Here is a 44099-nt window from a genome sequence, read left to right as displayed (position 1 = left end):
GTGAACCCCGCCCACACCTCCCGCACCTGCCCGCGCTGCGGGCATGTGGCGAAGGAGAACCGCCTCACCCAGGCCTCGTTCGTCTGTACGGCGTGCGGGCACACCGCGCACGCCGACGCCAACGCGGCGATCAACATCCTCAGGGCAGGGCTTGCCCTTCGCCGGGCTACGCAGGCGGCTTAGCGAGAAGCCGCTCCCTTCAGGGAGCGGAGGAGTCACATCGTCTGAATTATCGTCGTGACGCGCGGCTGTCCCACCGGTACCGTGAGGTGGCCGACACATCCGGGAGACGTCCATGGGCAAGTTAGACGGAATGGACCCCAAGCTGGTCCGTGATCTGCTGTCCGAGGTGCGACAGGCGGCGGAGCAGATGAGAACCGCCGAGGGCCGGGTCGCCCGGCTGATGAGCGCGGCGGGTCTGTCCTCGCAGTCCACCCACCGGCCGTCCCAGGTCGCCGACGCGTGCGAGGAGATGGTCCGCGACGTCTCCTCCCGGGTGGAGCTCCTGGAGAGGAAGGTCAGGCAGGAGGGCGCGTCCCAGCCGGGGGCCAAACTCGGGGAGCCGAAGGCCGAGACGCCCAAGGTCGCCGACGCGCGGGGCGAGGCCCCCCAGGCCGAGGAGACCAAGGACGGGGCCGCCAAGGCGGAGACGCCCAAGGTGGCGGACGCGCGGGGCGAGGCGTCGAAGACGGAGACGCCCAAAACCGAGACGTCGCACGACTCCGGGGCCAGGCCGGACACGCCGAAGGCCGAGGATCTCAAACCCGCCGTCCGGCCGGAGGCCGGCGGTCAGCACGACGGTGGTCAGCAGGGCGGGGGGCAGTCGTCGGGCAACACCCCGGAAGACGATCGGAAGCCCCACTCCCAGCCGGACGCGAAGCCCGACACCGGATCCGACCCGAAGCCCGACTCCAAGCCGGAGAACGGCTCCAAGGGGGAGGAGACGTCTCCCAGGGACGGCCACTCCGGCTCCGACGGGTCGAAGGACCGGGGCGCCGACTCCGGCGGCTCGGGGAAGGACACCGACGCCAAGGCGCACCCCTCCGCCAGGAACGACGCCGACCCCAAGGGGGACGCCGGTTCCAAGGGCGACGAGCGCTCGCCCCGGGACGGGCACTCCGGCTCCGACTCCGGGGGGCAGGGGAAGGACACCGACGCCAAGGGGCAATCCTCCGCCAAGGTCGACGCCGACCTCAAGGACGCCGACCTCAGGGGGGACACCGGCTCCAAGGGCGACGAGACGTCTCCCCGGGGCGACGGCAAGATCGAGATCCTGGACACCTTCCGGAAGGACCACCCCGACGACATCGACCAGACCGGCGGGCCGCGCCCGCAGGTCGTGGATGTGCACGGGGTGAAGATGCTGCAGATCCCGCTCGACTCGCCCAGCGCGGCCGAGGTCGGCGAGTTGCTGAAGCACGTCGAGGACCTCCCGCTGCTGGACGACCCCTCGGCCGCGACCTCGGCCGACCCCCTGACCGGCGGGGGCTCCGGCGTCGACGGCGCGGGATCCGACCGGCCGGGCCAGGTCGAACCCAACGAGGCGCTGAAGTCGGTCAAGCCCGCCTTCCCGGTGCCCGACACCGCCGAACCCGCCCTCGACCAGGGCGGCCGGCCGCCGGGCACGGGCGGCGAGACCGTATCCCCGCTCGTCGGCACCCCCTTCGACGACACCGGCACCCACTCGGGGGGGACGCATTCCACGGGGACGCACTCGGGCGGCACCCATTCGACGGGGACGCACGTCACCGGTGGCACGCACGTCACCGGCGGCACGGCCGAGGGAGTGCTCACCCAGTGGGCGGAGGACGGCGACGCCGGCTCGGCTCAGGCGGGCCCGGTGAGTCCCGACGCGTCCGGGGCGTTCGCCGACAGCGGGTACCGGGCCGGACCGCCGGATGGTCCGGACGTACCGCTCCGTGCGGGGGAGACGGGAGACGAGGGCGTGTGGTCCACCGCGGACGCCGGTTCCGGCGACGCGGCGGACGACGTGGATTCGGGAGATCCGCCGCGGTCGGCCCCGCCATCCGGTGGCGGCCGGTCCGGTGGGACGGAGTGAGGAGCCTGTGATGTTCGTGGATCCGCCTGCCCCGCAGCCGTTGCGGCCGGGGGAGACCCCTCCGGCGTCGGCGGCCCCCGGCCCGCTCTCCGCCGACGCGGTCACCTCGTGGGAGTTCAACCCCGAGTACCAGCGCCTGGTGATGATGTGGCGGCAGGTTCTTCCCGCGCTGGACACCCTGACCGCCACCCTCGACAAGGCCTACCGGCTGGCCAGGAGCAGGGACGTCTGGGACGCCCCTGTCTCGGGACGCTACGTGGAGGACATGACGGAGTGGCGTACCCGCCTCGGCCTCTACCGCCAGGCCGTCCTCACCTCGATCAGCGATCAGGCGGCCGACACCCCCCGATGGGTGCCGGTCAACGCGGGGGCTCCGCACGCGTTCTCCTGAGAAAGACCTTTTCCGGTGAGACGTTCCTCATCTGAGAAACGCCCAATTGACGTGGGAAAATGAGGCATCCGGGCATACAGTGAGGTGAGTCGTCATCCCCGGGATGTGAGTCATGGGTGCTGAGCCGTACTACGGGCCCGACTTCGGCCTCCTGCAGCAGCGGGATCCGGAGGTCGCGCAGGTCCTGGTGGACGAGCTCGACCGGCTCCGTGACGGCGTCCAGCTCATCGCGAGCGAGAACTTCGCCTCGCCCGCCGTGCTCGCCGCGCTCGGATCGACGCTCACCAACAAGTACGCCGAGGGGTATCCCGGCAGGCGCTACTACGCCGGCTGCGAGGTCGTCGACCGGGCCGAGAACCTCGCCGTCGACCGGGCCAGGCGGCTGTTCGGCGCGGAGCACGTCAACGTGCAGCCCCATTCCGGCGCCTCGGCCAACATGGCCGCCTACGCCGCGCTGCTCCAGCCGGGCGACACCGTGCTGGCCATGGCGCTCTCCCACGGTGGACACCTCACCCACGGCTCCAAGGTCAACTTCTCCGGCCGGTGGTTCGACGTCGTCGCGTACGGCGTGCGCAGGGACACCGAGCTGATCGACTACGACGAGGTCAGGGAGCTGGCGCTCCGCCACCAGCCCAAAATGATCATCTGTGGTGCCACCGCCTACCCCCGGAAGATCGACTTCCTAGCCTTCCGGGGAATCGCCGACGAGGTGGGCGCCTGGCTGCTCGCCGACATCGCGCACACCGTCGGGCTGATGGCCGGGGGCGCCCTGCCGTCCGCCGTGCCGTACGCCGACGTGGCGACCTTCACCACGCACAAGGCGCTGCGCGGTCCGAGAGGCGGCGGCATCATGTGCACGGCGGAGCTGGCGGCCAGGGTCGATCGGGCGGTCTTCCCGTTCGTCCAGGGCGGGCCGCTCATGCACGCGGTGGCGGCCAAGGCGGTGGCGTTCGGTGAGGCCCTCCGGCCGGAGTTCGCCGGGTACGCGCACCGGGTGGTGGCCAACGCTCAGGTGCTGGCCGACGCGCTGGCCGCGGAGGGCATGCGACCCGTCTCCGGGGGTACGGACAGTCATCTGGCCCTGATCGACCTGCGGGCCACCGGGGTGTCCGGCGCGGCGGCCGAGCAGCGGTGCGCCGCCGCCGGGATCACACTCAACCGCAACGCGATCCCCTACGACCCCGAGCCGCCCACGGTGACGTCGGGGATCCGGGTCGGCACCCCCTGTGTCACGACCCAGGGGATGGGGGGTGAGGAGATGAAGGAGGTGGCCTCCATGATCGCGCGAGTCATCCGCAACCCCGACACAGTGGGAGAAACCATGGAACGGGCGCGGGAGCTGGCGCGGGGTCATCAGGTATATCCCAGGGAAGTATGAGGCGTTCTGTGTTGTTTTTTGGTCACAGTTGGCCGACCTATCAGCGAAACTAGGTCCGTGCGCGAATACCTACTCATGGCACTGGTCGCGGCAGCGGTGACCTACCTTCTGGTCCCGCTGGTCCGCGTTTTCGCCATCCGCATCGGCGCGATGCCGGAGGTCCGTGACAGGGACGTGCACACGATCCCGACGCCCCGGCTCGGCGGCCTGGCCATGTACGGCGGGCTGGTGGCCGGCCTGCTGGTGGCCGGTCGCCTGCCGTACGCCGGGGGCAAGCTGGCCGAGGGCGGCTTCGCCGACGGGAACACCGCGATCGCGCTGATCGCGGCGGGGGGGCTGATCACGCTGACCGGCTTCCTGGACGACTGGCTGGGGATGAGCGCCCTGGTCAAGCTGGCCGGGCAGATCGGCGCCGCGGCCATCATGGTGGCCTACGGCGTCAGCCTGCCCTGGTTGCCCATGCCCACCGCGCTGGGCGGGCAGGTCAGTCTCGACTCCACGCTCGGCCCGCTGATAACGATCATGGTCGTGGTCGTGATGATCAACGCGGTGAACTTCGTCGACGGGCTGGACGGGCTGGCGGCCGGGATCGTCGGCATCGCCGCCATGGCCACCTGGACCTACTCCATCATCCTGTCGAAGGACTACGGCAACACCAGCATCAACATCACGGCGGTGATCACTTCGGTGCTCATCGGGGTGTGCCTCGGCTTCCTGCCGCACAACTTCCATCCGGCGAAGATCTTCATGGGCGACACCGGGGCGATGCTGATCGGCCTGGTCCTGGCCTCCACGATGATCACCATCACCCCGCTGGACTCGACCACCATCAACCGTTTCCCCGTGGTGCTCCCGCTGCTGGTGCCGGTCGCCATCCTGGTGCTGCCGCTGCTCGACCTGGTCATGGCGGTGGTCCGGCGCACCTCCAACGGACTGTCGCCGTTCGCGCCCGACCGGGGCCACCTGCACCACCGGCTGCTGGACATCGGCCACTCGCACCGGCGGAGCGTCCTGATCATGTACGCTTGGACGTTCCTGTTCGCCTTCGCCGTCGTGGCGATGTCCGTTGAGGGCGTCCCGCTCGTGCTGTTCCCGCTGACCGTGCTGCTGGCGGTCGGCGTGCTGGTGGTCATGGCGTTGCCGCACTGGCGCACCCGCCGCGGCGGTGGCGGGGGAGCGCATGCCGCGGGGCGTCACAGCCGTTCCGGGCGGGAGCCCGCCAGGCGGATCCCCCCGCTGCCGTCGCAGGCCCCCGGCCCCCGGCGCTCCGCGGCCGACGACGACACCGCGGTGCTGTCCGCGCTGCCCGATCTATCACTCACCGCTCCCGGCCAGGGGTTCTCGAAGCCTGAGACGCTCGACTGACCGCCTTCCGGAAATATCTTGATCGTTTACTTGAAACGGCAGGTAAAGGTGCTCTTCCAAGAGCTTGTGATAGCTTTCACTAGCAGCGACCCGGTCACACGGGCCCTGTAAGGTAGCAATCGCTCGCTTGATAAAAGTTACTTGGAGTGTCGATGCAGGCCGACGACGTGCGCCTCCTGAAAGGGGCCGCGATACCCACCCTCCTGGTGGGGGTGGTCGCGGTCGTTGTCGCCGCCCTCCTGGCCTCCGGCGAGGGGGCGCTGGGCGCGGCGATCGGAACGTTCGTCGTCTGCGTGTTCTTCACCGTCGGCCTCGTCGTGGTCTCCTTCGCCGGCCGCATCTCACCGGTGGTGATGATGACGGCCGCCGTGCTGTCCTACGCGGTGAAGGTCCTCGTCCTCATGGGTCTGCTCAAGGCGTTCAAGGACGTCACCGTGTTCGAGCCGAAGGCGTTCGGCGCGGCCGCCGTCGTCGCCGTCGTCGCCTGGACGGTCGGTGAGATGCGAGGTTTCATGAGGCTCAAACTCCTCTACGCCGACCCCGGCGGCGAGTCCCCCGGGCCCGGGTGAACGGCGATGGGGCGTAAGATCCTCGCGGGGCCTACCCAGCCCGATATGACTAGTCCTGATGGTGGCTGCTATCGTCATGCCCGCGATGAGCGAGAAGAAAATCCGACCCGAGGACGACGCCCGCGACTTCGCCGGCGCCGCTTGGTCGATCCCCAGCTATCTCCTCTCCGGGATGGCTCTCTACGGCGGTGCCGGGTGGTTGCTGTCAAAGTGGACCGGTGTGATCGTCTTCACGCCGATCGGGTTGATCCTCGGTGTCGCCCTGGCCGTCTATCTGGTCTACCGGAAGCACGGTCGCTAGCCTTCGGCGGCGGTCGCTTCGCCGACGACCATTTCGATTCACTACCACGCTGAAGGGAACGCCGCGTGAGCACGCTGACGCTCCTCGCTTCCGGGGAGGACAAGTTCACGCCTCCGGGACTTGAGCTTTTCGACTCCCCGCCGATCATTCCAGGCGTCGTCTGGTTCACGAAGCCGGTGCTGCTGGCGCTTTTGAGCACGCTCATCGTCGTGGCCTTCTGCTGGTCCGCCTTCGCCAAGCCCAAGCTGGTGCCCCGGGGGGCCCAGAACATCGGCGAGATGGGCTACATGTTCGTCCGCGACCAGGTCGCCCGGCCGTTCCTCGGCAAGGACGCCGACCGGTGGATGGGCCCGCTGCTCAGCATCTTCCTCCTGGTCTGGGTCTGGAACCTCATGGGGGTCCTCCCCCTTCTCCAGTTCCCCGTCGCCTCGCACATCGCCTTCCCGATCGTCCTGGCGCTCGGCGTCTACTTCCTCAAGCTCTACCTGGGCATCAAGCACCAGGGGCTGATCGGCTACTTCAAGAACATGATGTTCCCGCCGGGGCTGCCCAAGCCGATCTACCTGCTCCTGGCACCGATCGAGCTCCTCTCCACCATGATCATCGCGCCTTTCACGCACGCGGTGCGGCTGTTCGCCAACATGTTCGCCGGCCACCTCATCCTGGCGTTCTTCAGCCTGGTCGGCTTCTGGTTCCTCTTCGAGAAGCTCACGCCGCTCGGTGCCCCCATCGGCGTAATCGGTGTCGTCATGACGATCGCCATGACCGGTTTTGAGATGTTCATCCAGTTCCTGCAGGCGTTCCTCTTCGCCATGCTCGCCGCGATGTACATCGGCAACTCGCTCCACCCCAGTCACTGACCCCTCTCGAATATCCAGACCGGTGGAGAGGATTCCACCGGCCGACCAGTAAAGGAAATGACAATGAGCGTCCTCGCTGAGGTCACCGGCTCCATCGGTTCCATCGGCTACGGCATCGCCACGCTCGGCCCCGGCATCGGCGTCGGCCTCATCTTCGGTCAGGGCGTCCAAGCCATCGCCCGCCAGCCCGAGGCCTACGGCCTCATCCGCCAGAACATGCTGCTGGGCTTCGTCCTCACCGAGGCGCTGGCCCTGATCGGCCTTGTCGCACCGTTCATGTTCGGCAAGTAAGACGCAGGAAAACCACTGACGGAAGGCTGCATCAATGATTCAGGCAGCTTCACTCCTGGCGGCGGCGGAGGGGGCAAACCCTCTCCTTCCGCACCTCTACGAGCTCGTCGTCGGAGTCTTCGCGTTCCTCGTCGTCCTCGTCGTCGTCGGCAAGATCCTTACTCCGCGCCTCCAGAAGACCCTGGCCGAGCGGACCGAGGCCATCGAGGGCGGGATCCAGAAGGCGCAGGACGCCCAGGTCGAGGCTCAGGCGCTGCTCAAGCAGTACAAGGACCAGCTCGCCGAGGCTCGTCACGAGGCGTCGCGCCTGCGTGAGGAGGCGCGCGAGCAGGGTGCGCAGATCAAGGCCGAGCTCCGTGAGGCGGCCCAGGCGGACGCGAGCCGTCTCATCAAGGCGGCGCACGAGCAGATCGAGGCCGACCGCCGGCAGGCGTTCGCCCAGCTCAGCAGCGAGATCGGCCGGATCTCGGTTGAGCTCGCCGGCCGCATCGTCGGTGAGTCCCTCGAAGACGAGGTGCGCCAGCGCCGCACCGTCGACCGGTTCCTGGAGGAGCTTGAGTCCACCAACGCGGCGGTTCGCTGATGGTGGAGCGAGCCAGACTCAGCGAGCGCCGCCGTCCGCGAGAGACGGACGGGCCGCGTAGCGAGCGAGAAGTGGTGAGCGACCGATGAGAGGCCTGAGCAGGGCTTCGCTCGCCGAGGTCGAGGAGCGTTTCCACGCCGTGGCGGGAAGCGCCGACCTCGGCTCGCTGGCCGACGAGCTTTTCGCGCTCGCCGACCTGTTCGACCGCGAGCACGGGCTCCGCCGCTACCTGTCCGACCCCGCCCGCCCGGCGGCCCAGAAGGCGCAGGCCGTGCGGGTCCTCCTGGACGGCAAGGTCAGCGACGCCGCTCTGGAGACGGTCGTCCAGGCCGTCTCCGTGAAGTGGTCGCGCGCCGGTGACCTCGTCGACGCCCTTGAGCGTTTCGGCGTCACCGCCGCCTCGGCCGAGGCCGAGGCGCAGGGCAGGCTCGACGACGTCGAGGACGAGCTGTTCCGGTTCGGGCGCATCGCCGCCTCGGACCTCCCCCTGCACCGGGTCCTGTCCGATCCGGCCGTGGCCGAGCAGGCCAAGCGGGAGCTGCTCGGCTCCCTGCTCGCCGGCAAGGTCGTGCCCGCCACTCTCCGCCTGGTGACACAGGTCGTGGTGCATCCGCGAGGACGTAGCCTGGACAGAGGGCTGGACGAGTTCGGCAGCCTGGTCGCCGCCCAGAGGCAGCGCCTCGTCGCGGTGGTGCGCAGCGCCGTCGAGCTCTCCGAGGAGCAGAGGCGACGTATCGCCACATGGCTGAGCACCTCCTACGGCCGAGACGTTCATGTGAACGTCGAGGTGGATCCGCGAGTGCTCGGAGGGTTCTCGGTCCAGATCGGGGACGATCTCATCGACACCACCGTCGCGGGACGAATCGAAGAAGTCCGCCGCCGGTTGGCCGGCTAGGCGAATAGGGAGACTGAAGAGAGATGGCGGAGCTTACGATCCGGCCGGACGAGATCCGGGACGCGCTTGAGCGCTTCGTCCAGGCGTACGAGCCGGAAGGCGCCGCGCGCGAGGAGATCGGGACCGTCGTCGACTGCGGCGACGGTATCGCCCATGTCTCCGGCCTTCCCTCGGCGATGGCGAACGAGCTGCTTGAGTTCGAGGACGGCACGCGTGGCCTGGCACTGAACCTGGACGTCCGGGAGATCGGTGTCGTTGTTCTGGGCGACTTCAGCAAGATCGAGGAGGGCCAGTCGGTCCGCCGGACGGGCGAGGTCCTGTCCGTGCCGGTCGGTGACGCCTTCCTCGGCCGAGTGGTCGACCCGCTGGGTGTTCCGATGGACGGCAAGGGTGCCATCGAGTCCGAGGGGCGGCGTGCCCTGGAGCTCCAGGCCCCGTCCGTGGTCCAGCGTCAGCCGGTGAAGGAGCCGCTGCAGACCGGCCTCAAGGCGGTCGACGCCATGACGCCGATCGGCCGGGGCCAGCGCCAGCTGATCATCGGTGACCGTGGCACGGGCAAGACCGCCATCGCCGTGGACACCATCCTCAACCAGCGGGAGAACTGGCTCTCCGGCGACCCCGAGAAGCAGGTGCGCTGCGTCTACGTCGCGGTCGGGCAGAAGGGCTCCACGATCGCCCAGGTCAAGGGCCGCCTTGAGGAGGCGGGCGCGATGGAGTACACCACCATCGTCGCCGCCCCGGCCTCCGACCCGGCCGGTTACAAGTATCTGGCGCCCTACACCGGTTCGGCCATCGGCCAGCACTGGATGTACCAGGGCAAGCATGTCCTCATCGTCTTCGACGACCTGACCAAGCAGGCCGACGCCTACCGTGCGGTCTCGCTGCTGCTGCGCCGCCCGCCCGGCCGTGAGGCGTTCCCCGGCGACGTCTTCTACTTGCACTCCCGGCTGCTGGAGCGTTGCGCGAAGCTGTCGAAGGAGATGGGCTCGGGCTCGATGACCGGCCTCCCGATCATCGAGACGAAGGGCAACGACGTCTCGGCGTTCATCCCGACCAACGTCATCTCCATCACCGACGGTCAGTGCTTCCTGGAGACCGACCTGTTCAACTCGGGCGTGCGCCCGGCGATCAACGTCGGTGTCTCCGTCTCCCGAGTCGGTGGTTCGGCGCAGATCAAGGCGATGAAGAAGGTCGCGGGAACGCTCCGCCTGTCGCTGTCGCAGTTCCGTGACCTGGAGGCCTTCGCCTCCTTCGCCTCCGACCTGGACGCGGCGTCCCGCGCCCAGCTGGAGCGGGGCCAGCGCCTGGTCGAGCTGCTCAAACAGCCCCAGTACACCCCGTTCCCGGTCGAGAAGCAGGTCGTCTCGGTCTGGGCCGGCACCACCGGCGAGCTCGACGACGTCCCGGTCGAGGACATCCGCCGCTTCGAGACGGACTTCCTGGACTACCTGGCGCGTGACCGCAAGGGCGTCTTCGACAGCATCCGCGAGACCAGGGATCTGACGGACGACACGGTGACATCGCTCAAGGACGCCATCACCGAGTTCAAGAAGACCTTCGAGACCTCTTCGGGTGAGCTGCTGGTCAACGAGGAGCCGATCGCGGCGCTCGACGCGGCCGAGGTCGGCCAGGAAAAGATCACCAGGCACGTCCGTACGGCTGAGAAGAAGTAGCCGATGGGTGCCCAGCTAAGACTGCTGCGGCGGCGGATCAAGTCGGTCAGGTCCACGGCGAAGATCACGCGAGCCCAGGAGCTCATCGCCTCGTCGCGCATCGTCAAGGCGCAGCAGCGGATGCAGGCGGCTGTGCCGTACGAGCGGGAGATCACTCGTGCGGTCACGGGCGTCGTCAGCAACACCGACAGCGTCGACCACCCGCTGACCGTGGCGAAGGAGCGGCCCGCCAAGGCGGCCGTGCTCATCGTCACCAGCGACCGCGGCTTCTGCGGCGGCTTCAACGCGAACGTCCTGCGTGAGGCCGAGGCTCTCAGCACCCTGCTGAAGGGCAGGGGGGTCGCTCCGATCCCCTTCGTGGTGGGCCGCAAGGGCATCACCTGGCACACCTTCCGCGGTCGCGAGATGGGCGGGCGGTGGGACGGGTTCTCCGACAACCCCTCCTACCCCGACGCCAAGAGAATCGCGGACACGCTGATCGAGGCGTTCTCGGAGGAGAACGGGGTGGACGAGATCCACATCGTCTCGACCGGGTTCGTGTCGATGCTCACCCAGGAGGTGGCGATCAAGCGCATCCTGCCTCTGGTGGTCGAGGAGACCTCCGAGAAGCCGGACGTACCGCTGCCGTACTTCGAGTTCGAGCCCACCTCGGGTGACGTGCTCGACTCGCTGCTGCCGCGCTACGTGGAGTCGCGCATCTTCAGCGCGCTGCTCCAGTCGGCGGCCTCCGAGCACGCCTCGCGTCGCCGGGCCATGAAGTCGGCGACCGACAACGCCAACGAACTCATCCGCATGTTCACCATGCAGATGAACCAGGCTCGCCAGGCCGAGATCACCCAGGAAATCAGCGAGATTGTCGGTGGCGCGAACGCGCTGGCCGACGCCGCAGCGGGGAAAGAGTGAAATGACTGCACAGACTGTTGAGACCGGCGTGGGCCGCGTCGCGCGGGTCACCGGTCCCGTCGTCGACGTGGAGTTCCCCGTCGAGGCGATGCCCGAGATCTACAACGCGCTCAAGGTCGACGTCGCCCTCGCCGGCGAGACGAAGACCCTCACGCTGGAGGTCGCCCAGCACCTGGGCGACAACCTGGTACGTGCCATCTCCATGCAGCCCACCGACGGCCTGACCCGCGGTGCGGCGGTGGCCGACACCGGCGCCGCCATCTCCGTGCCGGTCGGCGACGTCGTCAAGGGCCACGTGTGGAGCACCCTCGGCGAGTCGCTGGACGTGCCGACCGCCTCGCTCCAGATCAACGAGCGCTGGGGCATCCACCGCCCGTCGCCCTCCTTCGACACCCTTGAGTCGCGCACCGAGATGCTGCCCACCGGCATCAAGGTCATCGACCTGCTCACCCCGTACGTGAAGGGTGGGAAGATCGGCCTGTTCGGCGGCGCCGGTGTCGGCAAGACCGTTCTGATCCAGGAGATGATCCGCCGGGTCGCGCTGAAGTTCTCGGGCACCTCGGTGTTCGCGGGTGTCGGCGAGCGTACCCGTGAGGGTAACGACCTCTGGCTGGAGATGGACGAGGCCGGCGTCCTGAAGGACACCGCGCTCGTCTTCGGCCAGATGGACGAGCCCCCGGGCACCCGTCTGCGCGTGGCGCTCTCCGCCCTCACCATGGCGGAGTACTTCCGTGACGTGCAGAAACAGGACGTTCTCCTGTTCATCGACAACATCTTCCGGTTCACCCAGGCCGGCTCCGAGGTCTCCACCCTGCTCGGCCGTATGCCTTCCGCGGTGGGTTACCAGCCGACCCTGGCCGACGAGATGGGTGTTCTCCAGGAGCGCATCACCTCCACCCGCGGTCACTCGATCACCTCGATGCAGGCGATCTACGTCCCCGCGGACGACATCACCGACCCGGCCCCGCACAACGCGTTCGCGCACCTCGACGCGCAGACCGTTCTGTCCCGGCCGATCTCGGAGAAGGGCATCTACCCCGCGGTGGACCCGCTCGACTCCACCTCGCGGATCCTCGACCCGCTCATCTTGGGCGAGGAGCACTACCGCGTGGCCCAGGAGACCAAGCGGATCCTGCAGAAGTACAAGGAACTGCAGGACATCATCGCGATCCTCGGTATCGACGAGCTCTCCGAAGAGGACAGGGTCACCGTCAACCGGGCCCGCCGTATCGAGCGCTTCCTCTCCCACCCGATGTACGCCGCCGAGGCGTTCACCGGCCAGCCGGGTGAGTTCGTGCCGCTGGACGAGACCATCGCCTCGTTCAAGGGTCTCTGCGCCGGTGACTACGACCACCTGCCCGAGCAGGCGTTCTTCATGGTCGGTGGCATCGAGCAGGCCGTCGCCAAGGCCAAGGAACTCGCCCGATAGTCGCCTTCGGCACCGGTACGGCCCGCCGTACCGGTGCCTGGTTCGAAAGGAACGTCAGAGAAAGTGGCGAAGCTGCGAGTAGGCGTCGTCTCGCCGGAGCGAGAGATCTGGTCCGGCGAGGCCGACATGGTGATTGCCAAGACCGTCGATGGCGAGATCGGTATCATGCCTAGACACGCGCCGGTGCTCGGCGTCCTCGTCGAGGGCGGTGTGCTGACGGTCAAGCGCGGTGACGGCCAGTCCGATCTCGTCGCGGCGGTCCACGGGGGGTTCCTCTCGGTAGCCGACAACGAGGTGTCGATTCTCGCCGAACTGGCCGAGCTCGGATCCGAGGTGGACGTCGCCGCGGCGAAAGACGCCCTCCAGCGCGCGCAGGCCTCGATCGAGGCCGACCAGGAGGACGCCGACGCCGCCGTCGAAGCCAAGCGCGCCAGGGCCAGGCTGCGCGCGGCCGGCGAAGAAGTGGGATAAATTCTGCTTCTGAGCGTTACGGTTGGTGAGGGCGGAGACATGGTGGTACTGGATGTGCTCATCGTGGTGACGCTGCTTGTCGCCCTCCTCGCCTCTCGTGTGCTGATTCTGACCCGCTCCCGGAGATCGGTGCTCTGTTGCCTGCGCCCGATGTCCGGGGAGCGCGGCTGGCGGGTGGGGGTGGCCCGCTACGCCGACGGCCAGCTCAACTGGATGCCGCTGATAGGTCTGCTGCCAAGGCCGCGCCACGTGATCGTGAGGCGCGGCCTTGTCGTTTCCGGGCGACGCAAGGTCGGGGCCGGTGAGCTCTACGGGTTCATCGAGGGCGTGACGGCGCTGGAGTGCCGGAACGGGGAGAGCGCCTTCGAGCTCGCCATGGGCTACCGCGCGCTGACCGGCTTCGTCTCCTGGCTGGAGTCCGCCCCGCCCAGCGCCTATCTCGACGTGGCCTGATCCTCCCTCCGTCTCCGCCGCCGGTGTCGAACGGTCTTTCCTTCCCGGCCGCCCAGGCGTGCCGTCCGGGCCACGGCCCGCTCCTCCGTTACCGTGGATCTTCCGTTGACTACTCCGGGTAGCCGTCCGCCGGTGTCCGGCGCGCTCGCGCGTCGCGTGCCGCCGTCCGGGCTGCTCGTCATGTCACGAGCGCGGACCGCGCTCAACAGGAGGAAGACCATGACTGTTACGTTGACCCGCGGCAGGCGACCGGCCCGGCTGGCGACCGCCGTCCTCGCCCTCTCCGCCTGCTCCGTCCTGACCGCCCCGGCGGCCGGGGCGGCGTCCGGGCCGATCCTGCCGATCGGCAACGGCGGGTTCGAGACACCGGTGATCACTGGGCAGGCGTACTACGACACGGGCACCGGCCTCGGGGCGTGGAACGTCACGGCGGGGTCCGTCGACCTGATCGGCCCCGGCGGCCCGTGGCCGCCTGCCAGGGGGAGACAGTCCCTCGACCTATCGGGCAACAGGCCCGGCACGATCGAGCAGACCTTCGCCACCACGGTCGGCCGCTGCTACACCGTCAGCTTCGCCCTGGCCGGAAACACCTATGGCCTCCCGGTCGTGAAGACGGGCTACGCCAAGGTGACGCAGGGGACTCTCACCACCCAGAAGGACTTCACCTTCGACACCACCGGCAAGACCCCGCAGAACATGGGCTACGTCCGGGAGAGGTTCACCTTCTGCGCCCGTGACAGCCGGGCCACCCTGAGCCTGGTCTCCACCACCGACGGGGTGTACGGCCCGGCCGTCGACGACGTGGTCGTCATCCCGAGGCCCCGCTGCATCGGGATCGGCCTGGACATCGGCGTCGGAGGCGAGACCTCCAGGGAGGACTGATCTCCGCCCCCTCGACAAGGTGATCCCCGCCCTCGGCCCCGTCTCGCCCCCGATCCCCGGGGTCCCGGTGACCCACCACCGGGACCCCGGCCCCGCCTACGGCTTTCGCGCTCGCCGGCTCAGGGTTTGACGTGTCTTCTCCAGTTTCTGGTGGAGACGTAGCCGGCTTGTCATGGACCGTGCCTCATTGCCATGGGTTGATTGTGAACTTTGTTCTGCTCTGAGCCCTTTGGGGGCTTCCGGTCTCGGTCGAGTTCGATGCGCAAACGAGATCATCATTTCCCGTTCAGGGCTTTGAGCTGGATGGATGTTGGCCGGCGGCAATCGCGTTCGTGGGCTTGGGGAGGTGTTCTTTAGAAAGCGGAGGCGTTGCCGAAGGGTTGACTTCATCGCTTTCCCGGTGTTTCGGCCTGAGCTGAATTACGCCATCCGATGGAGATAAAAGAGGTGCGTGGCCGCCGGGCCGACGGGTGCCGCCGGTTGGCGGGCGTGTGGTCGCGGTGCCGGCGGATGCCGCCGGTCGGTGGGGGCCGGGTCAGCGGGTGCCGCCGGGCTTCCAGAGGATCTCGTCGCCGTGGGCGGCGATCCGGCAGAGGATGAACATCAGGTCGCTCAGCCGGTTGAGGTACCTCGCGGTCAGCGGGTTGACGTCCTGGTGCGCCTCCAGGGCCGCCCAGACGGTCCGTTCGGCCCGCCGGACCACCGTCCTGGCCACGTGGAGCTGGGCGACGGCCGGGGGGCCGCCCGGCAGGATGAAGCTGCGGAGCGGCTTGAGCCGCTCGTTGAACTCGTCGCAGCACGCCTCCAGCCACTCGACATAGGAGGGCTCGACGCGTAGCGGCGGGAACTCGGGGTTCTCCACGACCGGGGTGCACAGGTCGGCGCCCACGTCGAACAGTTCGTTCTGGATCCGGACGAGGACCTCGGCGACGTCCTCGTCGAGGGAACCCATGGCCAGGGCCACGCCGATCGCCGCGTTGGCCTCCTCCACGTCGGCGTAGGCCGCCAGCCGGGAGTCGGTCTTGCCGGTGCGGCTCATGTCACCGAGCGCGGTCGTGCCGTCGTCGCCGGTGCGTGTGTAGATCTTGGAGAGGACCACCGGCTTGTCTCTGTCAGCTCGCGTCATAAAGCTCAGCGTATCTGTCAAGGAAATACGTCCTATTAGTCAGATAGTGGACAATATGATTTGCCGATGGTTTCTGGTTTCTACCTGCGATTCCCCCACATCTCCCGGGATACGCTGACGTTCGTCGCCGACGACGACGTCTGGGCCGCTCCTCTCGACGGAGACCGCGCCTGGCGCCTCTCCTCGGACCGGGCGCCCGCCGCACATCCCCGTCTCTCAGCCGACGCGACGAAGGTCGCCTGGACGAGTGTCCGTGACGGCCACGCCGAGGTGTACCTGGCCGACCTGGAGTCCGGATCGGCCGAGCGACTGACCTACTGGGGCGATCCGAGGACCCGTACGCGCGGCTGGACGCCGGACGGCAGGGTCCTCACGACCAGCGCGACCGGCCAGCCGTTCATCTCCCGGACCTGGGCCTACGCGGTCGCCGACGGCCAGGCCGAGCGGCTGCCCTACGGGCCGGTGGCCGACCTGTCGGTCACCGGGGACGCGGTGGCGCTGCTCACCGCCTCCCTCGCCCGCGACCCCGCGACCTGGAAGCGCTACCGAGGGGGTACGGCGGGGCGTCTCTGGATACGGCGGGCGGCCGATGATCTCCCCGACGGCTTCACCCGGCTCCTGACGGACGTGGACGGCCACTTCGCCAGCCCGATGCTCGTCGGCGGGCGCCTGGTCTTCCTCTCCGACCACGAGGGCGTCGGCAACCTCTACTCCTGCGCGCTGGACGGCACCGGGCTGCGCCGGCACACCGACCACGACGTCTTCTACGCCCGGCACGCCACCACCGACGGTGTCCGCGTCGTCTACCAGAACGCCGGTGACCTCTACCTGCTGGACGACCTGGACGCCGAGGCGCGCAAGCTCGGCGTCCGGCTCGGCTCCCCGCCGAGGGGGCGGCAGCCGTACCGGGTCAACGCGGCGTGGCGGCTGCACGACCTGGCCGTGGACGCCACCGGGCGGGCCAGCGCGGTGGAGGTCCAGGGAACGGTGCACTGGCTCACCCATCAGGACGGTCCGGCGCGGCAGCTCAGCACGGGTCTGGCGGCGGGGAGGCCGCGCCTGCTGGGGGCCGAGCAGGTGGTGTGGGTCTTCGACGACGGGGAGCGTCAGGGGCTGGAGATCGGTCCGGCCAGTGGCGGGGAGAGCCGCAGGATCGCCGTGGGAAGGCTGGGAGAGGTCGGTGACCTGGCGGTGGCGCCCGACGCCGGCACGATCGCGGTGGCGGCCAGGGACGGCCGGCTGCTCCTGGTGGACGTTGCGTCCGGCGAGGTCACCGAACTGGCCGTCGCCAACGGCGAGATCAACGGCCTGGCCTGGTCGTCCGACTCCGCCTGGCTGGCCTGGTCGCATCCGGACGCCACGCCGCTGCGCAGGATCCGGCTGGCCAGGCTGGTGGACCGGGTCGTCACCGATGTCACCGACGGCCGGTTCGTGGACGTCTCGCCCGCGTTCGCCGGGGAGTATCTGGCGTTCCTGTCGCGCCGCGGCTTCGACCCGGTCTATGACGCCCACTCCTTCGACATGTCCTTCCCGTTCGGCTACCGCCCCTACCTGGTGCCGCTGGCGGCGGCCACCCCGTCCCCGTTCGCGCCCAGCCCCGAGGGCCGGGCCGTCGCCGAGCCCGACGACGACAAGAAGAAGGGGAGGTGCGACGCGATCACCGTCGATCTGGACGGCATCGACGCCCGGGTCGTGCAGGTGCCGGTGCCCGAGGGGCGCTACTCGTCGCTCAGCGCGGTCAAGGGCGGTTTCGTCTGGCTGCGTGAGCCGCTGACCGGGGAGCTGGGCGAGGACCGGGAGCGGGTGGGGAGCGACGCCCCCAAGCCCGCCCTGGACCACTACGACCTCGTCAGGCGCAAGCACGAGGAGGTGGTCGACAAGCTCGACGGATACTGGGTGAGCGGGGACGGCGGCCAGCTCGTGGTCTCCGACAAGGGAACGCTCACGGTCCGTCCCGTCGGCGGCAAGAACGGCGACGAGGTGACCGTCGACCTCTCCAGGATCCGGGTCACCGCCGACCCCCTGGCCATCCGGAGACACGCCTACACCGAGGCGGGCCGCCGGATCCGGGCGGACTTCTGGGTGGCCGACATGGCGGACGTCGAGTGGGACGCCGTGCTGGAGGAGTACCGGCCCCTGGTGGAGCGCGTCTCCACCGCCGACGACTTCGCGGACCTGCTCTGGGAGGTCCTCGGGGAGCTGGGCAGCTCGCACGCCTACGTCTACCCCGGCCCCTGGGGGCACCCGGCCTCCGAGCCGGTCGGCCTGCTCGGGGCCGACCTGTCCCGCAACGACGACGGCCGCTGGCAGGTGGACCGGGTGCTGCCCGGTGAGACGTCGGACGTGCACGCCCGCTCGCCGCTGGCCGTACCCGGTGTGGGGATCAATCCGGGTGAGGTGCTGCTCGCCGTGGACGGCCGCCCCGTGCCGCCGGAGGGCCCCGCCGCGCTGCTGGTCGGCGCGGCGGACAAGCCGGTGGAGCTGACCCTGGGCGGTGGGCGGCGGGTCGTCGTCACGCCGCTCCGCGACGACCGGCGCCTGCGCTATCAGGACTGGGTCGCCGGGCGCCGGGCGCACGTCCGCGAGCTCGGCGGCGGCCGGGTCGGCTACCTGCACATCCCGGACATGGTCGCCGAGGGCTGGGCGCAGTTCCATCGGGACCTTCGCAGGGAGATGACCTTCGAGGCCCTGGTGGTGGACGTCAGGGGCAACCGGGGCGGGCACATCTCCGAGCTCGTCATCGAGAAGCTGATCCGCCGGGTCATCGCCTGGGACCTGCCCAGGGGCCTGAACCCGATGACCTACCCCGAAGACGCCCCGCGTGGCCCGCTGGTCGCCGTCACCGACCAGAACGCCGGATCCGACGGCGACATCGTCACCGCCGCCTTCAAGATCCACAAGCTGGGGCCGGTGGTGGGCACCCGGACCTGGGGCGGGGTCATCGGCACCGAGGACGAGCACCGCCTGGTCGACGGGACGTACATCACCGTGCCCAGATACTCATTCTGGTTCGAGGGGCTCGGCTGGGGCGTGGAGAACTACGGTGTCGAGCCCGACGTCGAGGTGGACATCACCCCCGGCGACTGGGCCGGTGGGCGGGATCCGCAGATCGAGGAGGCGGTACGGCTGGCGCTGGCCGCCCTGGAGAGGCGGCCGGCCGCGACCCCGCCCGACCCCGCGGACCGTCCCTCCCGCCGCCGTCCGGTGCTGCCGCCCCGCCGGTAGGTGACATTTGTCAGGCCCTCGACCTGAGATATCCGTATCTGTCCGGTGATATCGGCGACTACCTGCCAGAACGCAGGAAGACCACGATTATCGCCATGAGAACACGACAGCGGGCGGATGCGGCGTCCGCCGGAGCCGCCGACCTCGACAACGTCATCGAAGTCGGCGGGCTCCGGCAGAGGTACGGCGGCTTCGAGGCCGTGCGCGGCATCTCCTTCACCGTTCCCAGGGGCGAGATCTTCGCCCTGCTCGGCACGAACGGTGCGGGCAAGACGACCACCATGGAGGTGCTGGAGGGCTTCAGGGCCGCCACCGGCGGCACGGTCAGGGTGCTCGGCCTCGACCCGGTCGCGGACCACCGCGAGCTGCGGCCCCGCGTGGGGATCATGCTGCAGGAGGGCGGTTTCCCCGGCGACCTCACCGCGGCCGAGACCGTGGACCTGTGGAGGGGGCTGAGCGAGGACGCCGGGCGCCCGGTCACCCTGTCCGGCGCCGAATCGCCCGGGAGGCTCACCCTCACCGGACGGGTAAGGGGCGTGGATCACAGGACCATGGGGGCACTGGAACTGGTCGGCCTGGAGAACAAGGCCAGGACCAGGGTCCGGCAGCTCTCCGGGGGCCAGAGACGCAGGCTCGATCTCGCCCTCGCGGTGCTGTCGGCGCCCGAGATGCTCTTCCTGGACGAGCCGACCACCGGGATGGACCCCGAGGCCCGCCAGGCCACCTGGAGGGTGATCGAGGAGCTGCGGGCCGGCGGCACCACCGTGCTGCTCACCACGCACTACCTGGAGGAGGCCGAGCGCCTCGCCGGCCGGCTGGCCATCATGCACGAGGGCCGGATCCACATCTTCGGCACGGTCGAGGAGGTGGTGGCCGGCTCGGGCGACCTCGTCTCCTTCCGGCTGCCCGGCACGGCCAGGTCCTTCGGCGACCTTCCCCTCCTGGACGGTGCCGGCCCGGTGCTGACCTACGCCGACGGCGGCACCGAGGTCGCCTACACCCTGACCGGGGAACGGGCCGAGGCCCGCGCGCACGCCGCGCTCCGGCCGCTGCTGGCCTGGGCGGACGAGTACGGCGAGACCCTGGAGCGGCTGGCCGTACGCCGGGGGACTCTGGAGGACGTCTTCATGCGCGTGGTCGGGGAGGCGCGATGAGCGGGGACGGATCGAGGACGGGGCGCGGAGCGATCCGCCGGGGACGAGTGGCCGCGCGGCGGCCGGGGAGCGGTGAGTGACCATGAGGACCGATGCGCTGCACGCCGTACGGCTGGCGAGGCTCGATCTGACCCTGGTGGCGAGGAACACCACTGTGCTGTTCAACGTGCTGCTGCTGCCCCTGCTGATGGCCTGGCTGTTCACCCAGACCCAGGGGGACACGAGCGTCGAGGGCGTGCCCGCGCGGCTTTTCGCGCTGACCGGGGTGCCCGGCCTGATGCTGGCGTTCGCGGTCTTCGTCCACCTGGTCAACTCCTTCACCGCCCGGCGTGAGGAACTGGTGCTCAAGCGGCTGCGCGGGGGACAGCCGTCGGCGGCGGCGGTTCTCGGCGGCAGCGCGCTCGGCGCGCTCGCGCTCTTCCTGGGCAAGGTGGCGCTGCTGGTGGTCTGGATCCGCGGCTCCGAGGGGGTATCGCCGGCCAACGTGCCGCTGCTGATGGTCGCCGCCGTCCTGGGCGTCGCGCTGTTCGCCCTGCTCGCCGCAGCCTTCTCCGGGATCACGCCCAACGCCGAGCTGGCCCAGATCACGGTGCTCCCGGTGATCCTGATCATGATGATCGGCGCGCCGGTGGCCTTCCCCGCCGACGTGCTGCCCGGCCCGCTGGGCGTGGTCTCCGGCCTGCTCCCGGTGACCCCGGTCGTGACGATCATGCGTACCGCCTTCCTGGGCGGTGACCATTTCTCCGGCGGTGGCGGCGAGGCGCTGACCGGGGTGGGGCAGTGGACGGCGGCGCTGCCCTCGATCGGAATCCTGCTGGCCTGGATCGCGGTGGCGGCCCTACTGGCCAGATGGCTGTTCCGGTGGGAGCCCCGGCGCGGATAACGTCGATGGCGAGATGCTGACATCCATGTTTCCCCGGCGCGGAAAACGGTCGAACGTCGAGCGGCTGCGCCGCTCGACCGTCTGCTCCCTGAGCTTGGGACTGCTCCTGGCCTGGTTCGGCCCCCTGTCGGGGACCCTGGGACCAGCGGGACGGCCGTCGGCCGTCCCGCTGGTCCTCGGCGTGCTGGGCCTGGCGGTTTTCGGCGTCCTGTACCTGAGGATGGTCAGGGCGGCCGTGGCCGGGACCGGGGCGAACCGCGAGATCGTCGCCTCGGGCGCGCTCACGGTGGTCCTGCTGCTGAGCCAGGACGGCCAACTCTGGTCCTGGGGACTCCTGGCCCCGGCCTGGGCGTCGGGCGTGGTGCTGCTGGTGGGCCGCAACCCCTCGATCGCCGCCTGCGCCGGCGCCGCGGCCGCGGGCCTGCTTCTGGTGCCGGCCGGCGCCGGAGGGCCGTTCCCCGTCCACCCGGGGGAGGACCCCGGTCCCGCGATCGTCGGCTATCTGCTGACGGCCGCGTTCCTGCCGTGGGCGAACCGGTTCCAGCTCTGGTTCTGGCAGGTGGTCAGGGCCGCCGAGGACGGCAAGGAGGCCCGGGCCCAGCTGGCCGTCACCGAGGAGCGGCTGCGGTTCTCCCGCGACCTGCACGACCTGGTCGGGCACAGCCTCTCCGCGATCGCGGTCAAGAGCGAGGTGGCCGTCAAGCTGGCGGGGGTCGACGCCGGGCGGGCCGTCGCCGAGATGGACGAGGTGCGCGGGCTGGCGAGGGAGGCGCTGAAGGAGATCCGCACGGCGGTGCGCGGCTACCGCGCGGTCGACCTCGGCGCGGAGCTGCGCAGCATGGCCGCGGTGCTGGAGGCGGGGGGCGTCCACTGCGCGCTGGAGACGCCTCGGGAGCGGATCCCCGAGGAGACGGCCACCCTGTTGGCCTGGGTGGTCCGCGAGGGCGCCACCAACGTGCTCAGGCACAGCTCGGCGACCCGGTGCCGGATCGCGATCGCGATCCGGCACGGCGCGGCCGTGCTGGAGATGACCAACGACGGCGTGGCGGGCGCGGGCGGCCTCGGTGGTACCGGGCTGGCCGGGCTCTCCGAGCGGCTGTCGGCCATGGGAGGCGTCGTCACCGCCGGTGCGGGCGGCGCCGGGCGGTTCAGGTTGCGGGCGACGATCCCGCTGGAGGGAGTGCGATGATCCGGGTGCTGCTGGCCGACGACGAGCATCTGGTCCGGGGGGCGATCGCCACGCTGCTGGGCCTGGAGCCGGACATCGAGGTGGTGGCCCAGGTGGCCAGGGGGGACCTGGTGGCGGCGGCCGTATGGGACCACCGCCCCGACGTGGTCGTGCTGGACATCGAGATGCCGGGGCTGGACGGGCTGAGCGTGGCGGAGACGCTGTCCGGGGCACTGTCGGCGATGACGTCCCGGGCACCCGCCGGCACGCCCTCCGCGGCGGTCTCCGGGCCGGTCTCCGGGATGTCTCCCGCGGTGCCCTCCGGGCCGCCGCCGGATCCCGCGCTGCTGATGCTGACCAGTTTCGGGCGCCCCGGTTATCTGCGGCGCGCCCTCGCGGCGGGGGTGCGCGGCTTCATCCCGAAGGACGCGTCCTCCGACGAGCTGGCGGCGGCGGTCCGCAGGGTCCACTCCGGCGGTCGCCACCTCGATCCGGAGATGGCGGCCTCGGCGATGATGGCGGGGGAGAGCCCGCTCACCGAGCGTGAGCGCGACTCCCTCTCCCTGGCCTCGCGAGGCGCGTCGGTCGGTGAGATCGCGGCGGCGTTGCACCTCACCGAGGGAACCGTGCGCAACTACCTGTCCGGCGCCATCACCAAGCTGGGGGCGGCCAACCGGATCACCGCGATCCGGTTGGCCCAGGAAAAAGGTTGGCTGTGAACGGCATTTTTTCCTCAGGGCAGGGCAAGGGAATCCCATGGTGATCCCGCGGTGGCGGGAGGCGTGGGCCCGGGAGGCCCCTGGAGACCTCGGCTTCCCGCCCGCCGCGGCGGCCTGTGATCGTGGTCTGCGATCGGCGGCCACGGTGACGCACCGTGGCCGTCGTCCGGTCGCGTCCGTGCCGAGGTCCGATGGGAGGGGGAGGAATGCGCGTCATCGGTAGGCCCGGAGCCCAGGTGGTCGTCATCGGCAGCCGTCTCGACGTCGGCACCGTCGCCGGGGTGCGCCCGAGGCTGCACGGCGCGGTCGACTCCGGCAGGGGTGATCTGATCGTTGACCTCTCCGGCCTGGAGATGATCGACGCCACCGGCCTGGGGGTGCTGGTGGGCACGCATCGCCGAGCGCTGAACGCGGGACGCCGTCTCATCCTGCGGGCGGTGCCGCCCCGGGTTATGCGGGTGCTGGCGGTGACCCGGCTCAACAGGGTGCTCATCGTCGAGCTTCCCATGGCCGCGGTGGCCTGACCGCAGGGCCCGCCCGAGGCCGCGGCGGCCTGAGCGCGGTCGCACCCCTCCCCGCCCCGGGCCGCCACCTTTGCCCGCCGGCGGACGGCGGAGCGGCGCGGAGACGGTCACGTGGTGAACGAGCGGTAGAAGATGTGGGTGGCGGTGCTGATCAGGCTGTCGACCGGGGGCGGGTCGTCGGCCAGCACCCACTCGATGAGCAGTTCCTGGATCGCGCCGATCATGCCCAGCGCGAGCAGCCGCCGGTCGGTCTCGGCCACCCTGGGCAGATCGAAGACGTTGGTCTCGATGATCTGGGTGAACGCCTGTACCGCCTGCTGTCGTGACATGGTGAGGCAGTCGCCCGCCCGCCGTACCTCCAGGTGCATGATCCGGGCCCGGCGCCTGTCCTCGGTGACATAGGTGATGTAACCGGCTATGCCCGCCTCGGCCCTGCCCAGCGGGGTGTCGGGGGCCTGCGCTATGGACTTGGCCACCGCTGTCAGTGTCTCCTGCACGCACCTTTCGTGCAGTGCCTGCATCAGCTCGTTGCGCCCGGAGAAGCACTCGTAGAACGCGCGATTGGAGATGCGGGCCGCGGTGCAGAGCTTCTCGATCGTGGTCTCCGGGAAACCGGGATCCGAGTAGAGCATGTACGCCGCGGAGATCAGACGCTCCCTGCGTTCCGCCAACCGTTCCTCCGCTGACATTCCTCGGTATGATCGGCCATTCATGTCAAGCACCCCACTTCGGTGTGGGGTTGACAAATTCACGCTTTATCACTTCCACCTCATGATTCTGGCCCCCAGAATCCACCATTATGGGTGCAAGATCCTTTTTGTGGAAGGGTAAGTATGCTATTGCCTGCGTCATCCGTGCAAGAAGGTTGGTAGCCTGACCAGTCAGTCAAGTTCCTCGTGGGTGTGGCATGCCGGTGGAAACGACTCGCGCGGTGGATCGCCCTCTTCCGGACGGCGGATCCCGTCCGCCGGAAGAGGGCTCCGCGGCCCGGGAATGGTGGCGGGATGCGGCCGGAGGCCGTGATCCCGCCGGGGGCGCCCTGCTCGGCGCCGCTGACCTCGTGGATCCTCCGGCCCGGTGCGTCCCGGGCGGCCTCCGCCCCGCCGGGCCCGCCGACCGGCCCTCGAATGTGCGGCCGGATGTGCGGCGACTCCCTGATTCGCCGACGCGCCTTCTTGGTTAATAGAAGAACATTCTCGTGTAATAGAAGAATATTCTCGTCAGATCATCGCGTTAACGGCGCGGATCCGGTCAGGGAACTCCGCGAGCGCGTCGATCCGGATGACGGGTGTACAACGGGTATACGCGCCGTGTCCGGAGCGCCGTGCCGGACGATCCCCCGGCGGATCAACGCCGTTTGAAAATCCGCGAGGGTGGCGGCCCGAGTGTTCTCGCCGTGTGGAGCCGAACCGAGGGTGCCGCCACGGGTGGGCGGATGAATTTCTCCACCGGATTTCGAAATCGGCCTGTCCACGGAGTACTCGGTGAGCGCGATCCCCTTCCCGGCGACGGCTACCGGCAGATCCCCGTTCGGCAGAGCGGTCACCGCCGTGCCGGACAGCTCGACGAGACGCACCCGCCTCGGGCCGGTCTCCGGGCCGGTGGGAGACGGTGCTCGACCATCGATTCCGCATGTCACGGCGCGTACGGTGGTGGACCGCCCGGAGGACGTCCGGCGTTTTTCCGGCGGGGGCGCTCTCCCGGAGGGGCGACGACGCCGAAACGGCGTCAGAACGTCAGAACGTCAGAACAAGGTGTCGTTGCGCTCGATGCCGCGCAGTTCGTCGTAGTCCAGGGTCACGCAGCGGATGCCGCGATCCTCGGCCAGCGTCCTGGCCTGCGGCGCGATGGCCTGGGCGGCCAGGATGCCGCTGACCGGGGCGAGCAGTGAATCGCGGTTCATCAGCTCCAGATAGCGGGTCAGCTGCTCCACGGCGTCGATGCCCGCGCGGCGTTTGAGCTCCACGGCCACAGTCGCGCCGGTGTGGTCGCGGCAGAGGATGTCCACCGGGCCGATCGCCGTCATGTACTCGCGGCGGACCAGCGTCCAGCCCGCGCCCAGCGTGGTGATGTGCTCGGCCAGCAGCTCCTGCAGGTGGGCCTCGACGCCGTCCTTGATGAGCCCGGGATCCACGCCCAGCTCATGACTGGAGTCGTGGACGATCTCCTCCATGGTGAGGACGAGCTTCTCACCGGTCTTGCCGTGGGTGACCGTCCAGGTGCCCTCCTCCTCGCGGAGTCTGCAGGGCGGGTTCATCCAGTTCAACGGCTTGAAAGCCCGGTCGTCGGCATGTATCGAGACCGAGCTGTCCGCCTTGATGAGGATGAGCCGGGGCGCCATCGGAAGATGAGCGGTGAGCTTTCCCACGTAATCCACGCTGCATCGCGCGATGACCAGCCGCATGGCACAAGACTAGTCCCAGCTCTCCCGTCCCCGGCCCGGAATCGGGCGGGGACCGCATGGCGGGGCCGCATATCGGGCCTGGGCCGTACGCCGCCGCGCCCACCTCCTGTGACCTGCCCCGCCCGCCGGTCGCCCACCGCGGTTTTGGGGTGGGACGGGCCCCTCTGGGAGACTGGGCGGCATGACGCGCAGCTTTGAAACGGTGGGGGTTGTCGGGCTCGGCACGATGGGCGCCGGAATCGCCGAGGTGTTCGCCCGCGCGGGGCTCACGGTGATCGGCGTGGAGGCCGACGCCGCCGCGCTGGAGCGGGGCCGCGGCCACCTGGAGGGATCCACCGGCAGGGCCCTGGCGAAGGGCAGGCTGAGCGAGACCGAACGCGCGGAGACCCTGGGCAGGGTGACCCTCACCACCTCACTGGAGGACCTCGCCGACGTCGATCTGGTGATCGAGGCGATCCCCGAGGTCATGGACTTCAAGCGTGCGCTCTTCACCGATCTGGACCGGATCTGCAAGCCGTCCGCGGTGCTCGCGACCAACACCTCCTCGCTCTCGGTCACCGAGATCGCGGCCACCGTCACCCGCCCCGGCCAGGTCGTCGGCATGCACTTCTTCAACCCCGCCCCGGTCATGAGGCTGGTCGAGGTGGTTCACACGGTGATCACCGAGGACGGCCTGGCCGAGGAGGTGGCGGCACTCGCCAGGAGGCTCGGCAAGACGCCGGTGAGCGTCGGCGACCGCGCGGGGTTCGTGGTCAACCGGCTGCTGCTGACCTACCTCAACCACGCCGCGCTCCTGCTGGAGAACGGCCTGGCCACCCGGGACGGCATCGACGCCGCGATGAGACTGGGCGTCGGGCTGCCGATGGGCCCCTTCGCCCTGCTGGACCTGATCGGCCTGGACACCTCCTACGAGATCATGTGTGTGCTGTTCCGGGAGACCCGTGACCGCCGCCACGCTCCCGCGCCGATCCTGCGCGAGCTGGTCACCGCGGGGCTCCTCGGCCGCAAGGTGGGCTGCGGCTTCTACGACGGCGAGGAGCCGGGGCCCTCGCACGCGGTGGGCCAGCCGTCGGTGAGCTCGGTGGCGGTGCTGGGGGAGGGCGCCGAGGAGTTCGCCGTCAGGCTCTCCGCGGCTGGGTTCAAGGCGGAGCTCGCCGACGACGCCGACGTGGTCGTCGCGCTGTCGCACACCCCGGTGATCGAGCTGGCCGCGCAGCTTCCGCACCCCGGTCGCCTGGTCGGCCTGCACCTGGTCGGGGAGAAGGTCGCCGAGGTCGCCTCCACCGTGCTCACCTCGCCCGACGCCACCCGCGCGGCGGAAGGGCTGGTCCGGATCATCGGCCGTACCCCGGTGCTCTGCAGGGACCGGGCCGAGTTCGTGGTGGACGCGCTCCTCTACCCGTATCTGAACGACGCCGTGCGGATGTACGACTCCGGCTACGCCGGGATGGACGACATCGACGCGGCGATGAGGCTCGGCTGCGGTTATCCGGCGGGGCCGTTCGAGACGCTCGACGAGCTGGGCCTGGAGACCGTCCGCGACGGGCTGCGCGCCCTCTACGCCGAGTACCGCGACCCGTCCCTCGCCCCCGCCCCCCTGCTCGACCAGCTTGTCGCGGCCGGGGTGCGGAGCATCCGCGACCTGCCATGAGCCCCCGCAGAGCCCGCCGGATGGAGCCCTTCGACCGGGGCGGCGGCCGGGGCTCCTCCCGCCCCGTCGGCCGGTCCGTGCCCGGCGTCGACCAGGTGGAGGAGTGGCCGGACGGTGACTGGTACGTGCGCGGGGTCACCGGCGCCGCCGTGGACAGGGTCTACCGGTGCCCCGGCTGCGACCAGGAGATCAGGGGCGTGCCGCACCTGGTGAGCTGGCCGGCCTGGCCGGGCGGGGAGAACGAGCGCAGGCACTGGCACACCGCGTGCTGGCGCAACCGGGTCAGGCGAGGCCCGGGCCGGAGCAGATACTGAGCCAGGCCCCGAGGGCGCGCATGACGCGCTCCCGGGCCGTGCATATCGAGCCGTGCATATTGAGGAGACACATGGAGATCAGGGCCTCTACGGTGCTGCCCGCGCGCAGGGAGCCGATCGAGCTGCACACCGGTGACGGGCTGACGCTCGTCGGCGAGCTGGCCCTCCCGGCGGATCGGCCCCCGGTGGCCACGCTGGTCTGCCTGCACCCGCTGCCCACGCACGGCGGCATGATGGACAGCCACCTCTACCGCAAGGCCGCCAACCGGCTGCCCGCGCTGGCCGGCCTGGCCGTGCTGCGGTTCAACACGCGCGGCACCTCCTCGGCGCGGGGCACCTCCGAGGGCGACTTCGGCGGCGGTGACGACGAGCGCTTCGACGTGGCCGCCGCACTGGAGTACGCCGACTTCCACGATCTGCCCCGGGCCTGGCTGCTCGGCTGGTCCTTCGGCACCGAGCTGGTGCTCAAGTGGGGGCGCGACCCGCTCGTCACGGGCGCCGTCCTGCTCTCCCCGCCGCTGCACCGGGCGGGCGACGCCGACCTCGACGCGTGGGCGGCGTTCGGCCGGCCGCTGGTCGCGTTGGTCCCCGAGTTCGACGACTACCTTCGGCCGCAGGAGGCCCGTGCGCGTTTCGCCCGGGTGCCCCAGGCCGAGGTCATGGGGGTGGAGGGCGCCAAGCACCTGTGGGTCGGCGAGCCGTACGTGCGGATCGTCCTCAACGAGATCGTCCGGTTGGTGAACCCGGAAGCCTACCCCCTCCCCACCGGGGTCCTCGACTCCTGAGGCCCGTTTCCGCGGCGTCCAACCCGTTGCGCATCGAAGAGGGCCGGATCGCGGGGCCGGCGCTACCGTGGGCCGCGTGCACCTGTACACACGATCGGCGGGTGAAGGACTTCCGGTCGTTCTCCTTCATGCCTTCCCCCTGTCATCGGCCATGTGGCTGGCCCAGCGCGAGGGGCTGGCCGCGGTCTGCAAGGTCATCACCCCCGATCTGCGTGGTTTCGGCGGCTCGCCGCTCGGCGACGAGGAGCCCTCGCTCGACGTGATGGCCGACGACGTCGTGCGGCTCCTCGACCGTCAGGAGATCGACCGGGCCGTCGTCGGCGGTCAGTCGATGGGCGGATACGTGACGATGGCCCTCTGCCGCCGCCATCCCGACCGCCTGCTGGGGGTGATCCTCGCCGACACCAAGGCCGGCGCCGACGCCGAGCGGGCCAGGGCGGATCGCGAGCGCGTCGCCACGGCCGCGCTCGACGGCGGTCTCCCGGCCCTGGTGGGCGAGATGCTCCCGACCATGATCGGGGAGACCAGCATGCGGGACAGGGCGATGGTGGTCGGCCGGGTGCGCGGGCTGATCCAGTCGGCCCCGCCGCAGGCGGTGGCCTGGGCTCAGCGGGCCATGGCGGGCCGCCCCGACTCCTTCGCCACCCTGCGTGAGCTCACGGTGCCGGCGCTGGTGATCGTGGGGGAGGAGGACCGGATCTCCCCGCCCGGCGACGCCGAGGCGATGGCCGAGGCCGTGCCGGACGGCAGGCTGACCGTGATCGAGCAGGCGGGGCACCTGAGCGCGATCGAGCGGCCCGAGGCGTTCAACCGCGCGGTGGCCGGCTTCACAGCCGAGCTTGCCGGGGGATCACCACCTCGCGGATGAGCAGTGCGATCGCCGCGGCCACCGGGATGGCCAGCAGCGCTCCCACGATGCCCAGCAGCGCGCCGCCGAAGAGCGCGGCGATCACGGTGACCGCCGGCGCCACGTCCACCGAGCGCTTCATGACGCGAGGGTAGATCAGGTAGTTCTCGACCTGCTGGTAGATCACGAAGAAGATCGCGCAGGCGACGCCGAGCGTCCCCGACTGCAGCAGCGCCACCACGCTCACCAGCACCGCGCCGATCGTCGCCCCGACCAGCGGGATCAGGTCGGTGACCGCCACCACCAGGGCGAGGGCCAGCGCGTACTGGACGTCCAGAACGGCGAGGAACACCCAGGTGACCACACCTGCGATCACCGAGATCAGCAGGTTCCCGGCCACGTAGCCGCCGATGCCGTCGAGAATCTCGTCGCCGAGCGCCCTGGAGCGTTCCCGCCGGCTGTTCGGGACGAGCCTGAAGAGGTAGTCCTTGATCGAGGGCAGCGAGCCGAGAAAGTACAGCGTCAGCACCAGCAGCGTGACACCGGAGAAGAAGGCGTTGAACACCACGGCCCCCGCGCCGACCAGACCTCCCGCGACGGTCTGGGCCAGGCCGCCGCTGGTGATGTAGTCGCCGACCCTGGTGAGGATCTGGTAGTCGCTGTCCAGTTCCCGGAGGGTCGGATTGGTGAGCAGTTCCTGGACGTAGCCTGGGACGGCACCGACGAAGGACGCGATCTCGCGGCTCACCGGCGGGACGATCGCCAGCCCGAAGAGCACGAAGAACAGGATCACCGCGCCGAAGACGATCGAGATGGCCCCGCGGCGGGGCATCCGGCGCCGCTGCAACGCCTCGACGGCAGGGTTGAGCCCCACGGCGAGGAACATCGCCACCACGACCAGCACGATCACGCTGCGCGAGGTGACCAGGGCCTGAGCCAGCGTCCAGGCGGTCAGCAGCCCCATTCCGGCGGTCAGGCCGATCAGGAACGGGTTCCTGGCCAGGGGCTTGCCCGGCTTGCCGTACGGCGCGACGGTCTCGCCGGGGCTCTCCGGTCTGAGGTGAGGCTCCAGGGCGGGCACGCCGGTGACGACGGCTGCCTGGGGTGTTTCGGGCACGACTTGCTCCTGGCGGTGGGGGGTGCGCAGAGCCGCGTGGCACGGCGGGGAGACGGAAAGAAGAGCCCGGCGACCCCGTCAAGGTCGCCAGGCTCTCCCGTAGCCGTCGACAACGCCTCGGAAAGCCTCGGAAAAGAGGTGTTACTCCTGCCACCATTCGGCGTCGTCGTCCTTGGACGGCGCCTTGGCCGCTCCGGCCGGGACCGGCTTCTCCATGCCGTTGGAGGCGGGGATGGCCGGCTTGGGCGGAGCGGCGGTGATCGCCGGCTCGGGGTCCGGGGCCGGGAGCGGCGCACCGCCGAGCAGCTGGCGCAGCTGCGCGAGGTGGCTGGTGATGCTGTCACGCTGGCGGGTCAGCTCGTCGACCTGGCGCTGGGCGACCGAGCGACTCCGCTCGGCCTCGGACTTGGCCTCGGAGACGATCGACTCGGCGCTCGACTTCGCGTCGGCCACCAGCTGGTCGGCGTTCTTGCGCGCGTTGGCGAGCAGCTGCTTGGCGTGGGTGTCGGCCTCGCGGCGGGTCTGCTCGGCCTGCTGGGTGGCCTTGGTGGCGCGCTGTTCGGCGGTGGCCGCGCGCTGCTCGGCCTCGGAGACCAGCTTCTGGGTGTTGGCCTGCGCGGTGGCGTGGCGCTCGGCCTCCTGGCGCTCGGCCTCCTCGCGGCGAGAGGCGAGCTGGATCTCGAACTCGGCCTCGTCCTGGGCGCGCTTGGCCTCGGACTCCTCCAGAACCCGCTGTGCCTGGGCGCGCATCTCGTCGGCCTGGCGCTTGGCGGTGGTGAGGATCTCGTCGCGCTCGCGCTTGGTCGAGGCGCGCAGCTGGGCGACCTCGCGCTCGGTGGTGGTGCGCAGCTTGGCGATCTCGCGCTCGGCGTCGGCGCGCTTCTCGGCCACCTCGTGGTCGGCGGTGGCCCGCAGCTTGGCGACCTCGCGCTCGGTGGTGGCGGTCAGCTCGTCCGACTCGCGGCGGGCGGTCGAGCGGATCTCCTCGGCGTCACGCTCCGCGGTGGTGCGCATGTCGTCGGCCTCGCGGGTGGCGAGGGCGCGCTTCTCGGCCGCCTCGTTCTCGGCGGCGGCACGCAGGTCCGCCGCCTCGACCTTGGAGGCGGCCTTGATCTCGTTCGCCTCGGCCCTGGCGGCCTGGACCAGCTCGGTGGCCTGTTCCTCGGCGAGACGGAGTAGTTGCTCGATCCGGGCCCCTAGGCCGGAATAGGTCGGACGCTCCTGCTCCTGCAGCTGACGCTGGGAGTCGGACAGATCCCGCTGCAAGCTTTGGAGCTGCTCCCGGGCCTGGCGCAGTTCGTTGTCGATCTGCTTGAGATGGTCGTGGACCTGGTGCCGGTCATAGCCACGGAGCACCACGTCGAATTCCCGAGCGGGAGCGTCTTCAAAGAAATTGTTGAGCTGGGCGTCGATGTCGGACTGCATGGAGGCTCGATCCTGGGTTGTCGAGACGGCTACACGGGCCGGACGGGGGATTTCGGACATCCGAGGCGGGAGCCGTGGCGGGATCCACGTCCGGTGGTAGGCCAGCGTACTCTGGTGTTGCCGCGTTGTCGGTCCCCTCCGGCTTTCTGCGCGACTTGTTACGTATGAACGTTTCTTATGTTTGACATGGGACCTCTTTAGCGATCCGGGGCCTGTACCAACTCGGTCAGCATTCCCCCCACGTCCTTGGGGTGCAGGAACGCGATGGAGGACCCCATCGTGCCGTGCCGTGGCGCCTCGTCGAGCAACCTGACCCCCTTGCCGCCGATCTCCCGCATCGCCTCCGCGACATCCGGAACGCCGAACGCCACATGGTGCACCCCCTCCCCGCGCTTGGCCAGGAATTTGCCGACCGGCGTGTCGGGGCCGAGCGGTTCGAGGAGCTGGATGTAGGACCCGCCGCCGTTGCCGTCCGCTATGTGGAGCATGGCCTCCTTGACGCCCTGCTCCTCGTTCACCTCCCGCGCCACCACCGTGAGCTCGAAGACCTGTGCGAAGAGCGCGATCCTCTCCTCCAGGTCGTGGCATGCGATTCCCACATGATCGATGCGCATGAACATATGGCCGTCCTCCATGGCGATGCGTCGGGCACTCATGGGTATGGTGGCAAAGTCGTCCCACGCCTTGTTCAGGGAGGCCCCTGTTATGTCTGGTTCCGTCATCGTCGCAGGGGCTCGAACCCCCATAGGACGGCTGCTCGGTTCGCTGTCCGGCCTGTCGGCCACCGAGCTCGGCGGTATCGCCATCAAGGCCGCGCTGGAGCGCTCAGGCGTCGCCCCCGAGGCGGTGCAGTACGTGATCATGGGGCAGGTGCTTCAGGCCGGATCGGGTCAGATGCCCTCCCGTCAGGCGGCCGTCAGGGCCGGCATCCCGATGACCGTGCCGTCACTGACCGTCAACAAGGTCTGCCTGTCCGGGCTGGACGCCATCGCCCTGGCCGACCAGCTCATCCGGGCCGGCGAGTTCGACGTCGTGGTCGCGGGCGGCATGGAGTCCATGTCGAACGCCCCGCACCTGCTGCCCGGCCTGCGCGGGGGAGTGAAGTACGGCGACGCCGGCATCGTGGACTCGATGGCCCTGGACGGTCTCACCGACGCCTACGACCAGGTCTCCATGGGCGAGTCCACCGAGCGGCACAACGCGCGCCTCGGCCTGACCCGCGCCGAACAGGACGCCTTCTCCGCCCGCTCCCACGAGCTCGCCGCCGCCGCGACCAAGAACGGCCTGTTCGACGACGAGATCGTTCCGGTGCCGATCCCGCAGCGCAAGGGGGATCCGGTGATCTTCGCGGCCGACGAGGGAGTGCGGCCCGACACCACGGTGGAGACCCTGGCGCGGCTGCGGCCCGCGTTCAGCCAGGACGGCACGATCACCGCGGGGTCCGCCTCGCAGATCTCCGACGGCGCCTGCGCGGTGGTCGTGATGTCCAAGGCCAGGGCCGAGGAGCTGGGCGTCGAGTGGCTGGCGGAGATCGGCGCGCACGGCAACGTGGCGGGGCCGGACAACTCGCTCCAGTCCCAGCCCGCCAACGCCGTCAAGCAGGCCCTCGTCAAGCAGGGGCTCTCGGTCGGCGACCTCGACCTTCTGGAGATCAACGAGGCCTTCGCCCAGGTTGTCCTCCAGTCGGCCAAGGAACTCGGCGTCCCGCTCGACAAGGTCAACGTCAACGGCGGCGGCATCGCCGTCGGTCACCCGATCGGCGCCTCCGGCGCCCGCATCGTGCTGGCCCTCGCCCACGAGCTCAGGCGCCGGGGCGGCGGGCTCGGCGCCGCCGGCCTGTGCGGTGGCGGCGGTCAGGGCGACGCCCTGATCATCCGCGTCCCAGCGGTGTGACCGTGGACGGCGCCGGCCAGGGCACGCGGGAGGGGCGGTCCGCCGGGGGGGAGGTCTCCGGCCTGGTCGCGCGGGCGCGGGCCGGACAGCCCCGCGCGGTGGCCAGGTTGATCTCCCTGGTGGAGAACGGCTCGCCCCTGCTCAGGCAGATCATGGCCGAGCTCTGCGCCGGCCGCCCGGGGCGGGCCCGGATCATCGGGCTCACCGGTTCCCCGGGCGTGGGCAAGTCCACCTCCACCGGCATGCTGGTCCAGGCGTTCCGCAAGCGGGGGCTGAAGGTCGGTGTGCTCGCCGTGGACCCGTCCTCGCCGTTCACCGGCGGGGCGCTGCTCGGCGACCGGGTGCGGATGCAGGACCACGCCACCGATCCGGAGGTGTTCATCCGGTCGATGGCCAGCCGCGGTCACCTGGGCGGCCTGTCCTGGGCGACCCCCCAGGCGGTGCGTGTCCTGGAGGCCGCCGGGTGCGAGGTCATCCTGGTCGAGACCGTCGGGGTCGGCCAGGCCGAGGTGGACATCGCCTCGCTGGCGGACACCACCGTCGTGCTGCTCGCGCCGGGCATGGGCGACGGCGTCCAGGCGGCCAAGGCGGGCATCCTGGAGATCGCGGACGTGTTCGTGGTCAACAAGGCCGATCGCGACGGCGCCCAGGCCGCGGTCCGCGAGCTCCGCAACATGATCGCCCTGGCTCGGCGGGAGTGGAGGCCACCGATCGTGCCGACCGTCGCCTACCGGGGTGAGGGGGCCGAGGACGTGGTCGACGCCCTCGACGCCCACCTGGCCTACCTGGAGGGGTCCGGTGAGCTCGGCCGCCGCCGCCACGCCAGGGCGCGGGACGAGATCGAGGCGATCGCGCTGACCGCTCTCCGCTCCCGCTTCGCCCACCTGCACGGCGATCGGCGGCTCGACGCCCTGGCCGACCGCGTGCTGGAGGGCGGTTTCGACCCCTACCGGGCCGCCGACGAGCTGCTGGCGGCCACTCGGTGATCGTCCGGCTCAGGGCCGGTCGGCGAACGTGACGGTCACCTTGTCGAAGCCGAGGCCGCTCAACATGCCCTGGAGCATGGCCTTGGTGTTCTGGTCGGCCCGGTTGAGCAGGTCGCTCGCCTGCGCCGCTTCGGCGATCTTCTTCTCCGCCAGCACGTAGAGCTCCCGCTGGTCGCCGGGGGACGAGGAGAGGAAGTCCTCGACCCGGTCGAGGAGGCCGCGCTGCTGGGCGTAGACGTAGGAGCGCCCGTTGTCGAGGTTGGGCTTCTCCAACCGGGCGCGGGGCAGCCGCACCGTGACCTCCTCGCGGTCGGGCGAGACGGTCAGCGCACCCGCGGTGAGGCCGCCGAAGTCGACGTAGGCGTCCACCCCGCCCGCGCCGACGAAGAGGGTCCGGCTGCCCTTGACGGCGTCCGGCAGGAAGGCGGCGTCCTTCTCCAGATCCACGATGACCTGGAAGTTGCCGGTGGCCGCCTCGAAGCGGCTGAGGTTGTGGATCGACTCAAGCAGCACGGGCTGGCTGCGGTCGATCGCGGTCTCGCCGAACGGGTCCAGCCACGACCAGGCCAGGCGGGCGCCCACCGCGAGGAGGACCAGGACGACGAGGAGCCCGGCGAGCAGGCGCCGGCCTCGCCGGCGAGGCGCCGGCGCCGCCTCGGGCGGCGCTTCCAGAGGGGCTTTCACAGCGGTCTCCTTCCCTCGGGGGCCGTGTTCTCACGTCGAGAGTATGCCGATCTTGTCAGCCTCGCCGAGACGCCTTCCCGTGCTGTTCTCCGCCTCGTTCTCCGCCGGGCACCCGTTTTCTGACGGAGGGCGCGTCCGAGGCCGCGGAGGGGACGGTGCCGGGCATCGGAAGGGACGGGACCGCCTGCCACGCCTGATCCGCCGCCTCCTGACCTGTCTGCCCGGTGTGAACCGCCTGCCCGCCGAAGTAATCGCTCTGTAGCCGGCAGTCCACGAAGTCGGCGTAGTGCGCCTGGAGCCACTCGCGCCGCTGGGTCTCGGTGAGACCGGAGAACCACGCGGCGGCGTACTGGTGCTCGGGGAGCGGTCCTCCGGGCAGCGGCTTGCCGCGCAGCCACGCGGACACGATGTCGCGGTAGCCGCCGGCCGGGGTGCCGTCGCACTCCTGGGCCAGGCTCTCGACGAACTCGTCGGCCGCCTCGTCGGCGAATCCCCTGGACAGGTCGTCCACGTGGATCGGGATCGCGCCCGACGGAAGGGTGAGGTCGTCGCTGCGGGGGTGCTGTTCCAGCCGGGAGAACTCGCCGGGCGTCCCGGCCAGCCGGGATGCGATCTTGACGAACGCGGAGCCCAGCTCGGGCAGCCCGGTGCGCATCCCCGGATGTACGCAGACCGTGATCGGCCACTCCTGGCAGCTGTAGACGACCCGCTGGGCCGAGATGTTCCGCGGCTCGGTGAGCAGCCGGGCCATCCCGGTCCCGGCGGCCAGTACCGCCAGCAGCGCCCCGGCCAGCACGAGCGCCTGGCGCGTCACGAGCGCGGCCCAGCCGAGCAGCAGCGTGGCGCTGACGCCCAGCAGCCAGAGTGTCTGGTCGGTGAAGGCGGCCGAGCTCAGCCCCTGGAACACGTCGTACGGCTCCCGCGTGGCGGGGGCGAGCCGGTCGGCCCAGGTCGCCCCCTGGGCCAGCCAGGTGAACAGCCCGTAGCAGCCGAGCCCGGCCAGCACCGGGGTGATCGTCCACGGCAGCAGCCAGCCGGTCACCCAGCCGATGGTGACGTACAGCGCCAGGCCGGCCACCCCCATCACCAGGCCGCTGGGCAGCAGCCGTCCCACCTGTTCGGTGAGTATGGTCCTGATCACCAGGACCACCACCGTCGCGGTGAAGGAGCCCACGACCATCACCAGGATGGCCAGGGGCGCGCGCACCGCCTGCCACGTGGTCAGCGACCGTCCGCCGATCCCGCGCCGCCTGCGCACCGCCACCCAGGCGGCGAACGCGGCGGCCACCGGCCCGGTGAGCCGCAGCGAGCCGATCACCGCGACGATGATGTTCTCCCACGCGCTTACGCCGGGAATGAGGACGCTCCACGCCGCGACCACACCGAGCACGAGCAGGACGGCAACCGCCACCAACGCGCTCTGCTGGAGTTCCTCGCGTGAAACGCCTCTGTGCTCACGCACCGGTGCGCGTGGCACGAGTCCACGCCGCATCGGTCGAGCCCGTGTCTCCGTGGCGTCCGAACGCCGTCGAGTTGTCGTTCATCAAGCACCCCCCGTGCTGTGAATGTGCGGTAGCCGGTCCCCTCGGCAACCGGTCCGGTCCGCATCCCCCGCAGCCCGGACTGAGCGCACGCGACCACTTGGCCACGCCCTCACCATTCGATGTGGGAACCATAACCGAGCGTGACGTTTGGCGCCCGGCTTCTTGGTGAAGCCGTCAATTCGGTGACTCTAGGTATACCGGCGAACCGGGACGAGGCCGCGCTACCGTAGCCCTGTGGCTACAGGTCAGCTGAATTTGCCGTTTGACCCCATCGAGCGCGCCGCGGAGACGTGGAGCGTTCACTTCGGGCAGTCCTCGGCCATGGCCGCCGTCACGTCGATCATGAGAGCGCACCAGATCCTGCTCTCGCAACTGGACACGCTACTTAAACCGTATGACTTGACCTTCGCTCGATACGAGGCCCTGGTCCTGCTCGTCTTCAGCAAGACGGGGGCGTTGCCGCTGTCCAGGATCGGCGAGCGCCTGATGGTGCACCCCACGAGTGTGACGAACACCGTGGACCGGCTGGAGCGTGCCGGGCTGGTCCGCCGCCGGCGCAACCCCCGCGACGGCCGGGGGGTGCTGGCGGAGATCACCGACCGGGGCCGGAGGACCGTGGCCGAGGCCACCGACGATCTCATGGGTGCCGGATTCGCCATGACCATGTACGGCGAGGCGGAGCTGGAGCAGATGTTCGGCCTGCTCAGGACCCTCCGGGTGGCGGCGGGGGACTTCGAGGACTGATCACCCCACAGGGTGCGTCCCTGATTATCCTGGCCAAAAATTAGTAGGACGTCCTAGTATATTTCCAGGGCCGCGCGCTTCGCGTGCAGCCGAGCCGTACAAGGGAGATGGCTATGGACGCCGAGGAGATCGAGGCGGGGAGGGCGCGCTGGCAGGCGCGTTTCGACAGGGCCGCCAAGCGTGATTCCGAGTTCCGGACGCTCTCCGGCCTTGACGTGGCGCCGGTCTACGGGCCCGCCGGTGACGATCCGCGCTTCGAACGGATCGGCTGGCCCGGGGAGTTCCCCTTCACCCGGGGCCTGCACCCCACCGGTTACCGGGGCAAGGCGTGGACCATCCGGCAGTTCGCCGGGTTCGGCAACGCCCGGCAGACCAACGAGCGCTACAAGATGATCCTGGGCGCGGGCGGCGGCGGGCTGAGCGTGGCCTTCGACATGCCGACGCTCATGGGCCGCGACTCCGACGACCCGCGCTCGCTGGGCGAGGTCGGCCACTGCGGGGTGGCGATCGACTCCGCGCTGGACATGGACCTGCTCTTCGAGGGCATCCCGCTCGGAGACATCACCACCTCGATGACGATCAGCGGCCCGGCCGTCCCGGTCTTCTGCATGTACGTCGTCGCCGCCGAGCGTCAGGGGGTGCCGGTCGGGAAGCTCAACGGGACGTTGCAGACCGACATCTTCAAGGAGTACATCGCGCAGAAGGAGTGGCTGTTCGCCCCCGAGCCGCACCTGCGGCTGATCGGCGACCTGATGGAGTTCTGCGCCGCCGACATCCCGGCCTACAAGCCGCTCAGCGTGTCCGGCTACCACATTCGCGAGGCGGGGGCCACGGCCGCGCAGGAGCTGGCGTTCACCCTGGCCGACGGCTTCGGCTACGTGGAGCTCGGCCTCTCGCGCGGCCTGGACGTCGACGTCTTCGCCCCCGGGCTGTCCTTCTTCTTCGACGCGCACATCGACTTCTTCGAGGAGATCGCCAAGTTCCGGGCCGCCCGGCGGATCTGGGCCCGATGGCTGCGCGACGTCTACGGCGCCAGGACCGACAAGGCTCAGTGGCTGCGCTTCCACACCCAGACGGCGGGGGTGTCGCTGACCGCGCAGCAGCCGTACAACAACGTGGTGCGCACCGCGATCGAGGCGCTCGCCGCCGTGCTCGGCGGCACCAACTCGCTGCACACCAACGCGCTGGACGAGGTCTTGGCGCTGCCGTCGGAGAAGGCCGCCGAGATCGCGCTCCGCACCCAGCAGGTGATCATGGAGGAGACCGAGGTCGTCAACGTGGCCGATCCGCTCGGCGGGGCCTGGTACGTGGAGGCCCTGACCGACCGTATCGAGGCCGAGGCCGAGACGATCTTCACGAAGATCCGGGACATGGGCACGGACGGGTCGATGACCTCGGGGATCCTGCGCGGCATCGAGGACGGCTGGTTCATGTCCGAGATCGCCGAGGCCGCCTTCGACTACCAGCGCAAGCTGGAGAAGGGCGAGAAGCGGATCGTCGGGGTGAACTGCCACGTCGCCTCCATCGACGAGCCGCTGGAGATCCTCCGGGTCAGCCACGAGGTCGAGCGTGAGCAGAACCGCGTCCTCGCCGAGCGCCGCGCCGGTCGCGACGGGCGGGCCGTGGACGCCGCGCTGGCCGTCATGGTCCAGGTCGCCAGGGGAGAGGGCAACCTGATCCCGTCCATGCTCGACGCGGTCCGCGCCGAGGCCACCCTCGGCGAGATCTGCGACGCCCTGCGCGATGTGTGGGGCGTCTACACCGAGCCCGCCCGCTTCTAGGATCCGCCTCCGCCGATCTGGCACGCGGAGTCCGCGCAGCCGCCGGGATACGGCAGGATTGGAGTATGAGCCCAGCGGACTTCAATCGAGCAGGATCGCTCTACGGCGCCGTCGACCTCGGCGCGCGTAAGCAGGCGCTAGAGGCACAGGCGCGGCGAGAGGCCACCGCCCAGGAGACCGGCGGCACTCCGGTGCCGGTCATCGATGTCGACGACGCCAACTTCGCGACCGAGGTCGTCGAGCGCTCCATGAACAGCCTCGTGCTGCTGGAACTCACGGTGACCCGTGCCGAGCAGGCGAGGGAGTACAGCCTGCTGCTGGAGAAACTGGCCGCGGAGAACGCGGGCCGGTGGCTCCTGGCCCGGGTGGACGTCGAGGTCAGCCAGCAGATCGCGCAGGCGCTCCGGGTGCAGAACGTGCCCGCCCTGTACGCCATCTTCCAGGGCCAGCCGGTGGCGGTCGTCCCCGGCATCGCCACCGAGGCGCAGCTGCGCGACTGGCTGTCGCAGCTCATGGAGGCCCTGGCCCAGTATCTCCCCCCGGTGCCCGAGGCCGCCGAGGCCGAGTCCCAGCCAGAGGAGCCCCCGACCGACCCGGACGTGCTCGCAGCCGAGCAGGCCGTCGACGCGGGTGATCTCGACGGCGCCGTGGCCGCCTACGAGCGGCTGCTGGCCCGTTCCCCGAACAACGAGGACGCCAAGGTGGGCCTGGCCGGGCTCGGCCTGATCCGGCGGACGCAGGACGTCGACCCCGCCGACGTGCAGGGCCGCCTGAGCGACCCCGCCGACATCGGCGCCCAGCTCCTGGCCGCCGACTTCGAGATGCTCTCCGGTGACGTGGACACGGCCTTCGACCGGCTCATCGGGGTGGTGCGGCGGACCTCGGGAGAGGAGCGGGACCGGGCCCGGCTGCACCTGCTGAGCCTCTTCGAGACGCTTCCCGCGGACGACCCGTCCGTCGTCAAGGCCCGCAGGAACCTGGCCGGCGCGCTCTTCTGACCGTCCGGCTCCCCGGGCGCGAGTCCTGAACGTCCAGGCTCCCGAGTCCGGGCGGGACGTTCGGGCCGCCGCCGGTGTCGTCGGCTCCGCTCTCGCGCGAAGCCGTCCGCGCGGCGGCGAGCGGGGCCCTGTCCCGCGCGGCCGGCTCCGCTCTCGCGCGAAGCCGGCGGCGCGGGCACGGACCCGTCTCCGTTCCCCGTCGCCACCTGGGCCTTCACCGCCGCCTCAGCCGTCGCGCGGAGCCGATTGTGAGCGTGGCCACAGCTCCAACTCGGCCGTACTCGGTACGGGCACCCGTCAGGTGATGGCACGATGGAGAGATTCAAACCAGGTCGGTTCCAAAGGAGCGGATGACTGTGGCCACCGTGCCTAGTGTGTCCTATTCCATCACTGTGCGCCTTGAGGTGCCCGCAGGTGGCAAGGCCGTCAGCCAGCTCACCCACGCCGTGGAGTCCGCCGGGGGTGTGGTCACCGCGCTCGACGTGACCACCGCCGGGCACGAAACCCTGCGCATCGACGTCACCTGCGCCGCGCGTGACACCGACCACGCCCAGGCGATCGTCGACAAGCTGGACGCCGTAGAGGGCGTCGTCATCCACAAGGTCTCCGACCGCACCTTCCTCATGCATCTCGGCGGCAAGATCGAGATGAGGTCGAAGGTGCCGCTGCGCAACCGCGACGAGCTGTCGATGGCCTACACGCCCGGCGTCGCCAGGGTCTCGATGGCCATCGCCCGCAACCCCGAGGACGCCCGCCGTCTGACCATCAAGCGCAACAGCGTCGCCGTCGTCACCGACGGCTCGGCCGTGCTGGGCCTGGGCAACATCGGCCCGGCCGCCGCGCTGCCCGTCATGGAGGGCAAGGCCGCGCTGTTCAAACGGTTCGCCGACATCGACGCCTGGCCCATCTGCCTGGACACCCAGGACGTGGATAAGATCGTCGAGATCGTCCGCTGCATCGCCCCCGGCTTCGGCGGCATCAACCTGGAGGACATCTCGGCGCCGCGCTGTTTCGAGGTGGAGCGGCGGCTGCGCGAGCTGCTGGACATCCCGGTCTTCCACGACGACCAGCACGGCACCGCGATCTGTGTGCTCGCCGCGCTCACCAACGCGCTGCGCGTGGTCGGCAAGGAGCTGGGCGAGGTCCAGATCACCCTCGCGGGTGCCGGCGCCGCGGGCACGGCCGTGCTCCGCCTGCTCCTCGCGGCCGGCGCCGGCAAGGTCGTGGTCTGCGACTACCTGGGCGCGGTGCACAGCGGGCGTGGCGACCTGGACGACTCGCTCCGGTGGATCGCCGAGCACACCAACGCCGAGGGATACGCCGGCGACCTGCGCGGGGCCGTCAAGGGCGCCGACGTGTTCATCGGCGTCTCCGCCCCCGCCATCCTCAGCGGGGACGACATCGCCACGATGGCCGAGGACGCGGTGGTCTTCGCGCTGGCCAACCCGGAGCCCGAGGTCTCCCCGGACGACGCCCGCGAGCACGCCGCCGTGGTCGCCACCGGCCGCTCGGACTATCCCAACCAGATCAACAACGTGCTGGCCTTCCCGGGGGTCTTCCGCGGCCTGCTCGACGCCCAGGCCAGCCTGGTCACCCAGGAGATGCTGCTGGCGGCGGCCCGGGCCCTGGCCGCCGTGGTCACCGCCGAGGAGCTCGGCCCGAACTACATCATCCCCAGCGTGTTCCACGCGGACGTGGCGGGTGCCGTCGCGGCGGCCGTGCGCGAGTCCGCGGGGGGCCGGGCGCGCACCGGCATGACCGAGGCGTAGCCGCCGCCCGGAAGGTCAGAGTTTCAGGCCGGGATAGCGGCGGGGGCCGTACGGTGAGCGGTCCGGGTCGATCGGATCCTCCGGGGCCCGGCGCGGCCAGACGGTGCCGTACCACCAGAGCAGGCCACCTGCGAGCACCACGGCTCCGGCTCCCGCGATCGTGGACACCAGGCCGGGCTGCCCGGTGACGGGGAGCAGCCCGCCGCCCTTGTCCGGGGAGGGGCCGGGTGGATGGCCGGCTCCGCCTGCGGACGGCTTCAGGTGGAGCGGCTTCGGGTGGGGCGGCTTCCGGGAGGACGGGTGGGAGGGGGGCGGCCCGCCGTGAGGGGGGCGCCGGCCCGCGCCCGCGTGCGAGGAGCCCGTCCCCTCGCACCATGACCTGACGGTGTGGTCGGCGGTGTCCTGCCCTTCGACCCGCACCGCGATCCGCGCCGAGTCGCCCGGTGCGACGCGGACCGCCACGACTCGCCTGCCCTTGGGGCCGATCCGGCCCTCGTGGACGACGCGGCCGTCGCGGTGGACGGTGAACCCCGCCTCGTGACCGAGGTTCTCTCCGGCGGAGAGGGCTACCGTGGCCCGGCCCGCCGGGCAGGAGACGGGGGAGACGGCGACGTCCACCCGGGCCGGTGAGCACGTGCCCGCCACGGCCAGGAAGGCGAGGACGAAGAAGAGCGCGGGTGTCATCAGCGTCAGGTGGCCCATCTGTCGCATATATCCCCCGATTGACGATCTTTATCACTTGGAGTGGCTATTTGACCACTTTAAGTAAGATAGCGAAAGGTCCCCAAGCTCTGTAACCGGGGTAGTGCAGCGCGACACGGGCTCCACCCCTCATGATGGAGGCATGGCGGAGGCGATCTACGTCGGTGGGCTCCTGGTGGCGACGCCGCGACTCGACGACCCCAACTTCCGGCGCAGCGTGGTCCTCGTCCTGGAGCATGATCTCGACGGTGGCACGCTGGGCGTGGTGCTCAACCGGCCCAGCGACATCTCGGTGACACAGGTGCTCCCCACCTGGGACAGCATGGTCACCGGTCCGCCCGTGCTCTTCCAGGGCGGCCCGGTGCAGACCGACAGCGCACTGGCCCTGGCGGTGGTCCCGAGCGGGCAGGAGCCGCTCGGCTGGCGGCGGCTGCATCCGGGCACCTCGGCGGTGTCCAGGCTCGGCACCGTCGACCTCGACGCCCCGCCGGAGATCCTCGCCGGGGAGATCGCCCAGATGCGGATCTTCGCGGGATACGCCGGATGGTCGGCCGGGCAGCTGGAGGCCGAGATCGGCGAGGGCGCGTGGTACGTCGTGGACTCCGAGCCCGGCGACACCTTCCACAACGATCCCGGCTCGCTCTGGCGCGCGGTGCTCCGTCGCCAGCGGGGTGAGCTCGCCTACGTGGCGACCTGTCCGGACGACCCCTCGATGAACTAGAGGCGGGTCAGGGAGGGGGCGGCGCGTCCCGGAGGAGCGGGGCGGGGGCGATCCCGTCCGGGGCGCGGTGAGCGCCGGATCCGCGAGCACGGTGGCGCGGGCATAAAATCACCAGGGTGAGCACGAAGATTCTCCCTGAGAGCGATGTCCGGCCGGACCTTTCGCACGGCGACGGCGACCACGAGCGGTTCGCCCACTATGTCGAGAAGAACAAGATCATGGAGAGCGCGTTCAGTGGCACCCCGGTGCGCGCGCTCTGCGGAAAGGTCTGGGTGCCGAACCGGGATCCGCAGAAGTTCCCCGTCTGTCCCGAGTGCAAGGAGATCTACGAAGGGCTGCCCAAGGGCGACGACGGCGACAACGGAAAGCAGTGACCACCCGCGGGGACAGCCGTTGAGTGTTGTTCATGGGTGATCGCCCTCGATGAGGTTA

Annotated in this window: 44 protein-coding genes; 35 read left to right on the top strand and 9 right to left on the bottom strand. The window is 70.2% G+C overall.

Annotated elements, in window-relative coordinates; all coding sequences use genetic code 11:
- The 17 genes from ABZ194_RS13570 to ABZ194_RS13490 all read left to right on the top strand — a co-directional run.
- The coding region (locus tag ABZ194_RS13570) for a zinc ribbon domain-containing protein (RefSeq protein ID WP_355594591.1) at window positions 1-183 on the top strand (183 nt) is incomplete at its 5' end.
- Window positions 184-295: 112 nt separating this feature from the next.
- Window positions 296-2059: a hypothetical protein gene (locus ABZ194_RS13565; protein ID WP_355595743.1), complete on the top strand. Its 1764-nt coding sequence runs from the start codon at window positions 296-298 to the stop codon at window positions 2057-2059.
- A gap of 10 nt (window positions 2060-2069) precedes the next feature.
- Window positions 2070-2450, top strand: a complete 381-nt coding sequence (locus ABZ194_RS13560; RefSeq protein WP_355595741.1) for a hypothetical protein — start codon at window positions 2070-2072, stop codon at window positions 2448-2450.
- Window positions 2451-2562: 112 nt separating this feature from the next.
- Window positions 2563-3828 carry a serine hydroxymethyltransferase gene (gene glyA / locus ABZ194_RS13555; RefSeq protein WP_355595739.1) on the top strand — a complete coding sequence of 422 codons (1266 nt, stop codon included), beginning with the start codon at window positions 2563-2565 and terminating at the stop codon, window positions 3826-3828.
- A 57-nt stretch (window positions 3829-3885) separates the two neighbouring features.
- Window positions 3886-5193 carry an MraY family glycosyltransferase gene (locus tag ABZ194_RS13550; protein ID WP_355595737.1) on the top strand — a complete coding sequence of 436 codons (1308 nt, stop codon included), beginning with the start codon at window positions 3886-3888 and terminating at the stop codon, window positions 5191-5193.
- 152 nt (window positions 5194-5345) lie between these two features.
- A complete protein-coding gene (locus ABZ194_RS13545) occupies window positions 5346-5762 on the top strand; it encodes a hypothetical protein (protein WP_355595735.1) in 417 nt (138 codons plus the stop codon).
- A gap of 85 nt (window positions 5763-5847) precedes the next feature.
- Window positions 5848-6063, top strand: a complete 216-nt coding sequence (locus tag ABZ194_RS13540) for an AtpZ/AtpI family protein (protein ID WP_355595733.1) — start codon at window positions 5848-5850, stop codon at window positions 6061-6063.
- Between the two features lie 65 nt (window positions 6064-6128).
- Window positions 6129-6923, top strand: coding sequence for a F0F1 ATP synthase subunit A (gene atpB, locus ABZ194_RS13535; protein ID WP_355595731.1), 795 nt, complete (start codon window positions 6129-6131; stop codon window positions 6921-6923).
- A 63-nt stretch (window positions 6924-6986) separates the two neighbouring features.
- On the top strand, window positions 6987-7214 hold the full coding sequence (gene atpE, locus ABZ194_RS13530; RefSeq protein ID WP_355595729.1) for an ATP synthase F0 subunit C: 228 nt from the start codon (window positions 6987-6989) through the stop codon (window positions 7212-7214).
- 34 nt (window positions 7215-7248) lie between these two features.
- Window positions 7249-7797, top strand: coding sequence for a F0F1 ATP synthase subunit B (locus tag ABZ194_RS13525; RefSeq protein ID WP_355595727.1), 549 nt, complete (start codon window positions 7249-7251; stop codon window positions 7795-7797).
- An 85-nt stretch (window positions 7798-7882) separates the two neighbouring features.
- Window positions 7883-8692: a F0F1 ATP synthase subunit delta gene (locus ABZ194_RS13520; protein WP_355595725.1), complete on the top strand. Its 810-nt coding sequence runs from the start codon at window positions 7883-7885 to the stop codon at window positions 8690-8692.
- A gap of 23 nt (window positions 8693-8715) precedes the next feature.
- Window positions 8716-10365: a F0F1 ATP synthase subunit alpha gene (gene atpA, locus ABZ194_RS13515; protein ID WP_355595723.1), complete on the top strand. Its 1650-nt coding sequence runs from the start codon at window positions 8716-8718 to the stop codon at window positions 10363-10365.
- A 3-nt stretch (window positions 10366-10368) separates the two neighbouring features.
- Window positions 10369-11268, top strand: a complete 900-nt coding sequence (locus ABZ194_RS13510) for a F0F1 ATP synthase subunit gamma (RefSeq protein WP_355595721.1) — start codon at window positions 10369-10371, stop codon at window positions 11266-11268.
- Between the two features lies 1 nt (window position 11269).
- The gene (gene atpD, locus ABZ194_RS13505; RefSeq protein WP_355595719.1) at window positions 11270-12697 is read left to right on the top strand and encodes a F0F1 ATP synthase subunit beta; all 1428 of its coding nucleotides are present in this window, start codon (window positions 11270-11272) and stop codon (window positions 12695-12697) included.
- A gap of 63 nt (window positions 12698-12760) precedes the next feature.
- On the top strand, window positions 12761-13168 hold the full coding sequence (locus tag ABZ194_RS13500; RefSeq protein ID WP_355595717.1) for a F0F1 ATP synthase subunit epsilon: 408 nt from the start codon (window positions 12761-12763) through the stop codon (window positions 13166-13168).
- A gap of 39 nt (window positions 13169-13207) precedes the next feature.
- Window positions 13208-13621 (top strand): DUF2550 domain-containing protein, encoded by a 414-nt coding sequence (locus ABZ194_RS13495; protein ID WP_355595715.1) that lies wholly within the window; start codon window positions 13208-13210, stop codon window positions 13619-13621.
- 219 nt (window positions 13622-13840) lie between these two features.
- Window positions 13841-14503, top strand: a complete 663-nt coding sequence (locus tag ABZ194_RS13490; RefSeq protein ID WP_355595713.1) for a choice-of-anchor C family protein — start codon at window positions 13841-13843, stop codon at window positions 14501-14503.
- A gap of 535 nt (window positions 14504-15038) precedes the next feature.
- Here ABZ194_RS13490 and ABZ194_RS13485 read toward each other — a convergent pair.
- Window positions 15039-15629, bottom strand: a complete 591-nt coding sequence (locus tag ABZ194_RS13485) for a cob(I)yrinic acid a,c-diamide adenosyltransferase (protein ID WP_355595711.1) — start codon at window positions 15627-15629, stop codon at window positions 15039-15041.
- Between the two features lie 66 nt (window positions 15630-15695).
- Between ABZ194_RS13485 and ABZ194_RS13480 the strand changes: the two genes are divergently transcribed.
- The 6 genes from ABZ194_RS13480 (at window position 15696) to ABZ194_RS13455 (ending at window position 23302) form a co-directional block, all read left to right on the top strand.
- Entirely contained in the window at window positions 15696-18854 is a 3159-nt protein-coding gene (locus ABZ194_RS13480; protein ID WP_355595709.1) for a S41 family peptidase, read from the top strand.
- A 95-nt stretch (window positions 18855-18949) separates the two neighbouring features.
- On the top strand, window positions 18950-20008 hold the full coding sequence (locus tag ABZ194_RS13475; protein WP_355595707.1) for an ABC transporter ATP-binding protein: 1059 nt from the start codon (window positions 18950-18952) through the stop codon (window positions 20006-20008).
- Window positions 20009-20090: 82 nt separating this feature from the next.
- Window positions 20091-20891, top strand: coding sequence for an ABC transporter permease (locus ABZ194_RS13470; protein ID WP_355595762.1), 801 nt, complete (start codon window positions 20091-20093; stop codon window positions 20889-20891).
- Between the two features lie 13 nt (window positions 20892-20904).
- Window positions 20905-22080 (top strand): histidine kinase, encoded by a 1176-nt coding sequence (locus ABZ194_RS13465; RefSeq protein WP_355595705.1) that lies wholly within the window; start codon window positions 20905-20907, stop codon window positions 22078-22080.
- Window positions 22077-22778 carry a response regulator transcription factor gene (locus tag ABZ194_RS13460; RefSeq protein ID WP_355595703.1) on the top strand — a complete coding sequence of 234 codons (702 nt, stop codon included), beginning with the start codon at window positions 22077-22079 and terminating at the stop codon, window positions 22776-22778. The genes ABZ194_RS13465 and ABZ194_RS13460 overlap by 4 nt, the downstream gene beginning before the upstream one ends.
- A 206-nt stretch (window positions 22779-22984) precedes the next feature.
- Window positions 22985-23302, top strand: a complete 318-nt coding sequence (locus tag ABZ194_RS13455; protein ID WP_355595701.1) for an STAS domain-containing protein — start codon at window positions 22985-22987, stop codon at window positions 23300-23302.
- 107 nt (window positions 23303-23409) lie between these two features.
- Here the strand turns inward: ABZ194_RS13455 and ABZ194_RS13450 are convergent, their stop codons facing one another.
- Window positions 23410-23973, bottom strand: coding sequence for a TetR/AcrR family transcriptional regulator (locus ABZ194_RS13450; protein ID WP_355595699.1), 564 nt, complete (start codon window positions 23971-23973; stop codon window positions 23410-23412).
- Window positions 23974-25046: 1073 nt separating this feature from the next.
- Window positions 25047-25706, bottom strand: a complete 660-nt coding sequence (nucS, locus tag ABZ194_RS13445; RefSeq protein WP_355595697.1) for an endonuclease NucS — start codon at window positions 25704-25706, stop codon at window positions 25047-25049.
- Window positions 25707-25887: 181 nt separating this feature from the next.
- Between nucS and ABZ194_RS13440 the strand changes: the two genes are divergently transcribed.
- The 4 genes from ABZ194_RS13440 (at window position 25888) to ABZ194_RS13425 (ending at window position 29324) form a co-directional block, all read left to right on the top strand.
- Window positions 25888-27357 (top strand): 3-hydroxyacyl-CoA dehydrogenase NAD-binding domain-containing protein, encoded by a 1470-nt coding sequence (locus ABZ194_RS13440; RefSeq protein WP_355595695.1) that lies wholly within the window; start codon window positions 25888-25890, stop codon window positions 27355-27357.
- Window positions 27354-27671: an ATP/GTP-binding protein gene (locus ABZ194_RS13435; RefSeq protein ID WP_355595693.1), complete on the top strand. Its 318-nt coding sequence runs from the start codon at window positions 27354-27356 to the stop codon at window positions 27669-27671. The genes ABZ194_RS13440 and ABZ194_RS13435 overlap by 4 nt, the downstream gene beginning before the upstream one ends.
- A 71-nt stretch (window positions 27672-27742) precedes the next feature.
- Window positions 27743-28456 carry an alpha/beta fold hydrolase gene (locus ABZ194_RS13430; RefSeq protein WP_355595691.1) on the top strand — a complete coding sequence of 238 codons (714 nt, stop codon included), beginning with the start codon at window positions 27743-27745 and terminating at the stop codon, window positions 28454-28456.
- A gap of 76 nt (window positions 28457-28532) precedes the next feature.
- Window positions 28533-29324 carry an alpha/beta hydrolase gene (locus ABZ194_RS13425; protein WP_355595689.1) on the top strand — a complete coding sequence of 264 codons (792 nt, stop codon included), beginning with the start codon at window positions 28533-28535 and terminating at the stop codon, window positions 29322-29324.
- On the opposite strand, the gene ABZ194_RS13420 is transcribed toward ABZ194_RS13425, so the two are convergent.
- The 3 genes from ABZ194_RS13420 to mce form a co-directional block, all read right to left on the bottom strand.
- Window positions 29284-30420: an AI-2E family transporter gene (locus tag ABZ194_RS13420; protein ID WP_355595687.1), complete on the bottom strand. Its 1137-nt coding sequence runs from the start codon at window positions 30418-30420 to the stop codon at window positions 29284-29286. The genes ABZ194_RS13425 and ABZ194_RS13420 overlap by 41 nt on opposite strands.
- A 141-nt stretch (window positions 30421-30561) precedes the next feature.
- Entirely contained in the window at window positions 30562-31845 is a 1284-nt protein-coding gene (locus tag ABZ194_RS13415; protein ID WP_355595685.1) for a DivIVA domain-containing protein, read from the bottom strand.
- 197 nt (window positions 31846-32042) lie between these two features.
- On the bottom strand, window positions 32043-32465 hold the full coding sequence (mce, locus tag ABZ194_RS13410; RefSeq protein WP_355595760.1) for a methylmalonyl-CoA epimerase: 423 nt from the start codon (window positions 32463-32465) through the stop codon (window positions 32043-32045).
- Window positions 32466-32550: 85 nt separating this feature from the next.
- Here mce and ABZ194_RS13405 point away from each other — a divergent pair, with 85 nt between their 5' ends.
- Complete coding sequence (locus ABZ194_RS13405; protein WP_355595683.1) at window positions 32551-33738, top strand: acetyl-CoA C-acetyltransferase; 1188 nt, start codon at window positions 32551-32553, stop codon at window positions 33736-33738.
- A 2-nt stretch (window positions 33739-33740) separates the two neighbouring features.
- Window positions 33741-34724 carry a methylmalonyl Co-A mutase-associated GTPase MeaB gene (gene meaB / locus ABZ194_RS13400; protein ID WP_355595681.1) on the top strand — a complete coding sequence of 328 codons (984 nt, stop codon included), beginning with the start codon at window positions 33741-33743 and terminating at the stop codon, window positions 34722-34724.
- A gap of 9 nt (window positions 34725-34733) precedes the next feature.
- Here meaB and ABZ194_RS13395 read toward each other — a convergent pair whose 3' ends face one another.
- Both ABZ194_RS13395 and ABZ194_RS13390 read right to left on the bottom strand, forming a co-directional pair.
- Window positions 34734-35408, bottom strand: coding sequence for a DUF4230 domain-containing protein (locus tag ABZ194_RS13395; RefSeq protein WP_355595679.1), 675 nt, complete (start codon window positions 35406-35408; stop codon window positions 34734-34736).
- Window positions 35409-35463: 55 nt separating this feature from the next.
- Window positions 35464-36870, bottom strand: coding sequence for a hypothetical protein (locus tag ABZ194_RS13390; RefSeq protein ID WP_355595677.1), 1407 nt, complete (start codon window positions 36868-36870; stop codon window positions 35464-35466).
- Window positions 36871-37186: 316 nt separating this feature from the next.
- Between ABZ194_RS13390 and ABZ194_RS13385 the strand changes: the two genes are divergently transcribed.
- The 4 genes from ABZ194_RS13385 (at window position 37187) to ABZ194_RS13370 (ending at window position 42244) form a co-directional block, all read left to right on the top strand.
- Entirely contained in the window at window positions 37187-37696 is a 510-nt protein-coding gene (locus tag ABZ194_RS13385; RefSeq protein WP_355595675.1) for a MarR family transcriptional regulator, read from the top strand.
- Between the two features lie 113 nt (window positions 37697-37809).
- Window positions 37810-39477, top strand: coding sequence for a methylmalonyl-CoA mutase family protein (locus tag ABZ194_RS13380; RefSeq protein ID WP_355595673.1), 1668 nt, complete (start codon window positions 37810-37812; stop codon window positions 39475-39477).
- Between the two features lie 65 nt (window positions 39478-39542).
- The gene (locus ABZ194_RS13375; protein WP_355595671.1) at window positions 39543-40475 is read left to right on the top strand and encodes a tetratricopeptide repeat protein; all 933 of its coding nucleotides are present in this window, start codon (window positions 39543-39545) and stop codon (window positions 40473-40475) included.
- Window positions 40476-40831: 356 nt separating this feature from the next.
- Window positions 40832-42244 carry an NAD-dependent malic enzyme gene (locus ABZ194_RS13370; protein WP_355595669.1) on the top strand — a complete coding sequence of 471 codons (1413 nt, stop codon included), beginning with the start codon at window positions 40832-40834 and terminating at the stop codon, window positions 42242-42244.
- Window positions 42245-42259: 15 nt separating this feature from the next.
- Here ABZ194_RS13370 and ABZ194_RS13365 read toward each other — a convergent pair whose 3' ends face one another.
- The gene (locus tag ABZ194_RS13365; protein WP_355595667.1) at window positions 42260-42955 is read right to left on the bottom strand and encodes a hypothetical protein; all 696 of its coding nucleotides are present in this window, start codon (window positions 42953-42955) and stop codon (window positions 42260-42262) included.
- Between the two features lie 133 nt (window positions 42956-43088).
- On the opposite strand from ABZ194_RS13365, the gene ABZ194_RS13360 reads away from it, so the two are divergent.
- Together ABZ194_RS13360 and ABZ194_RS13355 are read left to right on the top strand one after the other, a co-directional pair.
- The gene (locus ABZ194_RS13360) at window positions 43089-43667 is read left to right on the top strand and encodes a YqgE/AlgH family protein (protein ID WP_355595665.1); all 579 of its coding nucleotides are present in this window, start codon (window positions 43089-43091) and stop codon (window positions 43665-43667) included.
- 116 nt (window positions 43668-43783) lie between these two features.
- Entirely contained in the window at window positions 43784-44041 is a 258-nt protein-coding gene (locus ABZ194_RS13355) for a DUF3039 domain-containing protein (RefSeq protein WP_355595663.1), read from the top strand.
- Window positions 44042-44099 lie beyond the last annotated feature (58 nt).

This window comes from Streptosporangium sp. NPDC006007 (assembly GCF_040614315.1).
Taxonomy (GTDB): Bacteria; Actinomycetota; Actinomycetes; order Streptosporangiales; family Streptosporangiaceae; genus Streptosporangium.
Note: the sequence above shows the minus strand (reverse complement) of the source record. Positions and strands in the feature narration are given on the sequence as shown.

Excerpts from the sequence above, each read along its gene's own strand:
- ABZ194_RS13565 (WP_355595743.1), top strand. The coding sequence starts at position 296 with ATGGGCAAGTTAGACGGAATGGACCCCAAGCTGGTCCGTGATCTGCTG.
- ABZ194_RS13560 (WP_355595741.1), top strand. The coding sequence starts at position 2,070 with ATGTTCGTGGATCCGCCTGCCCCGCAGCCGTTGCGGCCGGGGGAGACC.
- glyA (WP_355595739.1), top strand. The coding sequence starts at position 2,563 with ATGGGTGCTGAGCCGTACTACGGGCCCGACTTCGGCCTCCTGCAGCAG.
- ABZ194_RS13545 (WP_355595735.1), top strand. The coding sequence starts at position 5,346 with ATGCAGGCCGACGACGTGCGCCTCCTGAAAGGGGCCGCGATACCCACC.
- ABZ194_RS13540 (WP_355595733.1), top strand. The coding sequence starts at position 5,848 with ATGAGCGAGAAGAAAATCCGACCCGAGGACGACGCCCGCGACTTCGCC.
- atpE (WP_355595729.1), top strand. The coding sequence starts at position 6,987 with ATGAGCGTCCTCGCTGAGGTCACCGGCTCCATCGGTTCCATCGGCTAC.
- ABZ194_RS13525 (WP_355595727.1), top strand. The coding sequence starts at position 7,249 with ATGATTCAGGCAGCTTCACTCCTGGCGGCGGCGGAGGGGGCAAACCCT.
- ABZ194_RS13520 (WP_355595725.1), top strand. The coding sequence starts at position 7,883 with ATGAGAGGCCTGAGCAGGGCTTCGCTCGCCGAGGTCGAGGAGCGTTTC.
- atpA (WP_355595723.1), top strand. The coding sequence starts at position 8,716 with ATGGCGGAGCTTACGATCCGGCCGGACGAGATCCGGGACGCGCTTGAG.
- ABZ194_RS13510 (WP_355595721.1), top strand. The coding sequence starts at position 10,369 with ATGGGTGCCCAGCTAAGACTGCTGCGGCGGCGGATCAAGTCGGTCAGG.
- atpD (WP_355595719.1), top strand. The coding sequence starts at position 11,270 with ATGACTGCACAGACTGTTGAGACCGGCGTGGGCCGCGTCGCGCGGGTC.
- ABZ194_RS13495 (WP_355595715.1), top strand. The coding sequence starts at position 13,208 with ATGGTGGTACTGGATGTGCTCATCGTGGTGACGCTGCTTGTCGCCCTC.
- ABZ194_RS13490 (WP_355595713.1), top strand. The coding sequence starts at position 13,841 with ATGACTGTTACGTTGACCCGCGGCAGGCGACCGGCCCGGCTGGCGACC.
- ABZ194_RS13485 (WP_355595711.1), bottom strand. The coding sequence starts at position 15,629 with ATGACGCGAGCTGACAGAGACAAGCCGGTGGTCCTCTCCAAGATCTAC.
- ABZ194_RS13480 (WP_355595709.1), top strand. The coding sequence starts at position 15,696 with ATGGTTTCTGGTTTCTACCTGCGATTCCCCCACATCTCCCGGGATACG.
- ABZ194_RS13475 (WP_355595707.1), top strand. The coding sequence starts at position 18,950 with ATGAGAACACGACAGCGGGCGGATGCGGCGTCCGCCGGAGCCGCCGAC.
- ABZ194_RS13470 (WP_355595762.1), top strand. The coding sequence starts at position 20,091 with ATGAGGACCGATGCGCTGCACGCCGTACGGCTGGCGAGGCTCGATCTG.
- ABZ194_RS13465 (WP_355595705.1), top strand. The coding sequence starts at position 20,905 with ATGCTGACATCCATGTTTCCCCGGCGCGGAAAACGGTCGAACGTCGAG.
- ABZ194_RS13460 (WP_355595703.1), top strand. The coding sequence starts at position 22,077 with ATGATCCGGGTGCTGCTGGCCGACGACGAGCATCTGGTCCGGGGGGCG.
- ABZ194_RS13455 (WP_355595701.1), top strand. The coding sequence starts at position 22,985 with ATGCGCGTCATCGGTAGGCCCGGAGCCCAGGTGGTCGTCATCGGCAGC.
- nucS (WP_355595697.1), bottom strand. The coding sequence starts at position 25,706 with ATGCGGCTGGTCATCGCGCGATGCAGCGTGGATTACGTGGGAAAGCTC.
- ABZ194_RS13440 (WP_355595695.1), top strand. The coding sequence starts at position 25,888 with ATGACGCGCAGCTTTGAAACGGTGGGGGTTGTCGGGCTCGGCACGATG.
- ABZ194_RS13435 (WP_355595693.1), top strand. The coding sequence starts at position 27,354 with ATGAGCCCCCGCAGAGCCCGCCGGATGGAGCCCTTCGACCGGGGCGGC.
- ABZ194_RS13430 (WP_355595691.1), top strand. The coding sequence starts at position 27,743 with ATGGAGATCAGGGCCTCTACGGTGCTGCCCGCGCGCAGGGAGCCGATC.
- ABZ194_RS13415 (WP_355595685.1), bottom strand. The coding sequence starts at position 31,845 with ATGCAGTCCGACATCGACGCCCAGCTCAACAATTTCTTTGAAGACGCT.
- mce (WP_355595760.1), bottom strand. The coding sequence starts at position 32,465 with ATGTTCATGCGCATCGATCATGTGGGAATCGCATGCCACGACCTGGAG.
- ABZ194_RS13405 (WP_355595683.1), top strand. The coding sequence starts at position 32,551 with ATGTCTGGTTCCGTCATCGTCGCAGGGGCTCGAACCCCCATAGGACGG.
- ABZ194_RS13380 (WP_355595673.1), top strand. The coding sequence starts at position 37,810 with ATGGACGCCGAGGAGATCGAGGCGGGGAGGGCGCGCTGGCAGGCGCGT.
- ABZ194_RS13375 (WP_355595671.1), top strand. The coding sequence starts at position 39,543 with ATGAGCCCAGCGGACTTCAATCGAGCAGGATCGCTCTACGGCGCCGTC.
- ABZ194_RS13365 (WP_355595667.1), bottom strand. The coding sequence starts at position 42,955 with ATGCGACAGATGGGCCACCTGACGCTGATGACACCCGCGCTCTTCTTC.
- ABZ194_RS13360 (WP_355595665.1), top strand. The coding sequence starts at position 43,089 with ATGGCGGAGGCGATCTACGTCGGTGGGCTCCTGGTGGCGACGCCGCGA.